The organism is Georgenia muralis, from assembly GCF_003814705.1.
Classification (GTDB): domain Bacteria; phylum Actinomycetota; class Actinomycetes; order Actinomycetales; family Actinomycetaceae; genus Georgenia; species Georgenia muralis.
This window is the reverse complement of record NZ_RKRA01000001.1, coordinates 1,483,545-1,541,215: the sequence shown is the minus strand read 5'-3', so window position 1 is coordinate 1,541,215 and position 57,671 is coordinate 1,483,545. Positions and strand designations below refer to the sequence as shown.

The following is a 57,671-nucleotide window of genomic DNA, read 5'->3' as shown; positions in this document are numbered from 1 at the left end:
CCGACGACGAGGATCATGAGGTCACCCCGAGGATGCTCGCGACGGCGGCGTCCGCGTCGCCGGCGGCGTCGTCGACGGGCTCGAGGTAGAACCGGGCCCAGGAGAACCTGCCTCCGGCCAGCCCGAGGATGACCACGCCCCGCATCCGGTGGGTGACTCCGTCACGGCGCGTGCCGACGTGCTCCCACTCGGTCCAGACCTCCTCGCCCGCCACCGCCGAGCGGAGGACCCTGGCCGTGAGGTCGGGGACCGCGGCGAAGATCTGCTCCCAGTTCCGGCGGACCTGCGCCGCCCCGCGGAACCCGCGACGGGGGTGAGCCGGCGTCTCGTTGCGGTAGTCCGGCGAGAAACAGGCGACGAGCGCGTCGAGGTCGTGGGCGTTCACCGCCGCGGCCAGTCGGTCCACCAGGACTCGTGCGGACTCACCGTGGCGTTCGCCCATCGGTCTCACACTTTCCGATACAGTTGACTGTACTGATTACAGGAGTATGGAACGAACCATGGACCCGGTCAAGAGCCGACGGCGGTACGACGCGTCCCACCGTCGGGCCCAGGCCGCGCGCGCACGGGAGGCGGTGCTGGCCGCAGCCCGGAGCAGCTTTGTCGACGTCGGGTACTCGACGACCACGGTCGCCGCGATCGCCCGCCAGGCGGGTGTCTCGGTCGAGACGATCTACAAGTCGTTCGGCGGGAAGGCGGCGCTGGCCCGAGCCCTGTACGAGCGGGCCCTCGCCGGCCAGGGGCAGGTGGCGGCGTACGAGCGCTCGGACGCGGTACGGCTGGAGCAGACGGACCCGCGGGCCCTCATGCGGGCGTGGGGCACCCTCACGGCCGAGGTCGCCGAGCAGCTCACGCCGGTCCTGCTGATCGTCAGGGCTGCCGCCGGTCATGACGCGTCGATGGCCACCCTCCTGCGCGACAGCGACACCGAACGACTCGAGCGCATGCGCCACAACGCCCGGTTCCTGGCGGAGCGTGGCTACCTGCGCGACGGCGTGACCACCGAGCACGCCGCCGACGTCATGTGGACGTGCAGCTCGGCCGAGATCTACGAGCTGCTCGTCCTGCGCCGCGGATGGTCGTCCGAGCAGTTCGCCACGTTCGTCGCCGAGACGATGGCGGCGGCCCTCCTGCCCTGACCTCAGGGTCGGTCGAGCCGGAGGTCAGGGCCGGTCGAGCCGGACGTCGTCGAGGACGACGATCCCGCGCTCGTCCGCGCCGCAGAACGTGCCGAAGGCGCGGAAGTAGCTGTCAGTGAGCTCCCAGTCGGGCAGGGCTGCGGCGTCGGCGCGCAGGCCCGTCCCGGTGAGGGTGTCGCCGTCGGTGATCTCGTCGCCGTCCTCGAGGCGCACCCGGTCGCCGTCCTGCTCGGCGCCGCGCGGCCAGACCACCCAGCGCCGTTCGTCGGTCTCGCTGTCGCCGTCGCCGTCGCCGTCGCCGGTCCAGGTGAAGCAGCCGTCCCGCTCGACGTGCACCACCCCGGTCAGCTGCTCGCGCTCGCCCGGGACGTCGTCGGGGTCCACGACCGGCAACCCGAAGCCGCCGAGCGCGTCGTCCGTCGCGTCGGTGCACCCTGCGAGGACGGCCGCCGCGGTGAGCCCGGCGGCCGCGGCACGAGCGACGACCGCACGGTCGACGCCGCCGCCACCACCCGCCGCCCGCCTCACGCGAGGTCCTCACGCAGGCCGCTCGCGCGGCGCACCGGTGTCGTGACCGCCTTGCGGACGGCCTCCTCGGTGCCGACGACCCGCACGGTCGTCGTCGCCCGGGTGACCGCGGTGTAGAGGAGCTCGCGGGTCAGGAGCGGGGAGGTGGCCGGCGGCAGGACGAGCGAGACCTGCTCGAACTGGCTGCCCTGGCCGCGGTGGACCGTCATGGCGTGGACGGTCTCCACCTCGGGCAGGCGGTGCGGACGCACCGCCAGCGGGGCGGCCGGGTCGCCGAACACGGCGATGACCCCGCCGCGACCGTCGGCGACGACGACACCGGTGTCGCCGTTGTACAGGCCGGAGTCGCGATCGTTCGTGGTGACGAGCAGCGGCCGGCCGGGGTACCAGGGCGTGCCGGTCGGGCGCACCCCGGCGCGCGGGACGCCGTCGTGGGCGCTCCGGGCGCGGGCACGCTCGCGCGCGCCCATGGCCTCCTCGACCCACTGCTCCACCTGGTGGGACCAGTGCGCCACCCCGAACGGCCCGCGCCGGTGGGCGACCATGACCCGGTGGCGGGCCAGCGCCCGCAGCGCCGCAGCGGCGTCGCCCGCCCCGGCGGCGGTGACGATGTCCGCCCCGGCGCCGGCGACGTCGGCGCGCAGGGCCGCGAGCTCGGCCTCCGTGGGTCGCTCCCCCGACGTCTCGACGAAGCTCACCCCGGCCCCGCCGGCGCGCAGGAGCCCGAGGACGGCGTCGGCGTCGCCGGCGCGGACGGCCGCCGCGAGCGGCAGGATCGCGGAGTCGCGCTCCTGCCGGTGGACCTTCTCGAGACGCACGACGCCGGATCGCAGCACGCGCAGGTCCGCGGCGTCCTCGGGCATGTCGCCGGGGACGACCGCGCCGAGGGCCTCGGCCGGGCCCGGACCGGGCCGGCCGGCGCGGTGGACGAGGTCACCCAGGACGGCGCCGGCCTCGACGGAGGCGAGCTGGTCCGGGTCGCCGACGAGGACGAGCCGCGCGTCGGGGCGCAGGGCCTCGAGCAGGTGTGCCATGAGGGGCAGGGAGACCATGGAGGTCTCGTCGACGACGACGACGTCGTGGGGCAGGTGGTGGCGGTCGTCGTGCCGGAACCGGGTGGAGCTGTCCGGCCGCCAGCCGAGGAGGCGGTGGATCGTCGTGGCCACCGCGGCAGGTGCGCTACCGCTGATGGTCGCGGCGTCCCGGCTACCAGCGTCGCGGCCCTCCGCACCGCCGGCGAGGCGGACGAGCTCGGCCCGCACGGACTCCTGGAGCCGGGCGGCGGCCTTGCCGGTGGGGGCGGCGAGCGCCACCCGCAGTCCCGGGCCGGCGACCTCCTGCAGCACGGCGACCATGCGCGCGACCGTCGTCGTCTTGCCCGTGCCCGGCCCGCCGGTGAGGACGGTGAACCGGCCGAGCGCGGCCGCGGCCGCGGCCAGGCGCTGGCGGGCGTCGTCGCGGGCGGGGAAGAACCGGCCGACGGCGGCCGCGAGGGCGGCGCCGTCGACGTCGAGCACGCCGGCGCCCAGCCGGGCGTCCACCGCGCGCCGCACGAGGAGCTCCTGGCGCCAGTAACGGTCGAGGTAGAGCCGGTCCCCCGCCCAGCGGACGGGTCGGCTGTCGTCGCCGTCGACCCCGACAGCCACGAGCCGGCTCGCCTCGATGGCCCGCACCCAGGCGTCGCCGTCGGGCCAGGGCAGGTCCTCGACCGCGACCTCCTGCTCCGCGTCCGCGAGGGCGGCGCGGTCGTCGAGGCTGACGCACACCGAACCGGCCCGGACGCCGCGGACGGCGAGCGCGACGGCCAGCAGCACGCGCTCGTCCGTCTCACCGGTGAGGCGGCCCAGCCGGCTCGCGACGTGGACGTCGGCGGCGCCGAGCACGCCGGCGGTGTTGAAGTCCGCGAGCAGGCCGGTGGCGCGCAGCGCCCGCCGCGGGTCGGCGGCGTCGGCCGTCGCCGTCGTTGCCGTCATCGGGTCCCCCCCTCGAGCAGGGCGGAGAGCTCGACGACGAGGGCGGCCGGCGGCTGCCATGCCATCACGCCGTGCGGGGTGCCGTCCGCCACGGGCGTCGCGGGCCCGGCCATGCCGCGCACGAACAGGTACAGCCCGCCGCCCAGGTGACGGGCGGGGTCGTAGCCGCGCCGTCGCCAGCGGAGGTAGCGGTGGAGGGCGGCGAGGTAGAGGAGGAGCTGGAGCGGGTAGTGCGACCGCATCATGGCCGTGGCCATCGCCGCCGGGCGGTAGTGCCCGGTGGTCAGGGGCTCCTCGAAGGAGCCGAGCCGGTTCGTCTTGTAGTCGACGACGACGTAGCGCTCCTCGTCACCGGCGACGCCACCGGGCGCGGACCCCCGCAGCCGCAGAACGGCGTCGATGCTGCCGGTGAGGTACCCACGAAGCCGCGCCTCACCCAGACCCTCGAGCTGGTCGGCGTAGTCGGCGAAGACGTCCCCCGGGCGGAGGTGGCGCCGGAGCAGGGCGGCGACGTCGCCGAGGGTGGCTGCCGCGCCGGTGGGACCGTCGCCCCCGGCGAGCGGGAGCTCGAACTCCAGCTCGGCGAGGCGGTCGGCCGGGGCGACGTCGGCGAGGGTGCGGTCGTCCGCGAGCGGGCCGAGCGGGGTGGCGAGCACGGGCGCGAGGGCGGTCGCGAGCGCACCGGGGTCGAGGCCGGGCACACGGGCGGTGCCGACCTCTGCGCAGCGGCGCCGGAGCTCGTCGCCGAGGTCGGCGGCGCCGGTGTCCACCTGCTCGAGGACGGCGTGCACGATGGTGCCGAACGCCGCCCCGGCGGGCAGGTCCGCCATCGGCGAGGCGAGCTCACCGGCCGGATCGATCACGTCGGCGCCGGCCGCGGCCCCGGCCCCCGCCGCACCGCTGCCCGGTACGACGGCGTCGTCGCTCTCGTCCTGCACCCCGGTGGTCTCGGGCTCGCTGGACACCCCCGCGGTGTGCGCCGCCGCGGTGAGACCGGTGTAGGAGGTGCGTCGCCACGAGTGGTCGAGCTCGCGGCCGAAGACCGCGACGTCGAGGTGCGGCAGGTCCCGGCGGGGCGGGGTCCACCGGGCCGGTGCGGGCCAGGCGGTGACGTTCTCGATCTCGATGGTCCCGCCGCTGCGCGCGGCGAGGTCGGCGAGGATGGCGGCGGCCTTGTCGTCGGTGCCCAGCGCCACCCGGGGCGGCGGTTCCTCGCCCGGTGTGTGGCCGCCGAGGAGCACCCGGCTCAGGGGGCCGGCGGAGGAGTTGGTCGACGGGGCCCAGTGGACCACCACCTGGCTCGCGGCGCGGGTCAGCGCCACGTAGAGCAGGCGCAGGTCCTCCCCCCGTTCCTCGGCGAGGTGCCGTTCGCGGGCGGCGGCGTAGCCGGGGTCCTCGGTGCCGCCGACGTGCAGCACGCGGGTCCCGGCGTCGTCGTGGTGGCCGAGCAAAGGCGGGTTCTTGCTCTCGAACCGGTCCCACCCGAACGGCACGTACACCACCGGGAACTCCAGGCCCTTGCTGGCGTGGACCGTGACGACCTGGGTGGCGGCGGCGTCGGTCTCGAGCCGCCGGCTGCGGTCCTCGGCGTAGTCGCCGTCGGCCTCGTCGATGCGCCGTCGGAGCCAGTCGGTCAGGGCGGCGACGCCGAGCCGGTCGTGGACGGCGGCGAGGTGGAGGGACTGGCCGATGTGCCGCAGGTCGGTGAGGGTGCGCTCGCCGGTGGTCGTGCGCAGGAGCCGCTCCGCGACGCCCTCGGGCCGGCCGCCGCCGACCGCCTGGCGGGCGCCCACGGCCTCGAGGAGGGCCGCGACGCCGCGGTCGGCGAGGACCCGTGCCCATGTGCGCACGTGGTCGGACAGGTCGTCCCGGGCGGCGTCGTCGGCGCCCGCGAGCCGGGCCGCGTCCCACCCGACGAACGGGGTGAGCGCGAGGGCCGCCGCACGCCCGGCGTGCCCGGGCTGCTCCAGCGCGGTGAGGAGGGTGAGCCAGTGCCGGGCGGCGGGCGTGCCGAAGACCGAGACGAGGCCGGAGATCACGGCCGGCACCCCCGCGTCGGCGAGGGCCTGGCGCACCGCGGCGGCGTCGGCGTTGCGCCGCGCGAGGACGGCGACGTCGCCGGGCTGGAGCGGGCGCCAGGTCCCGCCCTCACGGATGCGGGTGCTGCCGAGCCGGCGCACGACGTCCGCGGCGACGTCGGCCGCGACGAGCTGGCGGACCTCGGGCACGCGCGGGGAGCCGGTGCCCTTCTTCCCGAACGGGACCCGGGTGACGTGCCGCAGCCGGACCGGTGCCCCGGCGCCGTCGAGCCGGGAGCCCTGGTGCTCGGCGCCGACGGGCCGGACGACGATCTCGGGGTCGCCCAGGGCCGCACCGCCCAGGAGCGTGCCGAGGCCGTCCACGAGCGGGGCGTCGCTGCGCCAGTTGCGCCCGAGGGTGGAGGTGTCGGCCGCGTCCCGGCGGGCGTGGAGGTAGGCGACGACGTCGCCGCCGCGGAACGCGTAGATGGCCTGCTTGGGGTCACCGATGAGGACGAGCGTGCGGTGGCCGTGGAAGGCGGTGCGCAGGATCTCCCACTGGACGGGGTCGGTGTCCTGGAACTCGTCGACCAGGACGACGGCATAACGGGAGCGGACCCGCTCGGCCGCGGCCGGGCCGTGCTCGGGGTGGACGAGGGCGTCGCGCAGCAGGACGAGGAGGTCGTCGTAGTCGAGGAGCCGACGGGAGCGCTTGCGGCGGACCACCTCGGCCGCGGTCTCGCGGGCGAAGGCGTAGCGGTGCCCGGGCAAGGAGTCGGCGGGGGCGTCGGCAGGCTCGAGGCGAGCCTGGTGGTCCGAGACGGCGGCGCGGCCGAGCTTGCGGGCCTCCGCGGGGGTCAGCGCCGGGGAGCGCTCGGCGGCGTAGTGGCGCAGGTACAGGTCGTCGACCACCTCGTCGACGAGGTCGGCGATGTCCGCGACGAACGTCGGGGTGGCGTCGACGTCGCCGGCGACGCCGAGGGAGGTGAGCATCTGCTGGCAGAAGCCGTGGGTGGTGGTGATCGTGGCGGCGTCGAACTGGGACAGGGCCGTGGTGAGGCGCCGGCGCCGGGCCTGCAGCTCGGTGTCGTCCACGGCGGCGAGGTGCGCGACGAGGGCGTCGTCGCTGTCCCGGGCCGCGGGGTCGCGCAGCGCCCGCTCGGCGGAGACGAGCCGCTCGCGGACGCGGTCCCGCAGCTCCGACGTCGCCGCCCGGCCGAAGGTGACGAGCATGAGCTCGGCGAGCTCGGCCACGCCCTCGGCGACGTACCGGGTGGCCAGGGCCGCGATGGTGAAGGTCTTGCCCGTCCCGGCGCTCGCCTCCAGCACCGTGGTGCCGGTGGGCAGGGCGCCGCAGATGTCGAACACGGGGGCGTCGGTGGTCGTGGTCACGCGGGCTCCGTCTCCTCGTGGGCGAGCAGGGGCTCCCACACCCGGCGGGCGAGGACCCCCAGGCGGCTGCGGTCCTCGGGCCACCAGGGCCGCTCGTCGTCGGTGGGCTCGCCGAGGATGTCGGCGAGGGAGGCCCCGGCCCCCCAGCACAGGTCGTGGTGCTCGTCGGGGAAGCGGGCCGCGGCCGCCCACTCGCGTCCCGCGCTCTCGAGGGCCTGGACCTCGCTGTCCCCGGCGAAACGGCTGGTGCCGTAGGCGCAGGAGACGGGCACCGGCATGGGCAGCGGCTCCCGGGCGGCGAGGGCGCGGAGGTGGACGAGCTCGTCGAGCCGGGCGAGGGCCTGCGCCTGCGCGGGAGCGGTCACCGTGGCGATGAGGGCGCCCGGACGCGTCCCCGGGGGGCGCCCGACGGTGACGGCCCGCCACTGCCCGCCCTGCGCGGCGGCGAGCGCGAGCGCCTGCACCCAGGCGCGCAGCCGGTGCTTGGGCGCGAGCTTGGAGTACGTGGCCCGCACCACCGTGGTGCCGTGGACGCCCGGGACGGTGCCGGTCAGGACGGTCCCGGAGGGCAGGGAGAGCGTGAGGTCGACCGCCCGCGCCTCCCCGGCGGTGTACCGGCCGGCGGCCACCGCGACCGGTTCGACCCGCCCGCCGACGTCGAGCAGGACCGCGCGGCCGAGCTCCTTGGGGGGCACCTCACCGCGGCGCCACTCGGCGTTGAACGCCCGGTTCGGGTCCGCGCCGTCCAGGCGCGCCGTGAGGAGCCGGTCGCCGATCTGCCAGGCCTCGAGCGGGTCGAGCTCGAGCGGGAGCCGATCCTCGACGTCCTCGGTCTCGCCCGCGAGGGAGATCTGGAGCCGGCGGCGCAGGAACCACTTCACCGGGTGCTCGAGCATCGCGACGAGGTCCGCGAGGTCGACGACGGGGCTCTCGGCGCCGGCGTCGCCGTTCGACGCGCGGGAGCCGGGGACGGGGCGCTCGGGCGGGAGCGGTGCCGTGAGGAACGGCCCGCCGCCGCTGCGCTCGCCGCGTCCGGCGAGCGCAGCGGCGTGGGCGACGGCGTCGAAGCTCAGCGGCCCGGGGCGGCCGAGCGCACCGGGGAGGAAGTTGCGCTCGTCGACGACCTGGAGCGGGTGGCGGACGAGCACGTGCTCGCGCACCGGCCGCCCGTCGGGCGAGGCTGCGGCCTGGTCGACGGCGTCGAGGAGCTCCCCGACGGGGACGGCCGGCGGGCGGGCGGCGCCGGTGCGCTCGTCGGCGCCGGAGTACAGCACGACGAGGTGCTCGCCGGCCGCGGCGACGGCGTCGAGGAAGATCTGCCGGTCCTCGCTGCGCCGGTCCCGCTCGCCCACGCACGGGTCGCGCAGGAGGACGTCGTCGCCGTCGGCGGAGGTCCCCCGCGGGAACGTGCCGTCGTCGACCCCCAGCAGGCACACGACGCGGTGCGGGACGGCCCTCATGGGCTCCATCGAGCACATGGTCAGCGCCCCGGTGCGGAAGCCGGCGCGGGTGGGGCGGCCGGCGAGCCGGTCGTCGAGCAGCGCCCGCACGTCGGGCAGCCGCAGGTCCGCGCCCTCGTAGTCCTCGCCGGCGGGGTGGGCGGAGTCGCGGACGTCACCGAGAACCCAGCGCGCCTGGACGCCCTGCCAGTCCTCGGCGGGGTCGGCCAGGAGGGTGAGGGCCCGGTCGAGGTGGTCGAGCCAGGTGCCGAGCGGGTGCGGACCGGCGAGGGTGCGCAGGACGTCGGCGAGGCGGTCGAGCAGCTCGGCGAGCCGGCCGGCGAGGTCGACGTCGGTGCTGTCGACGTCGTCGAGCGGCAGGGCGTGGCCGACGAAGCGGTGGTCCTCCTCGGCCATCGCGGCGCCGAGGAGCACCCGGTCGAGGGCGACCTCCCAGGTGCCCTGGCGCAGGTCGGGCAGGCCGAACCTTGCCCGGCGCGCGCCGTCCTCACCCCAGTGGACGCCGGTCTCGACGGACCAGTCCCGGACCCGCGCGAGGTCGTCGTCGGAGAACCGGAAGCGGCGGCGGACCGGCTCGCCGGCGGCGAGGTCGAGCACCTCGGAGACGGTCACCCGACCGTCGGCCAGCGCGAGCAGCGCCGCAAGGAGGGCGAGGAGGGGGTTGGTGTGGCTGGGCGAGCGGTCGGCCAGCCGGACGCGGAGGAGCTGCCCGGGGTGGGGCTCGGCCGCCGGGCCGGCGGCCGGCTCGTCCACCGCGAGGCCGAACGTGGCGGTGACGAGCGGGGCGATCGTCTCGATGTCCGGGCTCATGACGACGACGTCGCGCGGCTCGAGGGTGTGGTCGTCGGCGAACAGGCCGGCGAGGACCTCGCGGAGCACCTCGACCTGCCGGGCGCGGCCGTGGCAGGCGTGGACCTGAACGCTGCGGTCGTCGGCAGCGAGGCGGTGCGGCCCGGGCCGGGGGTCGTCGGCGCGCAGGCGCTCCTGGAGCGCACCGAGGAGGGTGTGGGTGGGCGCGGACGCGGGGTGGTGCTCGACGACGGCGCCGCCGGGCTCGGCGGTGAGCCGCAGCTGGAGCTCGGTGGCGTCGCGGGCCATCGACGCCAGGAGGGGGTGGTGAGCGTGGGTGCGCTGGTCCCGGCGGCGGGGCGAGGCCGGGCGCGGGGCAGCGGCCACGCGGTCCCACAGCGCCGGGGAGGGGTGCGGGAGCCAGAGGTGGACGTCGCGGTGGACGGCGAGGGCGCGGAGCACGCGGAGCTGGTCCTCGGGCAGCCGGGTGGGGCCGAAGACGGACAGCCGCGCGGGGAGGTCGACGGACGCCGGCCGCTCCGTGAGGGCGAGCAGCGCGTCGGGGAGGTACTCCCCCGGGCTCGGCACACCGATCCGCTCGCGCAGGCGGCGCCACAGCTCGGGCTGCCAGGCGAGGTCCGGCGGGACGGCGGCGCCGGCGCCGTCGTCGTCGAGCCCACGGGCCCAGGCACCGGTCATGCCCGGCCGCTGCGCGGCGTAGGAGTCGAACAGCCGAGCCAGGTGACGGGCGAGGGCGAGCCGCCGGCCGTGACGGACCTCGTCGTCCTCACCCGCGCCGAGGTGCCGGTCGAGGACCGCGCACCACGGCTCGCCCGCGGAGGCGTCGACGACCTCGAGCAGGGGCCAGGTGAGCCGCTCGGTGCGCCAGGGGTCCTCGTCGGGGTCGACGCCCGCGGCGGCCGTGACGACATCGGCGACGAGACGGGCCGGGGAGCCGAACGTGACGTTCGCGCAGATCCCGGCCTCACCGTCACCGGCCCCGAGGTGGTGGGACAGCCGCTGCGCGACCCAGCGCTCGACGCCACGGGTGGGCACCGCGACGACGTCGGCCGCGAAGGCGTCTTCGGGGGGCTCGGTGAGCACGGCGGCCAGCGGCGCGATGAGCGCGTCCGCGCGCTCGGAACGGTGCAGGTGGAGCACCGGTTCACCTCCCGTGGTCGACGGCCCGTTCAGCCTATGACCGACCGGTGACACCCACCGGCAGGACCGGCGGCCGGGCGCCGGTGAGGTGCTCCACGTCGACCGTCCCGTCCCTGTGGAGGACCCGTCGCCCGGCCGGGACGGAGCGCGCATGGTCCGGCTGCGACACCCGGGCTAGCATCACGGCAGGAGGTCGGTGCCGTGAGCGGATCCGGGCGTCGGGTCGTCGCCACGACTCTCCTCGCTGCGCTGCTGGCAGGCTGCGGCGCGCCTGGGACCCCTGGAGCGAGCGATCCCGGCACTCCCGGGCCGAGCGCATCCGGTACCCCACCGAGGACCCTCGGGCCGAGCGATCCCGGGGCCCAGATGCGACCCGAGCTGATGGAGCTCTCGGCGTCGCAGGTAAACCCCGGGCAGACCATCGAGGTCCGGTTCCCCCAGGAGACCGCTCGGGGCATCGCGTGGGTCCTCGAGGAGCAGGACGGCGAGACCTGGCAGGCCCGCTACTACCTGACCGCCGTCACCGACGGCTACGGCGCCGGTTCCCCCTCGTGGTGGTCCGTGGACGACGACGAGGGCAGGGGGTGGGAGGACATCGGGATCGAGGGCCCCGGGCCCGACACCCTCACCATCCCGGACACGGTCCAGCCCGGCGTCTACCGCCTGTGCACGGCCAACAGCCTCCAGAACATCTGCACCACCCTGGACATCGAGTAGGTCCGGCGGACGCCCGGCAGCGATCGTCGTCGACGACGACGTGCCGTCATCACCAAGTCCATAGTGCACTCCTATACTTGGACGATGGACGGGAGCGAGCTGCGGGCGCTGCGGACCAAGCACGGGCTCACGCAGACGGAGGTCGCGCGAGCGGCCCGCATGCACCAGCCGGACCTGTCCGCGCTCGAGAACGGCCGGCCCACGAGCGACGCGCTCCTGACCCGGGTGGAGGGTGCGATCCGTTCACTCCTGCGCCCGGGGCCGACCCTGCAACGCCACCGCGCCGAGGTCCGCACCCTGCTCGAGTCGATGGGCGCCCAGCGGATCCGGGTGTTCGGGTCGACGATCCACGGCACCGACCAACCCGGGTCGGACGTCGACCTCCTCGTCGACGCACCGGAGGGCACCGGCCTCATCGCCGTCATCAGGATGGAGGAGGCGGTGCGCGCCGTGCTCGACCTGCCTGTCGACATCGTCGTGGACGACCCCGCGACTCCCGCGCTCACGACCGCCCGCGCCGAGGCGGTGCCGCTGTAGTGGAGGGCAAGGACGACCGGTACGTCGAGGACATCCGCGTGCACCTCCGGCTCGCCGACCGTCTCGTGGCGAAGGGCCCCGAGGCGTTCTTCGACCCGGACGAGCCCTACCTCTTCCTCGCAGCCAAGGCCATCATCATCGACGTCAGCTCGGCCGCGTCCCTGCTCACCCCGGCCTACCGCGCCTCGCACCAGGAGGTGCCCTGGGTGGAGCTCCGGCTCATGCGGGACAAGCTCGCACACCACTACCAGTCGATCGAGAGGCGGGTGGTGTGGGACACCCTCAGGTACGACCTTCCCACGATCGGACGTCAGCTCACCGACGGAAGCTGAACGCACACCTCAGGCCTCCAGCAGCTCGCGGATGTCGCCGGCGCTCAGCGGCGCCGAGAGCGCGCCGCCCTCGTCGACGACCTTGTCGAACAGGTCGCGCTTGCGGGCCTGGAGGGCCAGGACCTTCTCCTCGATGGTGTCCTCCGCGACCAGCCGGTAGACCATGACGCTCTTGTCCTGGCCGATGCGGTGCGTGCGGTCCACGGCCTGGGCCTCGGCGGCGGGGTTCCACCACGGGTCGAGGACGAAGCAGTAGTCGGCCTCCGTGAGGTTGAGCCCGAAGCCGCCGGCCTTGAGGCTGATGAGGAACACCGGCGCCTGGCCGGTCTTGAACTCCTCGACCCGACGGGCTCGGTTCCGGGTGCGTCCGTCGAGGTAGCAGTAGTCGACTCCCCGCTCGTCGAGCCGGTCGCGGACGGTGGCGAGGAAGCTCGTGAACTGGCTGAAGACCAGGGCCCGGTGGCCACCGGCGATCACCTCCTCGAGCTGCTCGAGGAAGACGTCGGCCTTCGACGAGCGCACCGACGCGTACTGCTCGTCCACCAGGGCGGCGTCGAGGCTGAGCTGGCGCAGCAGGGTCAGCGAGCGCAGGATCGTGAACCGGTTCTTCTCGACGTCGTCGAGGAGGCTGAGGACCTTGCGCCGCTCGCGCTGGAGGTGGGTGTCGTAGACCTTGCGGTGGCGCGGGTTGAGCTGGACGTGGAGGACCTGCTCCTGCTTGGGCGGCAGGTCGGGGGCCACCTGCTCCTTGGTGCGGCGGCGGATGAAGGGCCGGATCCGCGCGCGCAGCGTGGCGAGGCGCTCGGGGTCCGTGCCGCGCTCGATCGGCCGGCGGTAGACCTCGGTGAAGACCTGCGGGTCGGGGAACATCCCCGGCGCGACGATGGACAGCAGCGCCCACAGGTCCATGAGGCTGTTCTCCAGCGGCGTGCCGCTGATCGCGAGCTTGAAGGGAGCCGCGAGCCGCCGGGCGCACTGGTAGGTCTTGGCCTGGTGGTTCTTGACGAACTGCGCCTCGTCGAGCACCAGGCCGCTCCACGCGAGCCCGCGGTAGGCCGCCTCGTCGATGCGGAACAGGGCGTAGGAGGTGACGACGAGGTCCGCCTCCGCGACGTCGCCGGCGAGCGGGCGGCCGGACTTGCGCTGCGTCTCGGACAGGGTGACCACCCGCAGCCCCGGGGCGAAGCGGCCCGCCTCCTCCGCCCACCCGGCCACGACGGAGGTGGGTGCGACGACGAGGACGGGCGCCGTCAACGACCCGGTCTCCTGGGCGCGCAGGATCATCGCGAGGGTCTGGACGGTCTTGCCCAGGCCCATGTCGTCGGCGAGGATCCCGCCGAGGCCGGCGTCCCACAGGTGGCTGAGCCAGCGGAAGCCCTCCTCCTGGTAGGGCCGCAGGGTGGCGGCGAGGCCTGCGGGCACGGCGGGCGGGTCAGCGGCGTGCCCGGCGAGGAGGCGGTCCACGGAGGACGCCCACCGCGCGCTCTGTGCCTCGACGACGCCGAGGGCGGCCAGCTCCTCCCACAGCCCCACCTGGTAGCTGGTCATGCGCAGGGGGCCGTCGGCGGCCGGCCGGTCGGTGAGGTACCGCGCCTCCTCGATGAGGCGACGGAGCTGGTCGAGCTCGGGCCGGTCGATGCCGAAGTACGTGCCCGAGTCCAGGACGAGGTGGTCCTCGCCGCGGGCGAGGGCGACGAAGAGCCGCTCGAAGGGGATCTTCTCGCCGTCGATCTCCACGCTCACCCCGAGGTCGAACCAGTCCCCCTCGGCCTCGGTGGCGGAGAGCCGGATGACGGGCACGGCGTCGGAGCGGCGGTAGGCGGGCGGGGTGCCGACGACGTCGACCTCGACGCCCTGCTCCCGCAGGCCCGGAAGGGTCTCCTCGCTGAAGACGGCGGCGTCGAGCCCGCGCAGCACCAGGGTGGGGGCCGGCCCGATCGGCGCGGGGCCGGTGGGGCCCGGGCCGGCGCGGAGGATCTCGGGCAGGTCGAGGCCGCTGAGCAGTCGCTGCTCCCCGGTGCGGTCCCGTCCGGCGCCGCCGCCGGACCCCAGCGGCACCCGGCGGGTGCTGCGGCCCGTGTCGTAGCGGACGTCCCACTCCAGGGTGAGGTGGTGGTCCTCGGCGTACGTCAGGGTCAGGCCGAGCCGGGGCGGGGCGACCTCGGGCAGCTCGACCGACCCGTCGGAGCGCACGGGCACGAGTCGTCGCAGGGCGGGGTAGTACTCGGCGAGGAAGCGCTCGGTGTCCTCGGCCGGGACGTGGAGCGTACCGGCGGCCAGCAGGCTCGTGGCCCGGCCGGTCAGGGCGCGCGCGAAGGGCGCGAGAACGAGCTCGCCGCGGTCGACGACGACGCCGTGCGCCGGTGAGCCCACCAGGGCGAGCCGGGGCTCACCGTCCTCGGGCGGGGCGGCGGAGACCTCGCCGGGCCCGTCCGGGCCGTACCCGTCGGGCAGGTCGACGACGGCCGTGGCGGTGAGGGCGCCGTCGTCGCCGCGCACGAGGTCGAGCGCGACAGCGGCGGGAGCGTCGGCGAGGACCACGCCGCCGGTGGCCCGGGTGTCGACGAACGGCACTCCCGCCTCGGCGGCGGCCCGCAGCAGGGGCCACAGCGCCGGACCGAACTCGTCAAGGTGGACGTCGCCGCCGGTGTAGCCGGTCGGGCGGTGCGCCTCGTGCAGGGCGTGGAGGGCCTCCCGGTGCGCCTCGACGCGGTTGTGCGCCCCCCAGCGGAACGCGAGGTCCCGCCAGCCGATGCCGGTGCGGACCCAGGCGGACCGCCGGCCCGGCACCACCGGGCGCAGCCGGACCCGCAACGAGTCGGGGTCCCCGCGGAAGCCCGGCACCACCATGGGCTCGAACTGCAGACCGATGGGCTGCTCGACGCCGTCGGGCTCGCCGTCGTCGTCGACGACGCGGGCGAGCAGCCGCTCCCAGGAGGGGGTGCGCCGCCGGTCGGGGGCGAGGTCGGTGCGGGCCGCGACCAGCACGGCCGCGACGTGCTTGCAGCTCACCGCGACGGGGCAGGTGCACCGACCCTGGCTGAGCCGGGTTCCGTCGCCCACCTGGACGATGGTCTGGTACCGGCGGCCCTCGCTGCCTGCGACCTCGGCGAAGAGGACGCGTCGGTCCGGGTCGGAGGTCAGCCAGGTGACCCGCCCCTCCCGGGCGTAGAGCCCGCCGCGCACGAACGCGCCCGGCCCGACGGCGGCGAGGATGTCGTCCTCACCGGGCAGGTCGGGCCAGGTGCGCAGTTCCGCCACGGGCACATCTCCAGCGTAGGTGGCGCCGCCCACACCGCCGTGCGCTCGGGCGGCGCTCGGCGTCAGGTGCTCGCTGCCCGACCCTCAGGTGCTCACCGCCGACCCCCCGGCGGGGCGGTGAGCCACGCGACCTCCCGGCGCAGCAGCTCACGCCGGGAGGCACTGGCGAACGAGCGGTGGTCGTGGCCGAGCGCGTCGTACAGGACTCGTCCCGGCCCGGGGGCCACCCACACCACGGGGTGCTCGCGGCCCTCGTGCTCGGTCGTGAGCAGGACCGTCGAGGCGGGGTCGACCTCGAGGTCGCAGTAGCGCTCGTCGAAGGCGGTGACGTCGCCGAGCCCGGCGGTGACCGGGTGCGCGTCGGTGACGGTGAAGCGAGCCTCACCGATCGGCGGGTGCATGGAGACTCCCGGCACCCAGCGGCCGCCCAGGCGCCGCGCCCACGCCGGGGAGTCCGTGAAGGTGTTGGCCGAGGCGTGCAGGGCGAGGAGAGGCACCCCGAAGCCCACGAGAGCGTCGAGGGCGGCGTGGAACCGCGACCAGTCCTCGTCCGTCCCGTCGAAGTCGGGGTCGGTGCGCCCGGTACCCGCGACGACCACCACGAGCCCGGGACGTCCGGCGCCGGTCGCGACGCCGTCGAGCGCGCCGGGGAAGGTGCCTCGCACGGTCACACCGAGACCGCCGTCGGCGAGGACCTCCACGACCTCGTGGGCGACGGCGGCGTGGTCGTGCCACGGGTCCTCGTACCGGCCGCGGCCGACGAGCACGAGCGCGCTCACGCGCTCGTCCGCGCCCGCGCCGTGATCGCCCCCAGCTGCACCGTGGTGCGGGCTCCGTCGTGCCACCTGACCAGGATATGGGAGGGTGCCGCTCGAGCGTCGGTGCCGCCGGGGCCGTGGTCCGGGCACGGGACCGCCCGGCCGTTCAGAGCCGGAGCACCGCCTGGACCGGCTCGTGGTCGGAGGGGCCCGCGCCGTCGAACCGTGCGACGTTCACGCCGGCCGCGTGCACGTGGACGTCCGGCGTCACCAGCAGCCAGTCGATGCGGGGGCCGCCGGGAACGGGGTCGCGGTAGCGCGAGAACGTGCCCCACGCGGGGGTCAGGCGCCGCTCGGCCACGTCCCACGAGTCCACCAGGACCCCTCCTCGGGTGAGCTCGCGGTACGGGCCGGCCCCCACGGGGGCGTTGGCGTCCGCGAGCACGACCACGGGGCGGTCCGCGGCGACGACGAGGTCGTGGATCATCCGCGCCGAGGCCTCGCGCGCCCGGCCGGAGAGGTGGTCGAGGTGTGTGCTGAGGACGAGCAGCTCGGCGCCGGTGGCGAGGTCGGTGAGCTCGGCGGCGACGACGGCGCGCGGCAGGAGGTTGCCCCAGGTGCGCGAGCCGGGGACGTGCGGTGTCGCGGACAGGGCGTGGTGGGTGTGCGCGGAGACCCGCAGCCGCCCCGCGTCGTAGACGAGCGCGGCGTGCTCGTCCACGCCGGCGGCGTCACGGCCCCGCCCCACCCACCGGTAGCCGGGTCCGAGGCTCGCGGTGACGAGCTCGAGCTGGTCGGGCAGCGCCTCCTGGACCCCCAGGACGGCGGGCCGCTCGGCGTCGAGGAGGCGGCGCACGAGGTCCTGGCGGCGTGACCACAGGTCCGGGCTCCGCCGGCCGAGGTGACGCACCCGCCGCCGCACGTTCCAGGTCATGACGTGCAGGTCCGGCGCCCGCACCGGGCCGACGAGCGGGGCGTCCATGGCGCCCAGTATGGGTGCGGGTCGGCACCCATCCGGACGACGCCCAGCTCCGAACCGCTCGACGACACCGCCCGTGCGATCCCGGAGGACCACCATGACCCCCAACCCGCCGCCCCTCGCCCCACGGACCCCGACAGCCGTCCCCGACGGCGCGACGTCCTAGGGGACCGGCCATGGCCTTCGACATCGACCGTTTCGCCCGCGACTCCGTTCCCGTCGGCTGGGACGACCTCGACCTCGACGTCTTCCGTGATGAGCCGCTCCCGCCGCAGACCCTGCGAACCCTGCGCTACATGTGCGACGTCGAGTACCACACGGTGTGCTACCTGCGGGACATGCTCGTCACCCCCTCGCGCAGGGACGGGGAGGTCAGCGCGTTCATGACGATGTGGAACCGCGAGGAGTTCTGGCACGGGGAGGCGCTCGCGCACGTCCTGGGCCTGCACGGGATCACGGTCGCCTACGACGAGGTCAAGGCGCGCCGGGTCAAGCTCGGCTGGCGCGACCGGATGAGCCCGGTCAAGCAGTCCGTGCTGTCCAACCTCGCGGGCAAGGACTTCGTGGCCGTGCACATGGTGTGGGGCGCGGTGAACGAGCGCTCGGCCGCCGCCGCGTACAAGAGGCTCGCGGCGCTCGAGGCTCACCCCGGACTGACGGCTCTGCTGCGCCGGATCGCCGGGCAGGAGTCCAAGCACATCGCCTTCTACACCACCCAGGCCCGTGCGCGGCTGGCCGAGAGCCCCCGGGCCCAGCGCCTGGCCCGCCTGGCGCTGCGCACCGCGTGGCAGCCGGTCGGCTCGGGGATCTCCAGCGACGCGGAGGTCAGTCACGTCATGGGCCAGCTCTTCGCCGGCCCGGAGGGCCGCAAGGAGGTCGACGCGATCGACCGCCACGTCGCCGCGCTGCCGGGGATGGCCGGTCTGACGATCGTGGCCGACGCCCTCGAGAGGGTTGCGGCGTGAGCGCCGGGGCGCCGTCCACGGACGGGAACGTCGTGGCCACGGCCGCCTTCGACGTGCGCGCCTACACCACCGACCCCCGGGAGATCCGCCCCTCGGACGCCGGCCTCGACGCGCTGACCGGGCTCACCCCGACCACGCTCGACGTCGTCGCGGACCTCTGGCGCGTGGAGCGCTCATTGCTCGACCTCCTGCGCGACGTCCTCGTCACCCCCGCCCACGCCGACCCCCGCGTCACGGCGTTCCTCATCACCTGGACGTACGAGCAGTTCTGGCTCGCCGAGACCCTCGCGGCGGTCCTCGAGGCGAACGGCCGCCCCGCGACCGAACCGCCCGGCGGTCCGCTCGGGCGCCTGCGACGGACGTGGGACGACCGGGCCCGCCCCACGGTCGCGGCCGTCCGGACGAACCTCCTCGGCGCCGACGTCACCGCCGCGCACCTCGTCACCGCCTGGCTCGACGCCGCCGCGCTCACCCACACCTACCGTGCCCTCGCGGCCGAGGAGCCCCGCCTGGAGCCGGTCCTCACCCGCGCCGGCGCGGTCAAGGCACGGCACCTGGCCTTCTACGCCGACGACGCCACGCGCCGGCTGGCCGCGAGCGCCGGCGCCCGCCGCCTGGCCCGGCGGGCCGCCGCCCGGTGGCGCTGGCCCGGCACGCGGTACGCCCCGGTCACGGCCGCCACCGCACGCCTGGTCACGGGTCGCACGGCTGCGGGCACGGCGGGGGTCGGCCCGTCCGAGGTCGGTCTTGCGCACCTCGACGAGACGGTCGCCGCCCTGCCCGGCCTGGCCGGCACCGCCCCGGTGCGCGGCGCCGTCGACCGGCTGGGGCGGCGTCGCCGACCGGCTGTGGCGGCCTCGCCACGCCGCGCCTGAACCGCCGCTCACCACCGCTCCGCAGATTCCCACCCATCCGATCCGGGCACGGCCCCGAACCCCTGACGACCGCACCAACGAGACGAGGGAAAGTCACATGTCCACCACACGCATGCTTCGCCGCCCCACCGCCACGCTCAGCGCCGCGATCGCCCTCACACTGGGCCTCGCCGCCTGCGGCAGCTCCGAGCCCGAGGCCGCCCCCGCGGCGACGCCCACGCAGGAGATGACCACCGACGCCACCGAGGAGATGACCGAGGAGATGTCGGCGGCGCCCGAGGTGCCGGCCACCGTCATGCCGATGGGCACCGGCGACCCGTTCGCCGACGCCCGCACGGCAGCCCAGCACATGCCGGAGACCGCGGCCACCCTCGCGGCCGGCTTCGCCGCCGCCCTGGAGATCCCGGGCGAGACCGACTCCGAGGCCGCCGACCTGCGCGCCGGCCTGACCGCCCTGCTCCAGGAGCACGTCTACCTCGCCGGCATCGGCGTGGCCACCGCCTACACCGCCGGCGCGGACTCGCCCGAGTTCGAGGCGGCCGCCGCCACCCTCGACGCCAACTCCGTCGCCCTCGCCGACGCCGTCGGCTCCCTCGCCGGGGACGAGCAGCGCGAGGCCTTCCTCGCCCTGTGGCGCGAGCACATCGGCTACTTCGTCGACTACGCCGTCGCCGTCAAGGGCGGGGACGACGCCGCCCGGGACGCGGCTCTCGCCTCCCTGGACGGCTACACCGGCCAGGCCGGGGCGTTCTTCGAGGAGGTCAGCGGCGGCGCTCTGCCGGCCGCGGACGTCGCGATGTCCCTGGAGATGCACGTCACCACGCTCACGACCGCCATCGACGACCTCGCCGCCGGCAGCCCCGAGGCGTACGGCTCGCTGCAGGCCGCCGCGGCCCACGTCGGGGAGGGCGCCGCGGTCATCGCCGGTGGTCTGGTCTCCGCCGCGGGCCTCCAGGGCGACCCGGCCGACGAGGCCGCCACCCTGCGCGCCCAGCTCACCGCCGGCCTGCAGGAGCACGTCTACCTCGCCGGGCTCGCCGTCTTCACCGCCTACACCTCCGACGGCGGGACGTCCTCGGCGGCGTTCGAGGCGGCCGCAGCCACCCTCGACGCGAACTCCGTGGCCCTGTCCGAGGCCGTCGGGTCCCTCGCCGGGGCCGAGCAGGGCGAGGCGTTCCTCGCCCTGTGGCGCGAGCACATCGGCTACTTCGTCGACTACGCGGACGCCGTCGCGTCCGGTGACGACGAGGCCGCGGCGGCCGCACTGATCGAGCTCGACGGCTACCGCGGCGAGGCCGGGGCGTTCTTCGAGGAGATCTCCGGCGGCGAGCTGCCCGCCGACGCCGTCGCCGAGGGGCTCGCCATGCACGTCCAGACCCTCGGTGGGGCGATCGACTCCCTCGCCGAGGCGCTGGTCGAGGCCTGAGGGACCCCAGCACGGACGACGGGCGGTGGACCGATGGCGACGCTGACGGTCCACCGCCCGCCGTCGGTGTGTCGCGACCGGGGGCGCGGCCCGGCTCGCGACACACCGGCGGCCCGGCCGGACGATCCGGGACACAATGGGTGCGTGACCTTCCCCGGACGGGCCCAGACAGGGGCCGGCGCGAGCGAGGCCGCCCCGAGCGAGGACACCCGGCGCGGCGCGACGGCGCACGAGGCCCGCACCCGCGACGACCGGGCCGGGCGGGTCGATGCCCTCCTCACCGCCGTCGCCCGGGGGGACCAGGAGGCCTTCGCGGTCCTGTACGACGAGACCGCCCCGATGGTGCACGGCACGGCACTGCGGGTGCTGCGTGACCCGGACCAGGCTGCCGAGGTCACCCAGGAGGTGCTGCTGGAGGTCTGGCGCACCGCCGACCGGTTCGACCCCGGCCGTGGCAGCGCCCTGGCGTGGGTCGCGACCATGGCGCACCGGCGGGCGGTGGACCGGGTCCGCGCCGTGCAGTCCGAGCGGGACCGCGACCACCGGGCCTCGGCCCGCGACTACGACCGGCCCTTCGACGAGGTCGCCGAGACCGTCGTCCAGCGCGAGGACCGTGACCGCATCCTGAGCTGCCTCGGGACCCTCTCGGACCTCCAGCGCGACGCCGTCACCCGCGCCTACTACGGGGGCCGGACCTACCGGGAGGTCGCCGAGGACGTGGCCGCCTCCCTGCCGACGGTGAAGTCCCGCATCCGGGACGGCCTGCTCCGCCTGCGAACCTGTCTGGGGATGGACCGATGAGCGATCACCGCGCCGAGCGCGAGCTCCTGGGTGCGTGGGCGCTGGACGCCGTCGACGACGTCGAGCGCGCCGCCGTCGAGCGCGCCATCCGCGAGGATCCCGAGGTCGCGGCCGAGGCCCGGGCGCTCCGCGAGACCGCCGCGGTGCTCGCCACGACCCAGGCCGCCCCGCCGCCCCCCGCCCTGCGGGAGGCCGTCCTGGCCGCCGCCGCGGCGACCCCGCAGGAGACCGCCCCGGCCGCCGGCCGCACCGCGGGCACCTCGACCGAGGCGCACCGCCCCACGACCGTCCCCGCCGCCACCGCCGGCCGGAGCGGTTCCGCGCGCCGCGCCGCGCCGCGCCACCAGCGCTGGCTGGCCGCCGCCGCGGTGCTGCTCGCCGCGGCGGTCCCGGGCACCCTCGCCGTCCAGCAGGCCCAGCGCGCCCAGCTCGCCGAGGACCAGGTCGCCGCGATCACCGAGGCGCTGGCCCGGCCGGGCGCCGAGCTGCTCAGCGCCGACGTGACCGGCGGGGGCCGCGCGGTCGCCGTCGTCGGCGACGAAGGCGCGTTCTTCACCGTCCGGGACCTGCCGGCCCTCGGCGGTGACCAGGACTACCAGCTCTGGGTGATCGACGACGGCGGACCCACCTCGGCGGGGATCGTCGAGGCCCGCGGGGGACTGGCGAGCACCGAGCTGGACCAGGTGCCGGACGGCGCCGTCCTCGCCATGACGGTCGAGCCGGCCGGCGGGTCGGACCAGCCGACGACGACGCCGATCGTGGCGATGCCGCCGGCGTAGCTCAGCCCCGTGGGGCGACGACCCGCCACCCGCCGTCGTCGTCGCGTGACCAGCCCTGCTCCGCCGCGGCGGGCGTGACCCGGTCGGTCAGCCAGAAGGTCTCGTCCGGGTTCCAGCCCGCGAGCACCGTGCTCAGGTCCTCGGTGACCGGGATCGCCCGTCCGGCGGTCGTGAGGTAGCCGGACACGGTCAGGTGCACGGCGTCGAGGTCGTCCGCGGCGCGGAACCAGTCCGGCTGGACCCAGCGCGAGTCCTGTCCCGTCGTCCGGTACCAGTCGTGCCGGCGCGACGCCGTCACCTCGAGGGGATAACGCCGGCACAGCTCCGCCCACGCCAATGGCCCGTCGATCTCGTACACCGCCGCCTCGGGCGGGACCGTGACCGGTCGCGCGGTGGCCTCGTCCCAGCCCCCGGCGTCCTCCACCAGCCACAGTCCGGCGGGGCCGAGGCCCGCGAGCCTGCGGGTGGTGCGTCTGAGGTCGGACGGTGGGGTCGACCACCACGTGCCGCTCCAGCTCGCGCTCGGATCGTGGGGACGTTCCCGCGCGGCCCTCGCCTCCTCGGCGGCCGCGCCATGACGCCACCTCGCGAGGCGCTCGGCCACGGTCTCCGGCGGCGGCGCCGGCGTCGGCGTCGGCGTCGGCCCGTCCGTGAACGTCACCGACCACTGGTCCGACCTGTCGACCGGGTTCGTCCACCATGCTGCCGCCGCTGCACCGGCGACGACGTGCGCGACCCGGGCGAGGGCCTCACGCACCTCCTGGGCCGCGGCGAGGACGTCCTCGCCGTCGGGCTCCTGCCAGTAGCGCGCGAAGTCGACCGCCAGGCCCAGGGCGTCGAGCAGTGTGCGCGGGCCGGGGGCGCTCAGCGGCACGGCGTCGAGGAGGCGCGCGACGTCGGCAGTCGAGGGCCGTGGCACCTCCGGCTCCTCCGTCCCCGTCGCGTCGGCGAAGGCGAGCACGACCCGGGACGTCCCGCGGCCCGGGTCGAGGTCGTACGCCGCCCACGTCACCGCGACGCGGAGCTCCTCGGCCTCCCGAGCACCACCGCCCTCGCCGGGCATCGCTGCGAGGGCGAGACACAGCCGCCTGCCGCGGGGACCGGTCAGCAGCTCGTCCGGGTCGATGGTCACTGCCTCACCGTAGGGCGGGCGCCCGGTCCTCCGGGCACACACGGGCCCGCAACCGGATCAGGACTGATCGCTCTGTGACCAGCCAGGGCGGCCACCCGCCACTGCTCACTCTGTCGCCAGCAGCAGCGGGACACTCCGCCACTGATCACTTTGTTGCCGAACGATCCCGGTAGACCACTCTCGCTCGGTTACGGGGTGATCGTTCGGCGACGAAGGGATCGTTCGCGCGGAATCGTTCGACGACGGGGTGATCGTTCGCAGGCGGGCGAGAGGGGGTCCGGCCTACGGCGCCGACGCGAAAAACTGCGCGACGAGCGGGACGGCGGTGTCCGCCCCCGAGACGCCCTCCTCGACGAAGACGGCAACTGCGAGGTCGTCGCGGAATGCGATCGTCCAGGCGTGCTCGCGGGTGTCACCGGTCTCCCCGTACTCCGCGGTGCCGGTCTTGGCGTGGACCTCCCCGGGAACGCCCGCGAGCCCAGTACCGGTGCCCTCGAGAACAACGGCGCGCATCATCGCGCGCAGGGCAGCTGCCTCCGCCTCGGTGATCGGCGCCGGCTCGGCAGCCTCCTCGCCACTCCCGGCGCTGTCGTCGCCCCCGCCGTCACGGTCCCCCTCCGACGCTGCGGGTGGTTCCCCGCCGACGTCGGTGACCAGGACCGGGCTCACCCGCGCACTGGCGGCGACGCTCGCCGCCACGGTCGCCATGGCCAGCGGCGAGGCGGTGACCCGGCCCTGCCCGATCATGGCGGCGGCCAGCTCGGTTCCCTCCTGCTCGGCCGGGACGTCGCCGACCACAACGGGCACCCCGACGTCGACCGGCACGCCGAGCCCGAGACTGGCGGCGGCCGCGGCCAGGTCGCCGGCGGACACGCGGTCCCGCACCCCGATGAGGGCGGTGTTGCAGGACGTCGCGATCGCTCGCTCCAGGGTGGTCGCGCCGAGCCCGTCGTCGGGGAAGCCGGGATAGTTCGGGAACTCGCGGCCGTCGGCGACCACCGTGGCCGGGCACTCGAGCGCGTCCGTCGGTGCCAGGCCGGAGCGCAGCAGGGCCAACGCGGTGGCGACCTTGAAGGTCGACCCGGGGGGATAGGTCCCCAGGGTCGCGGTGCTCAGCCCGGCGGAGCCCGGACCGCTCGCCGCGACGAGCACCTCCCCGGTGGACGGGCGCACGGCCACGAGCGCACTGGCCGAGCTCACCGGTTCCAGGATCCCCTCGGCGACCATCTGCAGCTCGGGGTCGAGGGTGGTGGTGACGTCCGCCCCGGGCTGCGGCTCCGACTCGAACAGCTCCTCGGTGGTCCCATCACCGTGCCGGAGCACGACCGTCGTACCCGGCTCCCCGCGCAGCGCGTCGTCGTACCGGCGCTGGAGGCCGGAGAGCCCGACGACGTCGCCCGCCCGTACAGCACCGTCCGACTCCTCCACGATCTCCGCCGTCGCCGCCCCGACCGTTCCGAGGACCGGCCTGGCGAACCCCGCGGTCGGGGCGAGCGGGAGCGTGCCCTCGACCCCGAGCACCCCGGGCACGGCCAGACCTGCCTCGACGTCGAGGTCGCCGTGGTCGAACCGTCGGACGACGATCGCCTCGACGAAGGCGCGCTCCCCCGCGGCGGCGACCCGGTCGGCGTACCCCTGGGGATCGTCGAAGCCCAGGATCTCTGCCAGGGCGAGCGCCGCGGCCGCGGGATCGGCGGTGTTGGCCTTGTCGACGCCGATTCGCAGCACCTCCCGCTCCGTGACGATCTCGACGCCACCCGCACCGAGCACGGTCCCGCGCGCCGCCGGCGTCCGGCTGAGGTCGAGGACACCGCCGTCGTCGCCACCAGGGTGCACGAGGGTCCGCGCCCACGGCACCAGCCACGACTCGCCGTCGTACATGAGCTCCGCCGTCGTCGTCCAGGTGAGGTCGGCCGGCGTGGAGTCGACGTCGACGGTCCACACCAGCTCGACCGGGACGACCGGGCTCTCACCGCTGTCGTCGACCCCGCCGACGGTGGCCTCCACCTGGCGTGGGAGATCACCGACCGCGCCTAGCACCTCCGCGGCCTCGGCGGGGGCAGTCTCACGCCCCTCCGACGCCAGCGGCGCGGCGGTGAGATCTCCGCTCTGCAGGGCGGCGGCGAGGTCCTCCGCGGCGCCATCCGCCGACGGCGGCCCCGAGGTGCACGCGGCGAGTCCGGCCGAGAGAAGGACGACGGCCAACAACGCTGCTCCCCGCCCGGGTGCCGGAGGCCGCGCCCGGAGAACTGGAGGAGGCGTGCCCCCGACCGGCCGGGCGGACGTCGAGCGGTCCGGACCGTCCGCGGAGATGACCATGCCGCCCATCTTGCCAGCCCTCCGAAAAGGGGGCAGATGACCAAAGCGCCGGTAAAGCCCCGTCGCCATTCCTCGAGCGGGCGTCCACGTCCCTGTCATCCCAGGACGGCGCACAACCCACGGACGCGGCGACCACATCCGTCGGCTCAACCGGTGACTCTGACTACCTCGACCAGGCGAGCCGCGCGCCGCGCCAGAAGTCGTTGAGGGCGCCGTTGGTGCGGACGAACCAGATCAGAGGACCGATCACAAGAGCGGCGCCGGGCACGACCCACAAGCCGGTGAGTGCCGAGACGGGCGGTCTCCACGATCGCGACTCGTAGAGCCGACCGACCGTGTGCGCGACCAGGAACGGGGAGACGACGCCCGCGAAGAGGGCGATGAGAACTGCGGCACCGCCGCCGATACCGGTACCGGTGTGGCGTCGCATCTCGTCGTGGACCGAGTAGTACCAGTAGAGGCGGTACAGGCCCAGCGTGAGGATCATCAGGACGATCACAGTCCCGGTCCCGCGGACCGTCCCGGTCGGGGCTAGCTGCACGTACCGGTTCGCCGGGACGGGCGCGCGCGCCTGCCCGCTGTGGGGCCCGGCGGCTCCGTGCCACGGCGACCGCTCCGGGTGGGCTGAGGAATGTCGGTTGTCACTCAAATCGGTCCTCCGGAACGGTCCTCGTCCCGCGAAGCATATGGGGGCAGCGCGCCTTCGCGAGCGCGTTCCCCTTCCTGACCGCGAAGGACCGGCGAGCTCGGGTCCGCGCCCACCTGGCGGGACCACCTCTCCACCATCCGGACGCCGACCTACCCTGGGTAGACGGATCGGCACCGTGTCGGCCCGGACGGAGGTGAGACCCATGACCGGAGCAGATCTGCGCGAGGCCGCCCGCGAGCGCATCCTCGTCCTCGACGGCGCCTGGGGCTCGCTCCTGCAGCAGGCCGGCCTGACCGAGGAGGACTTCCTCTTCGACGGCGCCGAGGCCGCCCGCTCCTACCAGGGCAACTTCGACCTCCTCGCACTGACCCGCCCCGACGTCATCCGCGACGTCCACCGCCGCTACTTCGAGGCCGGCGCGGACATCGCGACGACCAACACCTTCACCGCTACCTCCATCGCCCAGGCGGACTACGGCACCGAAGCACTCGTCCCGGAGATCAACCGCCGCGCCGCGGGCCTGGCCCGCGAGGTCGCCGACGAGCTCACCGCAGCCGACGGCCGCCCCCGCTGGGTGGCCGGCGCGATGGGCCCCACCAACCGCACGGCCTCCCTCTCCCCCGACGTCGAGCGGCCCGAGTACCGCGCCGTCACCTACGACGACCTCCGCACCGCCTACACCGAGCAGGCCCGCGCGCTTCTCGACGGCGGGGCGGACCTCATCCTCGTCGAGACGGTGTTCGACACCCTCAACGCCAAGGCCGCACTGCACGCCGTCGAGGACGTCAGCGCCGAGCTGGGCCGCCGGGTCCCAGTGATGCTCTCGGGCACGATCACCGACGCGTCCGGCCGGACCCTCTCCGGGCAGACCCCCGAGGCGTTCGTCATCTCCACCGAGCACGCCGACCTGCTCTCGGTCGGCCTCAACTGCGCGCTGGGCCCGGAGGCCATGCGCCCCTACCTCGGCGAGATCGGCGCCGTGACCGAGCGCCTGGTCTCCGTCCACCCCAACGCCGGCCTGCCCAACGCCTTCGGCGGCTACGACGAGACGCCCGAGCAGATGGCCGCCACGCTCGGCGACTTCGCGACCCACGGCATGGTCAACATCGTCGGCGGCTGCTGCGGGACGACGCCGGAGCACATCGCCGCCATCGCCGCTGCCGTGCGCGACGCCCGCCCGCGCACCGCCGAAACGCTCCCGCACCGGCTGCGCCTGTCCGGCCTGGAGCCGTTCGAGGTCACGCCCGAGCTGAACTTCATCAACGTCGGCGAGCGCACCAACGTCACCGGCTCCCCCCGCTTCCGCGCCGCCGTCATGGACGGCGACTGGAACCTCGCCATCCAGATCGCCCGCCAGCAGGTCGACGCCGGCGCGCAGATCATCGACGTCAACCTCGACGAGGGCATGCTCGACGGCGTCGAGGCCATGACGCACTTCCTCAACCTCCTCGCCGGCGAGCCGGACATCTCCCGCGTGCCGGTGATGGTCGACTCCTCCCGCTGGGACGTCCTCGAGGCGGGCCTGAAGTGCCTCCAGGGGCGCGGCGTCGTCAACTCCCTGTCCCTCAAGGACGGTGAGGAGGAGTTCCTGCGCCGGGCGGCGGTGGTGCGCAGCCACGGCGCCGCCATGGTCGTCATGGCCTTCGACGAGCAGGGCCAGGCCGACACCTACGAGCGCCGCACCGAGGTGTGCGAGCGTGCGTACCGCCTCCTCACCGAGCGCGCCGGCGTGCATCCGCAGGACATCGTCTTCGACCCCAACGTCCTCACCGTCGCCACCGGCATGAGCGAGCACGACCGCTACGCACTGGACTTCATCGAGGCCACCCGGTGGATCAAGGCGAACCTGCCCGGCGCCCTGGTCAGCGGCGGGATCTCCAACGTCTCGTTCAGCTTCCGCGGGAACAACGTGGTCCGCGAGGCCATGCACACCGTCTTCCTCTTCCACGCCATCCGCGCGGGCCTGGACATGGGGATCGTCAACGCCGGGATGCTCGGCGTCTACGAGGACATCGACCCCGAGCTGCGCGAGGCCGTGGAGGACGTCGTCCTCGCCCGGCGCGAGGACGCCACCGACCGCCTCATCACCCTCGCCGAGAGCTACCGCGGCCAGGCCCGCGAGGCCGGCGACGGCGCAGCCGCCCGGAACGCGTGGCGCGAGGCCCCCGTGGCCGACCGGTTGCGCCACGCGCTCGTCCACGGCATCGCCGACCACGTCGTCGAGGACGCCGAGGAGGCCTACACCGAGCTCGGCTCGGCCCTGTCGGTCATCGAGGGCCCGCTCATGGACGGCATGGACGTCGTCGGCGACCTGTTCGGCAGCGGCAAGATGTTCCTCCCGCAGGTGGTCAAGTCCGCCCGCGTCATGCGCCGGGCCGTGGCGCACCTGACCCCCTACCTCGAGGCCGCGGCGGCCGAGACGGGCGGCCACGTCAAGGGCCGGGTCGTCATGGCCACCGTCAAGGGCGACGTCCACGACATCGGCAAGAACATCGTCGGGGTGGTCCTGGCGTGCAACGGCTACGAGGTGACCGACCTCGGCGTCATGGTGCCGGCGGCGAAGATCCTCGACACCGCCGCCGAGATCGGCGCCGACGTCATCGGCCTGTCCGGGCTCATCACCCCGAGCCTGGACGAGATGGTCGGCGTCGCGACCGAGATGACCCGACGGGGTCTGACGACGCCGCTGCTCATCGGCGGCGCGACCACCTCCGCAGCGCACACCGCCGTCAAGATCGACCCCGCCTACTCCGGCACGGTGGTGCACGTCGTCGACGCCAGCCGCGCGGTCGGGGTGGCGGCCGACGTCATCGGCCGCGAGTCCGTCATCGCCGCCCGGGTCAGCGCCGAGTACGCCGAGCTGCGCGAGCGCCACGGGGCGAAGAAGGTCACCCTCGTCGACCTGGCGACGGCGCGCGCCGGCAGCCGCGCCGTCGACGCGCCCGGCCAGCCCACCCCGCTGGTGCTCGGCCGGCGGGTGATCGAGCCGGACCTCGCCGAGCTCATCGACATCATCGACTGGACGCCGTTCTTCTCCGCGTGGGAGCTGCGCGGCACCTACCCGGCGATCCTGGACGACCCGCGCCAGGGCGAGCAGGCCCGCCACCTCTTCGCCGACGGTCAGGCCCTGCTCGCGCGGATCGTGGAGGAGAAGCTGCTCGTCGCCCGCGGCGTCGTCGGGCTGTGGCCCGCGCACCGCGAGGGCGACGACATCGTCGTCGAGCCGGGCGACGGCGGACCGTCCGACGGCAGCGCCCGGCCCGACGGCGGCCCCGCGGGCTCGTCGGCCGGCGAGGGGGTGCGCTTCCACACCCTCCGTCAGCAGAAGGAGCGCGCGAACGGGTACGCGGCGCTGGCCGACTTCGTCGCCCCGGCGGGCGACCACCTCGGCGGCTTCGCCGTCGGCGTCCACGGCGCGGACGAGCTCGCCGCGACGTTCCGGGCCGACCACGACGACTACTCCGCGATCCTCGCCCAGACCCTCGCCGACCGGCTCGCCGAGGCGTTCGCCGAGTGGGTCCACCGGTACGTGCGCCGCGACCTGTGGGGCTACGCGCCGGACGAGGACCTGCCGGTCACGGACCTCGTCCGCGAGCGCTACGCCGGCATCCGCCCAGCGCCCGGCTACCCCGCGCAGCCGGACCACACCGAGAAGCGCACGCTCTTCGCCCTCCTCGGGGCGGACGAGGCCGGCATGGCGCTGACCGAGTCGTGCGCGATGACGCCGACGTCGGCGGTGTCCGGCCTCATCATCGGCCACCCCGAGGCGAAGTACTTCGCCATCGGCAAGCTCGGCCGCGACCAGGTGACCGACTACGCCGCCCGGAAGGGCTGGTCGGTGGCCCAGGCCGAGACGTGGCTCGGGCCCAACCTCGGCTACACCCCGTAGGCGCCGGACGACGCTCGCCGCGGGTCCGTGCGTGCACGGACACAACGGCCCGCCCTGCTGAGGCCGGACCGGGTTGGACGCCCGTCAGGCGGGGGTGAGGTCGGCGTAGAGCTCGCGCTTGGCCTGGGCGTACCTGCGCCTGCCGAGCAGCGCCCACAGCAGCCGCGCGGGTGCGGGCACGTTCTTGAGGAAGTGCTTGCGCTCCTCCGGGTCGAGGCCGTCCAGGATGGCGCCGAGCTGCATGAGCAGCTTGTCCTTGGGGATCCGGGCCATGCCGTGCTCACCCATGAGGTCCCACTCCGCCTGGGTGAGGGTGACGGCCGCGACCGGGGCGATGTCCTCCTCCTCCTGGCCGAGGTGGCTGAAGAGGCTGCCGCGGATCTCGTCGAGGGTCCCGGCGACCCTCTCGCCGTGCGCCGCGGTCGCGCCACCGCGCCAGGCGGCGACCTCGCCGTCGAGACGGTCCAGCAGCTCGGCGATCCGGGCGTGCTGCTCGCGCATCTGCCCCACGTGCATCGCGCACGCCGGGGCCCGCTGCTCGAGCCGGTCCCAGAGGACCTCGTCCTCGCCGGTGTGGTGGATGTGGAGGGCGCGGGAGAGGTCGTCGACGTGGTCGGCGACCACCCGGGTCCGCTCGGCGCTGCCGTCGGGCACCGCGCGGACGAGCTGCGGCGCCTCGGCGTAGAGCCGGCGGAAGAGGTTGTGGATGATGATGAGGTCGCCCGTCTCGCAGGCGGGCGTCCCGTCCGGGCGCTTCTCGGGACCGACGGGGTTGCGGCGCGCTTCGGTGGTCATGGTGGTCCTTCGGTGACGAACGACGTGGCACGCGCCAGTGGCGCCCCGCGGTGGGTGGCGCCCCCAGCAGCCACCCACCGCGCAGCGCTTACCGGCGCGTCACCTCCACCGGGGTGCGGACCACGGTGGTCCCGGGGACACCGCCCGCGGTCATCGACGTGGTCACGAGCCCGGCGCCGGCGCGCAGCCCCTCGGCCGTGACCGTGTAGACGAGGCTCCCGCCCGGGGTGGCGTCGGTGGACGTCACCCGCAGGTCGACGCTGGGCAGGACCGCCTCCATGTCGCCCTGGCCGAGCGCGTTCTCGGCACCGACGAGGAAGTCCTGACCGGCCGGGTCAAGCTGAGGCGCGGCGTAGGTGAACGAGATGTCCTCGACACCGTTCACGCCGATCCACGTCTGGAAGCTCCGGAGGTCCGTGGTGCCCCAGACGTTGACCTGGTGCTCGATGACGAGCCAGGTGTTCACACCGTCCGTGAGCGTGCCCGCGTAGATCCCGGGCGCCCCGGTGCCGTCGAGGTCGGTCCAGAACGGGGCGAGCACGTTGTTCGGCGGGGCCGGGTCGCGGCCGGCCGGGAGGTTGCAGCAGTTGTTGTCCTCGCTCGTCCCGCCACCGACGACGAGGTAGCCGTTGGAGTCCACGCCGAGCGTGTTCCACGTCTGCCCGGCGAACTCGAAGGCCGGGACGCTGAAGTTCACGATGTCCTCGTCGCCGACGACGGTCGGCGCGATCCCGAACAGGGACAGCGCGAGGTACCCACCTGCCGGCGATGCACCCGGCGCGACGTCCGGCACACCGAGAGCAGCCCCCGCGAGGGTCGCCTGCGCCGTGGCGCTCCGCGGACCGGTGAGAACGGCGCCCGCGGCGGCCCGGAGCAGGAGCGGCTGGTTGACCGTCGTCGTCAGGTCGACCGCCTGCTCGTCGAAGGTGTTGTTGACGGCCTCGACGGTGCACTCGGTGAGGCCGCCGACGGCGATCGACGCGGGGTCGCAGGACTGGCTGAGGCTGATCGCGCCCTGGGTGGGCACGAACGCGACCGGCAGGTGCAGGGCTCCGCCGCGGCCCTTGGGGGTGAGGAGGATGCTGCCGAACTGCTGCTCGCCCGTCGCCTCCGCAGCGGCGATGGTCACCGTGAGGGTCTGGGACGCGCCGGGGAGGACGTTGAACTTCGCCGGCGTCACGGTGATCGAGGTGCCCTCGGGCGCCGTCGTGGTCACGTCGATCTTCTGGATGGTCGAGGTGTGGTTGGTGACCGTGCGCGTCGTCGTGACGGACCCGGGCATCGTGGGGGCGTTGATCGACGGGATGTTGAGGTCGATCGCGGTGAGCTCACTGCCACCGAGGTCGAAGAACCGCTCCTCGGTCTCGTCCAGGGTGAGGACCGCGGCCGCCGCGGCGCCGACGTCGATGCGACCCGAGCCCATGTCGAACGGGTCGGCGGGGGTGGTGAGGTCCTCCTTGACGACGCCGGTGGTGGCGGTGGTCATGAGGGCGGAGCGGACCTGGCCGGGCGTCCAGTCCGGGTGTGCGGCCATGAGGAGCGCGCCGGCGCCTGCGACGTGCGGGGAGGACATCGACGTCCCCGCGATGGCCTGGAAGTACTCGTTCGCCGGGCCGCTGGTGATGGTCTCCATGACCGGGGTGTCGCCGGCGAGGATCTGCACGCCGGGCGCGGTGAGGTCGGGCTTGATGGTCAGCCCGGCGGGGCCGCGGGAGGAGAAGGCGGCCATGACGTCGCCCTGGCCGTCGCGTGCCTCGCCAGCCGCGAAGGACCCCATGATCGTCTCTCCGGCGTGCGCCGTCATGAAGGCGACGAAGTCGGTGCCGTCGGCGAGGTGGACCGTGGGCAGCCAGTGGGAGTCGGTCTCGTTGTCCTGGAGCGTGGGGTTGTAGAGGATCATCCCCGCGGCGCCGCCCTGGAGGACGTTGTAACCCTTGTCGACGCGGGCGTTGACGCCGCGCTCACAGGCGACGATGACGCCCGTGAAGGTGCCGGGAGCGGCCGGCTCCTGGCAGAGCGCGTCGCCGTACGGCTCCGCGGAGGACATCACCACGGGCAGGGGGCCGGCGCCGGCAGTGATGGAGGCGCCGTCGACCGTGAAGGTCTCACCCTCAGCGGTCAGCTCGAGCGTGGTCGCGAACTCGCGGGTCTGGGTCGAGGCGGCCACGGAGGTCACCCACGGCGAGAGGTGGTTCGCCGTCGAGGCACCCGGGCCGCTGTTGCCGGCGGAGGTGGAGACGAACACCCCGGCGCCGTAGGCGTCGAGGAAGGCCAGCTCCACCGGGTCGGTGAAGGGGTCGGTGCCGCCGGAGATGGAGAAGTTGATGACGTCGACGCCGTCCATGACGGCCTGGCCGACGGCTGCGGCCGAGTCGGAGCCGAAGCAGCCGTCGACGCCGCAGACCTTGTACTCCATGACCCAGGCGCCGGGCGCGATGCCCTGGACCGGGCCGCGGTCGACACCGAACACCTCGGCGTTCTCGACCACGTTGCCGGCGGTGGTGGAGGTGGTGTGGGTGCCATGCCCGTTGGAGTCACGCGCGGTGTGGAACGGCTCGGCGGCCGCCCGGGCGGGGCTGTTGAGGTAGGTGGTGAGGAAGGCGGCGCCGCCGATGAGCTTGTTCTGGCACTCGAACACGTCGGTCTCGGCGGTGAGCGGGTTGTCCCCGAAGTCGCACTCCCGCGGGTCGCCGGGCGGGGCCTCGAGGTTCCCGAGGTCGGCGAACGAGGGGTGCTCGGGCCAGACGCCGCTGTCGAGGTTGCCGTAGATGACCCCGGCGCCGGCGTCGGCCGCGGTGCCGAGAGCGTCGTAGACGGGTGTGGCGTTGATGAACGCCGGGCTGGCGTCGGTGAGCGGCTGGCGCAGCTCGTCGAGCTGGACCGCCACGACGCCGTCGACGGCGAGGACGTCCTCGACCGCGGCTGCGGGGATGACGGCGGAGACGCCGCCGTAGACGGTGCGCAGGGACTGCCCGACCTCGAGTGTCGGCACGGCGGCGGCGAGGTCGGCGACGACGTCGCTCTCGAGCTCGGCGACGTGACGGCCGTAGGCGCGCTCGGCCGGCGTGGCGCCGGTGAGCTTGCGCCCGGTCACCCGCGGGCTGGTCGCGGCGAGGTCGTCGACGCCGCCGGCGTAGCTCGCGACGGCGTCGTAGTCGAGCTTGATGACCACGTTGACCGGGTCGCCGTCCGAACGCTCCAGAAGGGCGTCGGGGGTGCGCGCGAGGCGCGCCGACGCGGACTTCCCTCCGGTGACGGTGCCGTCCGGCTCGAGCGCCTCGGCACTGAACGCGTCGGGCGCGGTGGGCGAGGGGGCCGCCCCGGCAGGGGCGACGGCGAGGGTCAGGGCGAGGGTCGGCACGGCGAGCGCCGCCACCCCCCACCGGCGAAGTGCGCGAGGTTCCATGGAGGTGACCTTTCTCGTGGGCGACGCCGTCGCCCCGCCGCGGCCTCGTCTACGAGACACGTGTCGTGGAAGTTACTCCTGCCCGGCGCTGGTGGGAATGGTGCGCTCCGGGGGCCCCAGCCTCCGGGGCCCCGCCGACCGGGACGACGACGGGGAGGGAGCGGGCTGGGCCCGACTCAGCCCGCGACGACGACGAGCACCGCACCCGCCGCCGAGACGGCCAGCGCCGCGGTGCGCAGCCGGTTCGCGTCGAGCCAGGGGCGCACGAGCCGCGACAGGACGAAGCCGAGGACGAGGGCGGGCAGGAGCGCCACGGCGATCGTCACCGTCCGGGCCTCGAGCGCGCCGACCGCGAGGAGCGCCACCAGCGAGAACACGGAGCCGGCGATGAAGTAGGCGCTCATCGTCCCGCGCATGCGCGGGCCCGACGAGCCCTGCCAGACCAGCGCCATGGGTGGGCCGCCGATCGCCGTCGCCGTCCCCATGACGCCGGAGGCGAGCCCCGCGGCGACGACCGCTCGTCGCCGGGGCTCCGGCCGCCACCCGGCGATGCTCAGGCCCACACCGGCGAGCACCGAGGCGGCGAGGGCCAGGCTGAGCCCGCGTGTGGGCAGGGTGGCGACGAGGGCGGCGCCGACGGCGGTCCCCGGCACACGTCCGACCATCGCCCACCCGGCGCCGCGGAAGTCGATGCTGGCGCGCTCGCGGACGGCCACCATGAGCGCGACCGACGTGCCGAGGATGACGACGGCGCCGGGCAGGAGCGTGGGGTCGACGAGCGCGATGACGGGTGCGGCGAACAGGCCGAGGCCGAACCCGATGGACGACTGGAGGCCGGCGGCGAGGGTGATCGTCACCGCGACGATCGCGAACTCCGCACCGCTCATGCCACCCCCGACCTACCCGGCGGACCGATCAGGGCCGCCCGTCAAGGCTAGCGGCAGCGCTTCCACCCTCGGTCCGTCGCTGCCGGAGGCTCGGGCCACCACGTCAGGACGGGGCGAGCGCCGTCGCCGGCCCGGGCCCCCAGTCGCTGCGGGCGTGGGCGAGGTGACGGGCCATGACCAGGGCGGTCCGGTCGGCGTCGCCGTCGTCGATGGCCGCGAGGAGCTCGACGTGCTCCGCGGCCGACTCCTGGAGCCGGCCCTCGCGGGCGAGCACCTGCAGGCCGTAGAGGCGGGTCTGGTCGCGCAGCTGACCGACGAACTTCACGAGCCGCCCGTTGCCGAGGAGCTCCAGCAGCCCGAGGTGGAACTCGCGGTCGGTGACGAGGAACTCGCTGAGGTCCTGGCGGCGCGCGGCCTCCTCGCAGCGCCGGGCCGCCGTGCGGACGGCGCCGGCGTGGGCGCCCAGCCCGAGCTCGGCGAGACGGCCCATGGCCGGCACCTCGAGCATCATGCGGAGCTCGTGGACCTCGTCGAGGTCGTGGTCCGAGAGGTCGGTCACCCGGAAGCCCCGGTTGGGGACGACCTCCATGATGCCCTGCTCGACGAGGGTGAGCATGGCCTCGCGCACCGGGCCGGACGAGGTGCCCAGGCGCGCGGCCATCGACGCGGCGGAGTGGATCTCGCCGGGCCTGATCTCCCCGGAGACGAGGTCCTGGCGGATGACCTCGAGCGCCTGGTCCTTGAGGCTGGAGCGGTTCAGCACCGTGGCTCCCGCACCGCTGCACGCACCGGCCGGCTCACCGGTGCGCCGGGAGGTGGCCGAAGCGGTGGAGCGTGCGGGAGACGGCCTGCTCGCGCAGCACCCCGAGGAGCTCGCGTCGCCCGGTGGCCAGGACCGGCCCGTGCAGGACCGTCACGTCCGGGGTCCACAGGGCGTCGACGAGCGCCGACGCCTCGGGTCCGCCGCCGATCACGCGCACCCGCTCCAGCCCGTCGCGCCGCACCCGTGCCACGAGCTCGTCCGGGGTCTCGGCGCGGTCGACGTGCTCGGCGAGGCGCCGCAGGCCTGCCCTGGCCCCCTCCCCCGCGCCGTCGAGGTCCTTCAGGGCCGCGCTCGTGGCGGGGTCGAGGCTCACCCGCACCGGGGTTCCGGCCAGCTCGGCGGCGAGGAGAACCCGCACGAGCTCGACGACGGCGGCACCGGGGACGGTCCGCACCGTCAGCGGGGCGGGCCGGTAGCGCAGGACGTTCTCCTCCACGGACAGCCCCGTGGGGTCGGCGGCGCGCCCGAGCTCGGCCTGCCACGCGGCGGCGTCGGAGGCGACGGCGGCGCGCAGCCAGGACCGGTCGGCCTGGGAGATGACGAGCCCGGTGTAGTCCGAGAGGGCGCGGCGCACGTGGGCGGGCGGCTCGGCCTGGCGGGTGGGGACGCCGTCGGGGGCCCAGGTGCCCAGCTCGGCCACGTAGTTGGGCCCACCGGCCTTGGCGCCGGGTCCCATGGCCGAGGCCTTCCACCCGCCGAAGGGCTGGCGCTGGACGATGGCGCCGGTGATGTGGCGGTTGACGTAGGCGTTGCCGACCTCGACGTGGTCGAGCCAGTACTCGATCTCGGTCTCGTCGAGGGAGTGCAGCCCGCCGGTGAGGCCGTAGGCGGTGGCGTTCTGGAGCTCGACGGCCTCGGCCAGGGTCTCGACCCGCATGATGCCCAGCACCGGCCCGAAGCACTCGGTCTGGTGGAAGAAGGAGCCGGCGGCGACGCCGTCCTTGAGGCCGGGGGACCACAGCCGTCCGGTGTCGTCGAGGCTGCGCGGCTCGACCAGCCAGCTCTCGCCGGCGTCGAGGGTGGTCTGGGCGCGGTGGAGCTTGCCGGTGGGCGGCTCGATGACCGGTCCCATCGTGGTGCCGAGATCGGTGGGCCACCCGACCCGCAGGGACGTGACGGCGTCGACGAGCTGGCGGTGCAGCCGCTCCGAGCGACCCGCCGAGCCGACGAGGATGACGAGCGAGGCCGCGGAGCACTTCTGCCCCGCGTGCCCGAACGCGCTGCGGACGAGGTCGGCGACGGCGAGGTCGTAGTCGGCGGCGGGGGTGATGACGAGGGAGTTCTTGCCGGAGGTCTCGCCGAGCACGCGCGGCCCGCCGGGCCGGCCGGTGCGCCAGGAGGCGAACATCTCGGCCGTCTCCGCGGCGCCGGTGAGGATGACGGTGTCGACGCCCTCGTGGGAGACCAGGGCCCGCCCGACCTCGCGCTCGTCGGTCCGGACCACCTGGAGGACGTCCCCCGGGACCCCGGCCGCGTGGAGCGCGGCCATGGCCGTCTCGGTGCACCCGGGCACCGGGTGGGCGGGCTTGATGACGACGGCGGAGCCGGCGGCCAGCGCGGCGAGCACGCCGCCGGTGGGGATGGCGACGGGGAAGTTCCACGGCGGGGTGACCAGGGTGAGCACCGGCGGGGTGAAGACGGCGCCGTCGGTGAGCAGCCCCCGCCCGTCCAGCTCCTCGGCGCGGTCGGCGTAGTACCGCGCGAAGTCGATCGCCTCGGAGACCTCGGGGTCGGCCTCGGCGACGGTCTTGCCGCCCTCCGCAGCCATCACCGTGACGAGGGCGCCCCGGCGGGCCTCGAGCTCGTCGGCGGCGCGACGCAGGACCGCGGCCCGCTCCCGGCCCGGCCGGGCGGCCCAGACGGGCTGGGCGTCGCGGCCGGTCGCGACGACGTCGTCGACCTCGGCGGCGGAGCCCAGCATGCGGGAGGTCAGGGCCGGCGGGGTGGTGGCGACGGCGTCGGCCGCCCAGGCCCGGGTCTCGGGCAGCGCGGGGTCGGAGTCGGTGGTGTTGGTGAACCGCGGCCCGGCCGGGGGCCGGTGGGCGGTGCGGCGCGGCTCGGTCGGGCCGGCGGCGAGGTCGCCGACGGAGTCGCGGAAGCGCCGCTCCTGGTCGGCCATGGCACCGGGCTCGCCGGCGAAGAGCCCGTGGAGGAAGTTCTGCGACTGCGCGTTCTCCTCCAGGCGCCGGATGAGGTAGGAGACGGCGACGTCGAAGTCCTCGGGCGCGACCACCGGGGTGTAGAGGATGACGGTGCCGACCGTGTCGCGCACCGCGCGGGCCTGCGAGGGCGCCATGCCCTGGAGCATCTCGACGTCGAGCGCCGCGCTCACGCCGCGCGTCTGCGCGAGGAGGTGGGCGAGGGCGACGTCGTAGAGGTTGTGCGAGGCCACGCCCACCCGGACCACGCCGGCGAGGTCCGGGCGCAGCACCCGCTCGACCAGGCGCAGGTAGTTCGCGTCCACCTCGGCCTTGGAGGTGTAGGGGGCCTGGGCCCAGCCGTGCAGCTCGGCCTCCACCTGCTCCATGGACAGGTTCGCGCCCTTGACGAGGCGGATCTTGATCGGTGCCCGGCCGGCGGCGACCCTGCCGCGGGCGAACTCGACGAGCCGCTCGAGCGCCGCGGCGGAGTCCGGCAGGTAGGCCTGGAGCACGATGCCGGCCTCGAGGTCGTGGAACTCGGCCTCGGACAGCAGCGCCGTGAAGACCTCGATGGTGAGGTCGAGGTCGCGGTACTCCTCCATGTCCATGTTGACGAAGGCGTGCGGCGAGCGGGCGACGGCGGCGCGGTAGATGGGCCGGAGGCGCTCGATGACCCGGGCGACCGTGCCCTCGGTGTCCCAGGTCGAGATCTGGGAGACGAGCGAGGAGACCTTGATCGAGACGTAGTCGACGTCCTCGCGACCGAGGAGCGCACGGGTGCGCTCGGCGCGGCCGGCCGCCTCGCCCTCACCGAGGACCGCCTCGCCGAGGAGGTTGATGTTGAGCCGGAAGTCCTCGCTGCGGGCGCGGGCGAGGTGCTCGGCGAGAGCGGGGTCGTGGGCGTCGACGACGAGGTGGCCGACCAGCTGGCGCAGGCGCCGCCGCGCGAGCGGGACGACGACACCCGGGGCGAGCCGGGCCACCCGGGCGCCGACCCCGAGCAGGGCCCGGTCGGTGGTGGAGAGGAAGCCCGCGGCCGCGGCGGAGGAGATGGTCGAGAGCTCTTTGGCCGCGACACGGGCGTCCTCGGGCCGGGCGACCCGGTCGACGAAGCGCACCGCGAGGTCGAGGCCCTCGGCGTCGCCGACGAGGCCGGCGAGCTGCTCGCTCGTGGCGCGCTCCGCGGCCGACTGCCCGGCCTCGGTGGCGGCGAGCCACCGGTCGGCGAGCGCGACCGCGTCCTCCACCAGGGCACTGACGTCCGCGGGGACGGTGGGGGCGGTGCGTGCGGTCATGGCGGTCCTCCGGTGCGGCGCGAGTGTGGTGAGTGATTAATTACCGACCACGGCGCCACCGTAGGACCGGCTCCCGTCGCGGTCAAGAGCCCCGACCGCGAGCGGTGGTGCACATCCGCCCTGCCCCTGACGCCGTCCCGTGCGACACCGGGACACCGGGACACCGAGACACCGAGACACCGAGACACCGAGACACCGAGACACCGAGACACCGAGACACCGAGACGCCGAGACGCCGAGACGCCGAAGAGAGTGTCGGGCATCGCCTGACGTTCTCTTCGGTCTGACCGGTCGCGCTCAGCTGGTGTGCCGGCCGAGGTCGCGCGCGGCCGGTCACCCCGGGCCGCACACCCGCGGCCGGCGCCCGAATCCTGTACGCCGACGCCAGCGTGCTGGGACGCTTGAGGCAGCAGTGACCCGACGCGAAGAAGTGGTGAGCGAGCATGACGACCAACCCCAACGACCCGGAGCGCACGACGTCCGAGCACGACGAGGGCTCCGACAGCGCGCGGACGACGCCGCTACCTCAGGAGGGTGCGGACGCGACCAGCCCGGTCCCGCAGGACACGACCGCGCCGCTGCGTTCCGAGCCCCCCTCGCCGGCTGCGGCCGCCGCCGGCGCGCAGGGCGAGGCGTGGGGCGCCGCGCCCGACCCCGCCGCAGAAGAGGACGACCGCCAGCCCCACCAGGACGACGGCCAACCGCACCAGCACGGAACGAGCCAGTCGGGATACCCGGGATACGGCCAGACCGGCTCCGGCCAGGTCGGCCCCGACTACGGGCCGACCGGCACACAGACCGGCTACGGCCAGAGCGGCCAGGGCTACGGGCCCCAGCCGGGGCAGTACGGCCAGTCTGGGTACGGGCAGCCGGGGTACGACCAGCCCGGACCTGGACAGTACGGCCAGCCCGGCCCGGGACAGTACGGCCAGCCCGGCCCGGGACAGTACGGCCAGCCCGGCCCGGGACAGTACGGCCAGCCCGGCCCGGGACAGTACGGGCAGCCCGGCTACGGCCAGCAGCAGCCCTACGCGCCGACCATCATGAGTGACGCCGACCAGCGGCTCTGGGCGACCCTCGCCCACATCAGCGGCCTGTTCTCGTTCCTCGGCCCGCTCATCATCTGGCTCGTGCTCAAGGACCGCGGCGCCTTCGTCGAGGACCAGTCCAAGGAGGCGCTGAACTTCCAGATCACCCTGGCGATCCTCGGAGTCGCGATGACGATCATCACGGTGGTGACCCTGGGCATCGGGGCCTTCCTCTACCTGTACTACATCGCCGCCGTCGTCTTCATGATCCTGGCGGCCGTGGCCGCGAACCGTGGCGAGCGCTACCGGTACCCGCTCACCATCCGCCTCGTGAGCTGAGCCACCGGCAGGGACACGGCCCCCGGGGACTGCCCGGGGGCCGTTCTCGTGCCGAGTGCGGCACGGCCGCCCTGTCAGCGCATAATCGATCGCGACATGACCGATACCCGCACGCCCGCCGCGCTCCCCCGCGAGATCTGGGTGCTCGTCGCCGCCGCGTTCGTCATCGCCATGGGCTACGGCCTCGTCGCCCCGGTGCTCCCGCAGTTCGCGCGGAGCTTCGACGTCGGCGTGACGGCCGCCTCGGTGGTGGTGAGCGTGTTCGCGTTGTTCCGGCTCGTCTTCGCACCGGCCAGCGGCCGCCTCGTCACCCGCCTGGGTGAGCGCGCGGTGTACATCACCGGCCTGCTCATCGTGGCGCTGTCGACCGGCGTCACGGCGTTCGCGCAGTCCTACGGCCAGCTCCTCGTCTTCCGCGGCCTGGGCGGCATCGGCTCGACGATGTTCACCGTCTCGGCGATGGGTCTCATCGTCCGGCTCGCCCCTCCCGCCGCGCGGGGGCGCGCCTCGGCCGCCTACGGCACCGCCTTCCTTCTGGGCAACATCGGCGGCCCGCTGCTCGGCGGTCTGCTCGCCGAGGCCGGGTTGCGCGTGCCCTTCCTCGTCTACGCCGCCGCGCTGGTGGTCGCCGCCGGGGTCGTGGCGGTCCTGCTCCGTCCGGAGGCGCTCCGCCCGCCGCCCGGCACGGTCCCACGGCCACCGATGACCCTCCGGGAGGGGTGGGGCCATCCCGCCTACCGGGCCTCGCTCGCCTCGGGCTTCGCCAACGGTTGGTCGAACTTCGGCGTCCGGGTGGCGATCGTCCCGCTGTTCGCCGTGGCGGCGCTCGGTGCGGCGCCGTGGGCGGCGGGCGCGGCGCTGGCCGCGTTCGCCGTCGGCAACGCCGCGGCGCTCGGCACGGCCGGGCGGCTGGCGGACAGCCGGGGCCGCAAGCCCCTGGTCATCCTGGGCCTCGTCGTCAGCGGGGCGCTGACCGCGGTCCTCGGGCTCACCGGCGACGTCGTCTCCCTCCTTGCCGTCTCGGCCCTCGCCGGCGTCGGCACAGGCATGCTCAACCCCGCCCAGCAGGCCACCGTGGCCGACGTCGTCGGGCAGGAACGCTCCGGCGGCCCGGTGCTGGCCGCGTTCCAGATGGCCACCGACGCGGGGCAGATCCTCGGGCCGGTCCTGGCGGGCCTGCTCGTGGACCACGTGGGCTACGGCGCGGCGTTCGCCCTGTCCGGCGGGATCTCGCTGGTGGCAGCGCTGCTGTGGCTGCCGGCGCCGGAGACCCGCCGCGAGCCCGCGGCGTCCTGACCCTTCTCTCGCCGCCCGCCCCGCCACCCGTTCCCCGTCCCACTGCGGGCCCCGTCACCCTTCCCCGTCTCACCGCGGGCCCCGCCAACCCCTTCACCTCGTCAATGCGGACCTCCCCCCGCCGTGGGTCCCCGCGACGTAGCCTCGTGGGATGAGCGCCGGCCCGCCACGGCTCCGGGTCGACCCGTCGCTGCGCCGCTACCTGGCCCCGCGGGTCCGGGACAGCGACGTGCCGCTCGAGGTCGGCGTGCCGCTGCGCCACCTCGTCCCGGCGGCCGGGCTGCCGCTGACCGAGGTCGGCGCGCTGCGGGTCGCGGGCGAGGAGGTGGGGGTGGACGTGCGGCCCCGGCCGGGCGACGTCGTCGTGGTCGAGCCGGTCCTGCGTCCGCAGCCGGTGGCGGCCTGGCGCTTCCTCCTCGACGTCCATCTCGGCACGCTCGCCCGCCGGATGCGCCTGCTGGGGATCGACGTGGACTACTCCAACTCCGCCGACGACGACGAGCTGGCGGCACGTGCCCTCACGGAGACGCGGGTGCTGCTCACGCAGGACCGCGGGCTGCTCCGACGTCGGCTGCTCGCCCCCGACGGCGGCGCGACCCCCGCGCCGGAGGCGGGCACATCCTCAGCCACCGCTGGCGCCTGGTCCGGGTACCCGGCCCGGGCGGCCGACGTGCTCGGCCGGACGGCGGCGGAGCAGCTCGCGGACGTCCTGGACCGCTTCGCACCGCCGCTCGCGCCGCTCACGCTCTGCGCACGCTGTGGCGGTCCGCTCGTCCCCGCGACCAAGGCCGAGGTGGCCGACCGGATCCTGCCCGGCACCGCGCGCACGTACGAGGAGTTCGTCCGCTGCGCACGGTGCGGGAAGCCGTTCTGGCGCGGCGCCCATGTGGACCGGCTCGAGGAGCTGGTCCGGGAGGCCGGTCGTTAGGACGTGCTGAGGACCGCGTACCCGTCGACGGCTGCGACGATCGTGAGGATGACCTGCACGGGGCCGGTGAAGCCGGCGGAGAAGCCGTCACGGTCTCGAGCCCCCGCGACGGACGACGCTGCGGCTGACGGCGCTAGTCGACGTCGCGGTGGCGGAAGCCCACGAACGCCACGACGAGCAGCACCGCGGTGACCAGCGCCAGCCACACGAGTCCGGTCAGGTCCGGCTCAGCCGCGTTGACGTCGGGCACGTGCCAGAAAGGGCTGATGCCGAGCACCCAGTCCTCGAGGCGGAAGATGGGGCCGAGGATCGTCAGGGCGAAGCTCGCCACGACCCCGGCCCACCCCACCATGCGCATCCGGGGCCGGGCCCCGACGGCGGCGAGCGCGAGCGCGACCAGCACCCATGCCGCCGGCACCGTGGCGACCGACTGCGCCACCACCTCGCCGGCGCCGACCGAGGCGTCCTGCGAGGCGGCGACCCACGCCAGGACCGCACCGCCGAGGAGCATCGCCACCGCGGGGGCGACGAGCGCGACGAGCGCGTGGCGCAGGAGGAGGGCCGAGCGGGGCACAGCCGTGCCCAGGACCGGCTCGACCCGGTGCGCGACCTCCTCGGTCCGCAGACGCATGACCACCTGGACGCCGAGGACCGCGGCGAGGGTGCCCAGCAGGCTGAGCAGGGTCAGGACCAGCTGGAGGACGAGGCTCTTCTCCGTCGCGCCACCGGCGGCGATGAGCACACCGACGGTGGGGTTCTCCGCGATCAGCTCGCCCACCGACGTCGCGAGCGTGCCGAACACCGCGCCGACGACGACGAAGGCCACCGCCCAGGACGCCAGGGGGCCGCGGTGCAGCAGGAGCACGAAGCCGGTGAGGGTGGCTGCGGCCCGGCCCCGCGCAGGCCCGGGTGCGACGGGCACGACGCCCTGGCCGAAGTCGCGCCTGGACTGCAGGGCGACAGCGACGGCGACCAGCACCGCGCTCAGGCCCAGGGCCGCGAGCAGCGGCAGCCAGTGGTTCCCGGCCGCGGGGCGGACCTCGTGCATCCAGCCGAGCGGACTGAGCCACCGCATCCACTCCGCCCCGCCCCCGGCGTCGACCCAGCCGCGCAGGAGGAACGCCGACCCCAGCGCGACGACGGCGAGGGTGCTCGCCGTCCGGGCGTCCGAGCCGAGCTGCGCCGCCACCGCCGCGACCCCGGCGAACATCAGCCCCGAGGCGGTGAAGGTGGCCGAGAGGGTCAGCGAGTCCACCAGTGAGCCGCCGAGCAGGACCGTGACGAGCGCCGAGACGACGCCGAGCGCCACCGAGGCCAGGGCCGCCAGACCGACGGCCGCGCCGAGCCGGGCACCGCGGCCGAGGACGCCGGCGGCGACGAGCTCGGCCTGCCCGGAGTCCTCCAGGGCGCGGCTGTTGCGCACCACCGCGAAGATCGCCATGAGCGCGGCGAAGAACCCGCCCAGGCTCAGCGCGCGCCAGGCGTTGAACCCGTCGGCGGTGGAGAGGTCCCGCGCCGGGCCGAAGATGAGGCCGAGGGCCGGGTTCGCGCCCACGGTCGCGGCCAGCTCGAGGCGGCTGGCGGCGTCGGGGAAGATCCACGGGTACACGAGCACCGACGACGCGGACAGCACCGTGATGAGGGCGACCCACGGCGCGATGGACGCCCGGTTTTGCTCGGCGAGGGCCACGAGCAGACGCCGGGTCCCGGTCATGGTGCCGGCCCGACCGCCCGCCGGGGTGCGGGCGGCGCTCACGACGACGACCCGTAGTGCCGCAGGAAGAGGTCCTCCAGCGACGGTGGGGCCACGGTCAGCGAGATCAGGTCGAGGCGGGACAGCTCCGCCGCGGCAGCGGCGAGGTCGGCGCCGTCGACGTGGCCGGTGAGCACCGACCGGCCGTCGCGAGTCTCGACCTCGGCGTCGCGCACGGCGCGCAGACCCTCGAGCGTGGCGGGCGGCGGGCCGGCCAGGTCCGCGCGCACGGTGGTGCGGGTGCGACGGCGCAGCGTGGCGAGGGTGCCGGACTCGACGACCCGGCCCTCACGGATGATGCTCACGCGGTCCGCGAGTGCCTCGGCCTCGCTGAGGATGTGGGAGGAGAGCAGGACGGTGCGGCCCCGCTCGCGCTCGGCGGCGATCTCCCCCTGGAAGACCGCCTCCATGAGCGGGTCCAGGCCGGAGGTGGGCTCGTCCAGGACGAGGAGCTCGACGTCGGAGGCGAGGGCGGCGACGATGGCGACCTTCTGCCGGTTGCCCTTGGAGTAGGTGCGTCCGCGCTTGGTGGGGTCGAGCTCGAAGCGCTCGAGGAGGTGGGCGCGGCGCCGTTCGTCGAGCCCGCCGCGGAGGTTGCCGAGCAGGTCGATCGCCTGGCCGCCGGTCATGCCCGGCCACAGGCTGACGTCGCCGGGGACGTAGGCGAGGCGGCGGTGGAGGGCGACGACATCGCGCCAGGGGTCCCCGCCCAGCAGCTCGACGTGGCCGGCGTCCGGCCGCAGCAAACCGAGCAGGACCCGGATGGTGGTGGACTTCCCCGCACCGTTGGGCCCGAGGAAGGCGTGGACCTCGCCGCGGGCGACGGTGAGGTCGAGGCCGTCGAGCGCGCGCACCCGGCCGAAGGACTTCTCCAGGCCGTGGACCCGGATGACGTCGTCGTTCACAGCGCTGACGCTACGCGCCACCAGCCCGCGCCCACGTGCCCTCCACACCATGCCCACGTCCGGATCCACGCTGTCCCCCAGCGGGGCAGGGACCTCCGCCCGGGAAGCCGGCCGGGCCGACGGCCGGGCTACCGGCGCGCCAGGTGCTGGTGGACCAGGGAGACCGCGAGGGCCCCCTCCCCCACCGCGGAGGCCACGCGCTTGACCGAGCCGTGCCGCACGTCCCCGACGGCGAACACCCCGGGCATCGTCGTCTCGAGCATCGCCGGGGGCCGCTCCGCAGGCCAGGTGGGGTCCTCCGGTGCCGGGGCGGCGGTGCCCCGGCCGCCGGTGAGGTCGGCGCCGGTGAGGACGTAGCCCCACCGGTCGCGCGCGACGGACCCCGCGAGCCACTGCGAGTGGGGCTCGGCCCCGATGAGGACGAACAGCACCCCGGGTACGGTCTCCTCCGCGCCGGAGTCGAGGTCGCGCAGGGTGAGGGTCTCGAGGAAGTCCGTCCCGGTCCCGGCGACCGCCTCGGCCCGGGTGCGGACGGTGATCGCGGGGGTGGAGGCGATCTCCCTGCGCAGGTACTCCGACATCGTCGTCTCCAGGCCCTGGCGCCGCACGAGCAGGGTGACGTGGTCGGCGTAGCGGGCGAGGTGCACCGCTGCCTGGCCGGCGGAGTTGCCGCCCCCGGCCACGTACACCTGGCGCCCGCGCATGGCCGGCGCCTCGGAGACGGTGGCCCCGTAGAACACCCCGCGGCCCGAGAGGGTGTCGAGGCTGGGGACCCCGAGCCGCTTGTAGGACGCCCCGGTGGCCAGGACCACGGTGGCGGCCCGGACGGTGCCGCGGTCGGAAAGGGTCAGACGCCGCTCCTCGCCGTCGGCGGCCAGCCCGGTGACCGAGCGCATGAAGTGGAACCGGGCACCGAACGTCCAGGCCTGCTCGTAGGCGCGGAACGCCAGACGGCCGCCGGAGATGCCCGCGGGGAAGCCGAGGTAGTTGCGGATGAGGGAGGACGTCCCCGCCTGGCCACCGACGGCCTCCTGCTCCACGACGATCGTGCGCAGCCCCTCCGACGCCGCGTACACGGCGGCGCCCAGACCGGCGGGACCGGCGCCGATGATGGCCAGGTCGAACACCTCGTCCTTGCCGACCGGCTCGAACAGACCGAAGGCGTCGGCGATCTGGATGTCGGTGGGCCGCTGCAGCACGGTCGGCACCTGCTGGTAGTGCAGGAGCACGACGGGCAGGGCCGGGTCCGCCAGCCCCGCGGCGCGCAGGACGGCGCGCCCCTCCGGGGCGGTGGCGTCGTAGAAGCCGGCGGGCAGGTGGTTGCGGTCGAAGAGGTCACGCAGGTACTGCGTGCGCGGGTCCCAGCGCACGCCGACCACGCGGACCACCTCGAACCGGGTGCCGCGCCGGGTCGCCGCCTCCTCGAGGTACTCCGTGACGGCGGTGTGGAACTCCTCGTCGACCGGCAGGCCGGGGCACGTGATCCATCGGTCGATCGCGCCCATGCCGATGGCGTCGAAGATGGGCCGGGTGGTGCTCCAGTCGCCCCACCGCACGAGCGCCACGCGCACGCAGGTGCGGTCCACGGGGAGGTGCTCGAGGACCTCGAGCCCGTCGGGGTCGTCGGTGCCCAGAGCCACGAGGGCAAGGACGACCGGTGTCCCGGCGGCGGTCAGCCGCGAGAGCGCGTCGTGGGTGGTCGCGACGTCGCCGAAGGTGTGGACGTCGTAGTCCGCGCCGTACCGGCGGCGCAGCGCGTCCTCGACGATGCGGCGCGTGCCGTCGTCGCGGGTGAGCAGCACGATCGCGGGACGGACGGGACCGGCAACGGCGTCGTCGGTGGTCATCGCTGTGGACCTCCAGGTGGTGGCGGGGGCGACGGGCAGGCAGGCTGGTCACCGGACGGGCGTGCAGGCCGGTCACCGGAGCCGTTGGACGGGCGGACGGGCGGACGGGCGAGCTCGACCCGAGGACGGAAGGTGGTTGGCCGGTGGCGCGATTCCTGCTCACCTCCACGTGGCAGGTCCCCACGACGGCCGATGACCTGTGGCCGGTGCTGTGGGACGTCGAGGCCTGGCCGGCGTGGTGGCCGTACGTGACGTCGTCGCGGGTCGTGGCCGACGGCGACGGGCTGGGCCACGGGCGGCGCACGCACCTCGTCTTCCGCACCCCGCTGGGGTACCGGCTCTCCTTCGGTGTGGAGGTGGTGACGATCCGGCCGCCGTTCCTCGTCGAGGCCCGTGTGGCCGGCCAGCTGGCAGGGCGGGGGCGGTGGGAGCTTCGCCCCACCGCGGGAGGTGTGGCCACGGACATCACCTGGGACGTCGAGACGCGCCGGCCGTGGATGCGCGCGCTCTCCCCCGTGGCGGCGCCCGTCTTCCGGGCCGCGCACGGCCACGTCATGGCCGCGGGCGAGCGCGGCCTGGTCGGCGTCATGGACGGGTCCGCGCCCGCCGCGGGGTGAGCGTCGAACGAGCGCTCTGCGGGGTGGGCGCCGTCCCCGCGCGCCTCACGGAGAGCGCCGTCGCCGTCCCGGTCAGCACGACGGCCCCACCCACGAGCAGGTAGCCGACGCCGGCGGGACCTCCCAGGTCGGCGGTTGCGGCACCGGCCGCAGCGAGGGCGACGGCGAGCTCCCCGGCCCCCAGGACCGTGTACGCGAGGGCCGGCACCCCGAGGAGGTCGAGGTGGTCCGCCCCGACGAGGAGCGCCGCGGCCAGTCCGTACGCGAGCAGCCAGGACGCGACGGCGCGCGCGGTGAGCGGCGTCAGCGCCCAGGGCCACCAGGAGCCCGAGGCGGCCGGGAAGAGGTACAGCACGGCGCCCACGACGGCGAGCACCGTCCCCTCGGCGGCGAGGGCCACCCGCAGCACGCTCGGCAGGCGCCGTCCGCGGCCGACGGCGGGACGGCCCTGACGCACCAACGTCACGCCGATCCACACCGGCACGACGACGTAGACGGCGAGCCACGCCCAGGCCGCCCCCTCCGCCAGCCCACCGGCGCCGAGGTGGAAACGATCGAGGTGGAGGATCGAGGCAGCCAGGGTCAGAGCCGTGAACACGCCGATGACGAGGACGGGGGTGCGGGTCCGCGCCCAGGAGCGCGAGCGCCAGGAGCCCACGACGAGCACGGTGCCCGAGAGGTAGCCGACCCCGAGGAACGCCGCCGTCGCGGGCGGCTGGATCGTCCAGGCGAAGGTGCGGTCGGTCTGCGCGGCACCGCCGACCAGGGAGACGACGGCGAGGAGCGTGAGCAGGGTGAACGCGCCGAGGAGCGCGCGGGTCTGCGGTCTGAGCCGGTCGTTCGCCATCGTCGCTCCGTCGACGTCCGGGCCCCCGTCGCCGGGCGGGCCGGCGCGCCGACCACGCTACGCCGCGACGGCGGCGCGCGGAAGGCCGGCACGTCCGGAGCGGTCAGCCGCCCTCGATGGCGCGGCGCTCCTTGAGCCGCTCGAGCTCCCGCTCGGCGGTCAGTCCGGTCTCGAGCCGGTCGAAGGCCTCGCGCACCTGCGCGGAGCCGGGGTCGGACCAGGCGAGCTCGGCGTGCCCGACGGCGCGTGCCCTCAGCCGGCGGATCTCGTCCTCCGCGTGGTCGGCGGCGAGCGCTGCCTCCGCGGCCTGGCGGCCGGCGAGTGCGGCGGCGTCCCGCATCCCGAGGGACGCGCGGGCGGCGTCGTGGTCGGCGCGCAGGTCGTCGAGGTGGCGGGCGGCCTGCTCCGTGCGCGACTCGAGCCCGCCCAGCGTGCGTTCGAGCTCGCGGACCTGGGCGTCCAGCGCGGCGTACCGGTCCTGGAGCGTGCGGTGACGCTCCTCGGCCGCGAGGGAGCTGCGCAGGTACTCGCGGGCGGCGCCGTCGTCGCCGGCGGCGACGGCCGCTGCGGCCAGGTCCGCGGCCCGGCCGGCCTCGGCCGCGGCCCGCTCCGCGAGGATCTCGGTGCGGCGCCGGTGCACGGCGACGTCGGCGACGCTGCGCCGGGCAGCGTCCACGAGCTCCTCCTGGCGCGCGTGAGCAGCCTCGACCGCGCGAACGGGATCGTCGGGGCGCACGCGTCGCTCGGCCCGGACGAGCCGCGCCAGCCGTCGACCGATGGACATCCGTCGCCTCAGGCGCTGTGGGGGTGCTTGCGGTACGTGGGATCCCACGCGGAGAGCGCCTCGATCTCGACGGCGAGGTGCTGGCTGGCGCGGTCGAGGTGGTTGACGCCCGGGCCACCACCCGCCGTGAGGAGCGACCGCCGCAGGTCGGTGGAGAGGCGGGCGTGCTCGGCGACCTGCCCCTCCAGCCAGGCGGCCCAGGTCTCGCGCAGAGCCTTGTCCGGCTCGAGCTCAGCGAGGCGGAGCTCCTCCTCGAGCTGCTCACCGGCGCGGACGAGGTTCGCGGCGATCGAGGGCATGTTGCCCACGGGTCGGTGGGAGGAGGTGGCAGCGCCGATGGAGCGCTGGGTCGCGTCGAGAGAGCGGTTCAGCTCCAGGTGCAGACGAGCCAGGCGGCGGCCCGCGTCGTCGGAGGCGACCGACCGGACGGTCAGCCGGCTCCGGTCGAGGCCGCGGCGCAGGCGGCGAGACCGTCGGACCCGGCGCACGACGTACCAGAGAGCGAGTCCGACCGCGGTGGCGACGGCGGCCGCGACCAGCCCTCCTACGAGCAGGACCTGCCCGAGGGTCTCGACGACCGCGCTGGCGTCGACCTGCACCGCGCCCACCTCACCTTCGCTCGGGGCCGAGGCCCACGGGTTCCACTGTAAGTCCGACGATCGGGGGTGGCGCAAGGTTCCCGACACGCCCGCCCGGGGCCGCCTCGATGGCGTCGGGGTCACGGACCGCTTCAGGACAGGGACCACCTCGGCGTCACGGACCACCTCGCGGGTCATGGACCGCCTCGGGTCACGGAGCGGGTGGCGTGGCTGGAGCAGACACCGATGGTCGGTTGCTCTCTCCGCGTTTGAGCCCGCGAGTCATCGAGGTGTTGCACGGCGGCGAGTGCGCCGGCTCGGCCTTCGCGCTAGAAGGGCGGGTCGCCGGTGGGTGGGGGGCCGGGTGGTCGGGTGGGGTGGCGGGTGTAGGTGTGGCCGGTGGGGGAGGTCCAGGTGATGGTGGCGGTGTGGGGGTCGCGGGTGACGGTCCAGGTGCCGGTGGTCTTGAGGTTGTGGTGGCGTCGGCACAGGGAGTGGAGGTTGTCCTGGCAGGTCTGGTCCGCGGTGGTGGGGTCGTTGGTGCGGGTGGGGTCGTGGGGGTCGATGTGGTCGAGGTCGGTGCGGTAGGCGGGTTGGCGGCAGCCGGGGAAGGTGCAGGTGACGTCGCGGGCGATGATGTGGCGGGTCAGGTCCGCGCCGGGGCGGTAGGCGCGGGTGGAGAGGTGGTGGTACTCGCCGGTGTCGGGGTCGGTGAACAGGGCCCGCCAGGTCCCGTCGGCGGCGATGGTGCGGGCGAGGTCGGCGGGGATGGGGCCGTACCCGGCGAGGTGGGCGGGGTGCTCGCCCAGGCCCAGGAGGGTCCCGGCGGGGATGGTGACCTGGATGTGGGGGTGGCGGCCGTGGCGGCGGGGCAGTGCGCGCCCGTCCAGGTCCAGGCCGCGGGTGAGGAGGAGGGTGAAGGTGTCGGTCAGGACGTCGGCGCGGAGCTGGTCGCGGGTGCGGGTCTCGGCCGGTCCGGCCGCGGAGTCGGCGAGGGCGTCGAGGTAGGTGCGGATGGTGTGGGCGTGGTCGGCGCGGATGTAGGCGACCAGGTAGGCCATGGCGTCGGGGGCGTCGGTGATGGTCACGGCCCGGTGGGTGTGGGCGCGGTCGTGGCGGCGGGCCGCGGCGGCGGGGTCGGCGGTGGTCGCGGCGGTGCGCAGGGCCTGACGCAGCTGGGGTGGGGTGAGCTCGGTGGCCCGGTCCAGGAGGGTGGTGGCCAGGGCGCGCTGGTCCTCCAGGGTCAGGCCCGTCTCGTCCTGGGTGAGGATCTGGGCCTTGCGGGGGTCGATCCGTCCGGTGGTCAGGGCGTCGGCGACCTCGGGGAACTGGGCCAGGACCCCCGCGGCGTGGGTCCGGCGCTCGGCCGCGTGGTGGGTGATGCCCAGCCGGGCGGCGACCTCGTCCGCGACCCGGGCCAGCGCCGAGGTCCCGGACCCGCGCCGGGCGAGGAGCTCCTCCAGGGCCCGCGCCTGGGCGGCGGTCGCGGCCGAGATCAGCCGCTCGTGCGCGGCGACGGCCTCGACCAGGGCCGCGTCCGTGGCGTCCGCGACGGCCAGGCCGGCCAGGGCCGCGGTCAGCGCCGGGCCCGGGACCATCCGCTCGAGCCGGGCCGCGACCGGGTCGACCAGGACGAACCGGCCCGGCAACCGCTCCCCGACCAGCCCGGCCAGATCGGCGCCCTCCACCACCACCGCGCCGCCCGCCACGGCCGATCCCGCCACGCCCGGTCGCGCGGCGGCCGGTCCCGCCACGCCCGGCGTCGCGAAGGCCGGCGTCGCGGGGGCCGGTGCGAGGGCGTGGTCGGCCATGACCCGGCCCCGCGCCCGGCCCGCGGCCACGGTCCGGGCCACCGCCCGCCGCACCGCCTTGGCCCCCCGACCACGACCACGCTCGCGCCGGGCGCGCCGCCGCGCCTGCACGCACGCCCCCGCCACGTACTCCTCCACGGCCACCTCGAACCACGAGGCACCATCGCCAGCAGAGACAACGACCCCGCCAGCAGACGAAGGAGCGGCAGCAGAAGAAGCGACAGCAGGAGCGTGAGCTGGAACAGGATCCTCGACGCGGCCCCCGGCAGACACGACCCGCTCGCGAGCCGCTGTGGGCCGCTCGGGAGCCGAGGGCCGCCCGGCAGACACGGCCCGCTCACTGGCCGCGTCGTGCTCGGCAGACACAGGGACAGGCACGCGACCGACCTTCCCGGGACCACCCGGGAGAGGCTGCGAACCGCCGTCCTGAACCATGCATCGAACCTACATTCGACCACCGACATCCACCCCCGACCGGCGCTGATCCGCGGCTCAGGCGTGGGCGGGGGCGACGGGACCGCTGAGGCCGGGCGCTTCGGAGTCCAGAGCTGCTGAGGCGGGGCACACACAGCCCTCGCCCGACGAGTCCCCGTGGGCGTCCCGCCCCGGACCCGACCTTCGGCGTGAGGGTCAGGTGCCGGAGCCAGCTACTCGCGTCAGGCGCTGCGGACGGGCGCGGTGAGCGAGGGCAGGACGTGTCGCACGTACCGGTCGGCGATGGTGGCGACCACCTCGTCGCCGGGGGCGTCCCAGATCTCCTGGCGGAAGATCTCCACCTCGACGTCGCCGGTGTACCCGGCCTCGCTCACCCAGCGGGTGATCGTGGGGAAGTCGATGTAGCCGTCGCCCATGTACCCGCGGGAGAGCAGAGGGTCGGCCGAGAGCGGCAGCATCCAGTCGCACACCTGGTAGGAGGCGAGGCGGCCCTCGGCCCCGGCCCGGGCGATCTGCGTGCGCAGCTCCGGGTCCCACCACACGTGGTAGGTGTCCACGACCACCCCGACCGACTCGGCCGGGAAGTCCGCGGCGAGGTCGAGGCACTGACCGAGGGTGGACAGCACCGCCCGGTCCGCGGCGAAGATCGGGTGCAGCGGCTCCAGGACGAGCCGGACGTCGTGCTCGGCGGCGAAGGGGACCAGCTCGCCGATCCGGTCGGCCACCCGCCGGCGTGCGGCGACGACGTCACGGTCGCCGTCGGGCAGGGCCGGCCCGCCGGGCGCGCTCGCCGCGGGCAGCCCGCCGACGACCATGATGAGCTCACGCGTCCCGAGGGTGGCGGCCTCGACGACCGCCGCGCGGTTGTCCTCGACCGCGGCTCGCCGTCCCTCGTCGTCGGCGGCGGTGAGGAACCCGCCGCGGCACAGGGAGGACACGCGCAGCCCCGCATCGGCGACGAGGCGCGCACTGCGCTCGAGCCCCGCCTCGGCCACGCGGTCACGCCACAGGCCGACGGCCGGCAGACCGGCCCGCACAGCGCCGTCGACGGCCTGCTCGAGGGTCCAGGACTTGGTCGTGGCGGTGTTGAGCGAGAGGCGGGACAGGTCGGTCATCGGGTCTCCTCGGGAGTGATGCCGGCGACCTCGAGGAAGGCCCTCATGCGGTGCGCGGCACGGTCGGGGTCGAGCAGGAGGCCCGCGCCGTCGGCGAGCCGGAAGAGGGTGGTGAGGTGGCGCGCGGACCGCGCCGACTGCATGCCCCCGACCATCTGGAAGCCGGGCTGGTGCCCGTTGAGCCACGACAGGAACGCGATGCCCACCTTGTAGTGAGGTGTCGGCTTCTCGAACATGTGCCGGCCGAGCGCCTCGGTCGAACGCAGGATCTCCAGCGCCCGGGCCCGGCCCGCCTCGTCGCCGGACTCCAGCGCCTGGAGGGCGGTGGAGGCCGCCGGGGCGATGGCGGCGAAGACGCCGAGCAGTGCGTCGGAGTGGCTACGGTCGTCACCCACGACGAGCTCGGGGTAGTTGAAGTCGTCCCCGCTGTACAGCCGGACGCCAGCCGGGAGCTGGTCGCGCAGCCACACCTCGAACCCGGCGTCGAGGAGGGAGACCTTGATGCCGTCGACCTTTCCCCCGTGGGCGCGCAGGAGCTCGAGCACCGTCGCCGCCGCGGTGTGCGGGTCGCCGGCCCCCCAGTACCCGGCCAGCGCCGGGTCGAACACCTCGCCGAGCCAGTGCAGGATGACCGGCTCGGTCACCTCCGACAGCAGCGTGGAGTAGACGGCGAGGTAGTCGTCGGCGTCCCGGGCCACGGCCGTCAGGGCGCGTGAGGCCATGAGGACGGGCGTGGCACCGGCGGCGGCGACCGTCCCCAGCTGCTCGCGGTACGCGTCGGTGACGGCGTGCAGGCCCGCCTCCCGGTCTCCCGCGACAAGCTCGGCGACCCGGCCGGGGGTCAGGTGGTCGGTGCCGGCGCCGCACGCCAGCAGGCCGCCCACCGAGCGCGCCTCGGCGGCCGAGCGCCGGATGAGGTACGCGGCGGCGTCCCAGTCCAGGCCCATGCCGCGCTGGGCGGTGTCCATGACCTCGGCGACGCCCAGACCGTAGGACCACAGCATGTGGCGAAAGCCCAGCGTGGCGTCCCAGTCGAGCTCGGCCGGGCGGCCCGGGGTGTTGTCCGCCGTCGTCAGGGGCACGACGTGCGCGGCGGCGAAGGCGCGTCGCGCCGTCAGAGGACCCGCCGGCCGGGTCCAGGGACCGGGGGCGCCGAGGACGTACGGGTCGGTGGTGCCGACGACGTTCGGCAGGTCCACCACCACGCGGTCCGTCCCGGCCGGCGGGGCGCTCACAGGGTGATCTCCGGGATCTCCAGGCGCCGCCCCTCGGCCGAGGACTGCAGGCCGAGCTCGGCGAGCTGGACGCCGCGGGCGGCGGAGAGCAGGCCGTACCGGTGCGGACGTCCCGCGACGACGTCGCCGAGGAACTCCTCCCACTGCAGCTTGAACCCGTTGTCGAGGTCGGCGTTGGCGGGGACCTCGAGCCACTGGTCGCGGAAGGACTCGGTGACAGGCAGGTCGGGGTTCCACACCGGCTTGGGGGTGTGGCCGCGCTGCTGCGCGACGCACTTGTTCAGCCCGGCGACGGCGGAGCCGTGGGTGCCGTCGATCTGGAACTCCACGAGCTCGTCGCGGTAGACGCGCACCGCCCACGAGGAGTTGATCTGGGCGATGACGGGGTCTCCGTCGGGAGTGCGCACCTCGAAGATCCCGTACGCGGCGTCGTCGGCGGTGGCGTCGTAGGGCTGCCCCTTCTCGTCCCAGCGGGTCGGGACGTGGGTGACGGCCTTGGCGGTGACGGACTCGACGGAGCCGAGGATGCCCTCGAGGACGTAGTTCCAGTGGCAGAACATGTCCACGGTCATGCCGCCGCCGTCCTCCTTGCGGTAGTTCCAGGAGGGGCGCTGCGCGGCCTGGACGTCGCCCTCGAACACCCAGTAGCCGAACTCGCCACGCATGGAGAGGATGCGGCCGAAGAAGCCCTCGTCCACGAGACGGCGGAGCTTGACCAGACCGGGCAGGTAGAGCTTGTCGTGGACGACGCCGGCGGTGACGCCGGACTCCTCGCCCAGCCGGGCGAGCTCGACGGCGTCCTCGAGGGTCTCGGCGGTGGGCTTCTCGGTGAAGATGTGCTTGCCGGCGCGCATGGCCTTGGCGAGGGTCGCGGGGCGCAGGCTCGTCATGGACGCGTCGAAGACGATGTCGACGGTGGGGTCGGCGATGATGCCGTCGAGATCGGTGGTCCAGTGCTCGACGCCGTGGAGCTCGGCGAGCTCGCGGAGCTTGTTCTCGTTGCGGCCCACGAGGATCGGCTCGACCTGCACGCGGGAGCCGTCGGGCAGCTCGACCCCGCCGGCGTCGCGGATCGGCAGGATCGAGCGCACGAGGTGCTGCCGGTAGCCCATGCGTCCGGTGATGCCGTTCATCGCGATGCGCAGCGTGGTCATGTGGGTTCCTCCGGGTCTCGGGGCGGCCGCGACGGCGTCCATGCCATCGGGAATGCGCTTTCCTTCAACTTAGGCGCGAGCCGACGCCCACGTCAAGAGGACGGCGCGGGCGCCGCGCCGTCCTCTCCCCGGGGCGCACCGAAGATGGCCAGGAGCTCACCGACGGCGTGGGCCGCAGTCGTGGGATGTCGGAAGGGGCGCCCCTGGTCGACCGTGTAGTGGGTGCGGCGGCCGCGCCTGGTCCGGTGGACGTAGCCCGCCGCCTCCAGGTCGTTGAGGATGGCCACGGTCGCGCGCGAGCTGATGCCCACCCGTCGCGCGACGTCGGTGACGCGGCTGTCCGGGGCGGCGGCCACCGCGAGGAGAACGTGGGCGTGGTTCGTCAGGAAGGTCCACCCCGCACGCTCGTCCGACCTGGCCGTGAGCTCGCCTTCGGTGCGCCTCTCGGGCGGTCCTGGCTCGACCTCGGGCATGAGATCCCTTCCTCGCTCGTCCCGGCAGCGCGACCCGTCCGTGACCATGATGGCCCGGGCCCGGCCGGCGGGTTCTGGAGATGCGCCGTCGGGCGCGGCCTCACCGGCCCGTCCCTCGGTCGGCACTCGTCGCGTTCTCCTGCACACGGCCACGCGCGCGGCGACGCGGCGTGAGCGGCTCGACGAGCGCGAGCTCGTCGGCCGTGGCGACCCGGAAGGGGGCGACGTCGGAGGTGGGGAGCGCCCGGCGTCCCTGGCCGCGGGTGGCGCGCAGGCTGGCCACGACCGAGACACCGATGATGGTCGCCACCACGGCCAGGGAGAACGCGGTGGGGACGTAGAACAGGTCGATCTTGAGCAGCATCTTGATCCCCACCCAGATCAGGACCAGAGCCAGCCCGATCTTGAGGTAGACGAAGCGGTGCATGAGGTCCGCGAGCAGGAAGTACATCGCCCGCAGTCCCAGGACCGCGAAGGCGTTGGCGGTGAACACCAGGAAGACGTCGTCCGTCACCGCGAAGATCGCGGGGATCGAGTCCACCGCGAAGACGATGTCGGTGACCTCCACCAGCACGAGGACGGCCAGCAGCGGGGTGGCCACCAGGACCCCGCCCTGACGGACCACCAGACGCTGGCCGTAGTAGGCGTCGGCCATCGGCACGTAGCGGCGGAACAGCCGGAGCACCACGGACCGCTCGGGATCGAGGTGCTCGTCACGGGAGCGGATCATCCGGTAGCCCGTCCAGAGGAGGAACGCGGCGAAGACGTAGAGCACCCAGGAGAAGCTCTCCATGAGAGCGGCCCCCGCGGCGATGAACACGCCCCGGAACACCAGTGCGCCGAGCACGCCGAGGAACAGGACCCGGTGCTGGTACTCCCGCGGGACGGCGAAGAAGCTGAAGATGATCGCCCAGACGAAGACGTTGTCCACGGCGAGCGACTTCTCGATCAGGTACCCCGCGAAGTACTGCTGGCCGGGTTCCGCCCCGTACACCGCCCAGACCAGCACACCGAAGCCCACCCCGAGCCCTACCCAGACACCGGACCACACCGCCGCCTCGCGCACCGCGATCACGTGGGCCCTGCGGTGCGCGAAGAGGTCGAGGGCGAGCATCACGACGATGAAGCCGATGACGGCCAACCACACCCATACCGAGACGTTCAACGAAAATCCCCTCCAGTCGTCCGACCGGAGGTCTCTCCCAGCCCGTCTCGGGCCGCATCCGCCGGACCCTGGACCGGGTCGTCATGACGACGGGATGCCTGGGGATACTCCCCTCCACCTACCCAACCAGTGAAG

Annotated in this window: 43 protein-coding genes (1 of these 43 only partly in view); 14 read left to right on the top strand and 29 right to left on the bottom strand. The window is 74.9% G+C overall.

The window, feature by feature from the left end; translation table 11 throughout:
* Together EDD32_RS06780 and EDD32_RS06775 are read right to left on the bottom strand one after the other, a co-directional pair.
* Positions 1 to 17 carry the start of an SDR family oxidoreductase gene (locus EDD32_RS06780; RefSeq protein WP_123916090.1) on the bottom strand. It extends 853 nt beyond the left edge of the window, so 17 of the gene's 870 nt are visible here — the first part of the coding sequence; the start codon lies at positions 15 to 17; the stop codon falls past the left edge of the window.
* Entirely contained in the window at positions 14 to 442 is a 429-nt protein-coding gene (locus EDD32_RS06775; RefSeq protein WP_123916088.1) for a nuclear transport factor 2 family protein, read from the bottom strand. Before EDD32_RS06775 ends, EDD32_RS06780 begins: the two co-directional genes overlap by 4 nt.
* A 58-nt stretch (positions 443 to 500) precedes the next feature.
* On the opposite strand from EDD32_RS06775, the gene EDD32_RS06770 reads away from it, so the two are divergent.
* Positions 501 to 1,139, top strand: coding sequence for a TetR/AcrR family transcriptional regulator (locus EDD32_RS06770; protein ID WP_246006018.1), 639 nt, complete (start codon positions 501 to 503; stop codon positions 1,137 to 1,139).
* 24 nt (positions 1,140 to 1,163) lie between these two features.
* On the opposite strand, the gene EDD32_RS06765 is transcribed toward EDD32_RS06770, so the two are convergent.
* Genes EDD32_RS06765 through recC form a run of 4 tightly spaced genes read right to left on the bottom strand, consistent with a single transcriptional unit; the run spans position 1,164 to position 10,460 of the window.
* Entirely contained in the window at positions 1,164 to 1,667 is a 504-nt protein-coding gene (locus tag EDD32_RS06765) for a hypothetical protein (protein ID WP_123916084.1), read from the bottom strand.
* Complete coding sequence (gene recD, locus EDD32_RS06760; RefSeq protein ID WP_123916082.1) at positions 1,664 to 3,640, bottom strand: exodeoxyribonuclease V subunit alpha; 1,977 nt, start codon at positions 3,638 to 3,640, stop codon at positions 1,664 to 1,666. Before recD ends, EDD32_RS06765 begins: the two co-directional genes overlap by 4 nt.
* A complete protein-coding gene (locus EDD32_RS06755) occupies positions 3,637 to 7,050 on the bottom strand; it encodes a UvrD-helicase domain-containing protein (RefSeq protein ID WP_211338754.1) in 3,414 nt (1,137 codons plus the stop codon). The genes recD and EDD32_RS06755 overlap by 4 nt, the downstream gene beginning before the upstream one ends.
* Positions 7,047 to 10,460: an exodeoxyribonuclease V subunit gamma gene (gene recC / locus EDD32_RS06750; RefSeq protein WP_123916078.1), complete on the bottom strand. Its 3,414-nt coding sequence runs from the start codon at positions 10,458 to 10,460 to the stop codon at positions 7,047 to 7,049. The genes EDD32_RS06755 and recC overlap by 4 nt, the downstream gene beginning before the upstream one ends.
* Positions 10,461 to 10,826: 366 nt before the next feature.
* On the opposite strand from recC, the gene EDD32_RS06745 reads away from it, so the two are divergent.
* From EDD32_RS06745 to EDD32_RS06735, 3 genes are all read left to right on the top strand, one after another.
* Entirely contained in the window at positions 10,827 to 11,177 is a 351-nt protein-coding gene (locus EDD32_RS06745) for a hypothetical protein (RefSeq protein ID WP_170175237.1), read from the top strand.
* A gap of 84 nt (positions 11,178 to 11,261) precedes the next feature.
* Entirely contained in the window at positions 11,262 to 11,714 is a 453-nt protein-coding gene (locus EDD32_RS06740; RefSeq protein WP_123916074.1) for a nucleotidyltransferase domain-containing protein, read from the top strand.
* Positions 11,714 to 12,046 (top strand): HepT-like ribonuclease domain-containing protein, encoded by a 333-nt coding sequence (locus EDD32_RS06735; RefSeq protein ID WP_123916072.1) that lies wholly within the window; start codon positions 11,714 to 11,716, stop codon positions 12,044 to 12,046. Before EDD32_RS06740 ends, EDD32_RS06735 begins: the two co-directional genes overlap by 1 nt.
* Before the next feature lie 9 nt (positions 12,047 to 12,055).
* Here EDD32_RS06735 and EDD32_RS06730 read toward each other — a convergent pair whose 3' ends face one another.
* The 3 genes from EDD32_RS06730 to EDD32_RS06720 form a co-directional block, all read right to left on the bottom strand.
* On the bottom strand, positions 12,056 to 15,313 hold the full coding sequence (locus EDD32_RS06730) for a DEAD/DEAH box helicase (RefSeq protein WP_211338753.1): 3,258 nt from the start codon (positions 15,311 to 15,313) through the stop codon (positions 12,056 to 12,058).
* An 86-nt stretch (positions 15,314 to 15,399) separates the two neighbouring features.
* Positions 15,400 to 16,152 carry a ThuA domain-containing protein gene (locus EDD32_RS06725; protein ID WP_246006017.1) on the bottom strand — a complete coding sequence of 251 codons (753 nt, stop codon included), beginning with the start codon at positions 16,150 to 16,152 and terminating at the stop codon, positions 15,400 to 15,402.
* A gap of 79 nt (positions 16,153 to 16,231) precedes the next feature.
* Entirely contained in the window at positions 16,232 to 17,047 is an 816-nt protein-coding gene (locus EDD32_RS06720) for an endonuclease/exonuclease/phosphatase family protein (protein WP_123916070.1), read from the bottom strand.
* 173 nt (positions 17,048 to 17,220) lie between these two features.
* Between EDD32_RS06720 and EDD32_RS06715 the strand changes: the two genes are divergently transcribed.
* The 5 genes from EDD32_RS06715 (at position 17,221) to EDD32_RS06695 (ending at position 21,890) form a co-directional block, all read left to right on the top strand.
* Complete coding sequence (locus EDD32_RS06715; protein ID WP_123916068.1) at positions 17,221 to 18,009, top strand: ferritin-like domain-containing protein; 789 nt, start codon at positions 17,221 to 17,223, stop codon at positions 18,007 to 18,009.
* The gene (locus EDD32_RS06710; RefSeq protein ID WP_123916066.1) at positions 18,006 to 18,884 is read left to right on the top strand and encodes a hypothetical protein; all 879 of its coding nucleotides are present in this window, start codon (positions 18,006 to 18,008) and stop codon (positions 18,882 to 18,884) included. The genes EDD32_RS06715 and EDD32_RS06710 overlap by 4 nt, the downstream gene beginning before the upstream one ends.
* A gap of 97 nt (positions 18,885 to 18,981) precedes the next feature.
* Positions 18,982 to 20,310 (top strand): copper amine oxidase, encoded by a 1,329-nt coding sequence (locus EDD32_RS06705; protein ID WP_123916064.1) that lies wholly within the window; start codon positions 18,982 to 18,984, stop codon positions 20,308 to 20,310.
* A gap of 144 nt (positions 20,311 to 20,454) precedes the next feature.
* The gene (gene sigK, locus EDD32_RS06700; RefSeq protein WP_123916062.1) at positions 20,455 to 21,111 is read left to right on the top strand and encodes an ECF RNA polymerase sigma factor SigK; all 657 of its coding nucleotides are present in this window, start codon (positions 20,455 to 20,457) and stop codon (positions 21,109 to 21,111) included.
* Positions 21,108 to 21,890 carry an anti-sigma factor gene (locus EDD32_RS06695; protein WP_123916060.1) on the top strand — a complete coding sequence of 261 codons (783 nt, stop codon included), beginning with the start codon at positions 21,108 to 21,110 and terminating at the stop codon, positions 21,888 to 21,890. The genes sigK and EDD32_RS06695 overlap by 4 nt, the downstream gene beginning before the upstream one ends.
* A gap of 1 nt (position 21,891) precedes the next feature.
* Here EDD32_RS06695 and EDD32_RS06690 read toward each other — a convergent pair whose 3' ends face one another.
* The 3 genes from EDD32_RS06690 to EDD32_RS20110 all read right to left on the bottom strand — a co-directional run bounded on the left by EDD32_RS06690 (position 21,892) and on the right by EDD32_RS20110 (position 25,882).
* Positions 21,892 to 23,022 (bottom strand): hypothetical protein, encoded by a 1,131-nt coding sequence (locus EDD32_RS06690; RefSeq protein ID WP_123916058.1) that lies wholly within the window; start codon positions 23,020 to 23,022, stop codon positions 21,892 to 21,894.
* 282 nt (positions 23,023 to 23,304) lie between these two features.
* Positions 23,305 to 25,227 (bottom strand): penicillin-binding transpeptidase domain-containing protein, encoded by a 1,923-nt coding sequence (locus EDD32_RS06685; protein WP_246006016.1) that lies wholly within the window; start codon positions 25,225 to 25,227, stop codon positions 23,305 to 23,307.
* Between the two features lie 277 nt (positions 25,228 to 25,504).
* Positions 25,505 to 25,882 (bottom strand): DUF4234 domain-containing protein, encoded by a 378-nt coding sequence (locus EDD32_RS20110; RefSeq protein ID WP_341359836.1) that lies wholly within the window; start codon positions 25,880 to 25,882, stop codon positions 25,505 to 25,507.
* A gap of 310 nt (positions 25,883 to 26,192) precedes the next feature.
* Here EDD32_RS20110 and metH point away from each other — a divergent pair, with 310 nt between their 5' ends.
* Complete coding sequence (gene metH / locus EDD32_RS06675; RefSeq protein WP_123916052.1) at positions 26,193 to 29,879, top strand: methionine synthase; 3,687 nt, start codon at positions 26,193 to 26,195, stop codon at positions 29,877 to 29,879.
* A gap of 84 nt (positions 29,880 to 29,963) precedes the next feature.
* Here metH and EDD32_RS06670 read toward each other — a convergent pair whose 3' ends face one another.
* The 5 genes from EDD32_RS06670 to EDD32_RS06650 all read right to left on the bottom strand — a co-directional run bounded on the left by EDD32_RS06670 (position 29,964) and on the right by EDD32_RS06650 (position 39,226).
* On the bottom strand, positions 29,964 to 30,674 hold the full coding sequence (locus EDD32_RS06670; RefSeq protein WP_123916050.1) for a hemerythrin domain-containing protein: 711 nt from the start codon (positions 30,672 to 30,674) through the stop codon (positions 29,964 to 29,966).
* Between the two features lie 88 nt (positions 30,675 to 30,762).
* Entirely contained in the window at positions 30,763 to 34,080 is a 3,318-nt protein-coding gene (locus EDD32_RS06665) for a S8 family serine peptidase (protein ID WP_123916048.1), read from the bottom strand.
* 176 nt (positions 34,081 to 34,256) lie between these two features.
* On the bottom strand, positions 34,257 to 34,967 hold the full coding sequence (locus EDD32_RS06660; protein ID WP_123916046.1) for a sulfite exporter TauE/SafE family protein: 711 nt from the start codon (positions 34,965 to 34,967) through the stop codon (positions 34,257 to 34,259).
* A 103-nt stretch (positions 34,968 to 35,070) separates the two neighbouring features.
* Entirely contained in the window at positions 35,071 to 35,730 is a 660-nt protein-coding gene (locus tag EDD32_RS06655; protein ID WP_123916044.1) for a GntR family transcriptional regulator, read from the bottom strand.
* 34 nt (positions 35,731 to 35,764) lie between these two features.
* A complete protein-coding gene (locus EDD32_RS06650) occupies positions 35,765 to 39,226 on the bottom strand; it encodes a bifunctional proline dehydrogenase/L-glutamate gamma-semialdehyde dehydrogenase (RefSeq protein ID WP_123916042.1) in 3,462 nt (1,153 codons plus the stop codon).
* A gap of 443 nt (positions 39,227 to 39,669) precedes the next feature.
* Between EDD32_RS06650 and EDD32_RS19425 the strand changes: the two genes are divergently transcribed.
* The 3 genes from EDD32_RS19425 (at position 39,670) to EDD32_RS06630 (ending at position 42,817) form a co-directional block, all read left to right on the top strand.
* Entirely contained in the window at positions 39,670 to 40,593 is a 924-nt protein-coding gene (locus tag EDD32_RS19425; RefSeq protein ID WP_123916040.1) for a magnetosome magnetite crystal formation protein family, read from the top strand.
* Between the two features lie 96 nt (positions 40,594 to 40,689).
* A complete protein-coding gene (locus tag EDD32_RS06635) occupies positions 40,690 to 41,889 on the top strand; it encodes an MFS transporter (protein WP_123916038.1) in 1,200 nt (399 codons plus the stop codon).
* A gap of 151 nt (positions 41,890 to 42,040) precedes the next feature.
* Entirely contained in the window at positions 42,041 to 42,817 is a 777-nt protein-coding gene (locus EDD32_RS06630) for a Mut7-C RNAse domain-containing protein (RefSeq protein WP_123916036.1), read from the top strand.
* Positions 42,818 to 42,950: 133 nt separating this feature from the next.
* On the opposite strand, the gene EDD32_RS06625 is transcribed toward EDD32_RS06630, so the two are convergent.
* The 3 genes from EDD32_RS06625 to EDD32_RS06615 all read right to left on the bottom strand — a co-directional run bounded on the left by EDD32_RS06625 (position 42,951) and on the right by EDD32_RS06615 (position 47,322).
* The gene (locus tag EDD32_RS06625; RefSeq protein ID WP_123920264.1) at positions 42,951 to 44,531 is read right to left on the bottom strand and encodes a multidrug ABC transporter permease; all 1,581 of its coding nucleotides are present in this window, start codon (positions 44,529 to 44,531) and stop codon (positions 42,951 to 42,953) included.
* 38 nt (positions 44,532 to 44,569) lie between these two features.
* Complete coding sequence (locus EDD32_RS06620) at positions 44,570 to 45,475, bottom strand: ABC transporter ATP-binding protein (protein ID WP_281274862.1); 906 nt, start codon at positions 45,473 to 45,475, stop codon at positions 44,570 to 44,572.
* 128 nt (positions 45,476 to 45,603) lie between these two features.
* Positions 45,604 to 47,322: an NAD(P)/FAD-dependent oxidoreductase gene (locus EDD32_RS06615; RefSeq protein ID WP_123916034.1), complete on the bottom strand. Its 1,719-nt coding sequence runs from the start codon at positions 47,320 to 47,322 to the stop codon at positions 45,604 to 45,606.
* 143 nt (positions 47,323 to 47,465) lie between these two features.
* Here EDD32_RS06615 and EDD32_RS06610 point away from each other — a divergent pair, with 143 nt between their 5' ends.
* On the top strand, positions 47,466 to 47,939 hold the full coding sequence (locus tag EDD32_RS06610) for an SRPBCC family protein (RefSeq protein WP_170175236.1): 474 nt from the start codon (positions 47,466 to 47,468) through the stop codon (positions 47,937 to 47,939).
* On the opposite strand, the gene EDD32_RS06605 is transcribed toward EDD32_RS06610, so the two are convergent.
* From EDD32_RS06605 to EDD32_RS06565, 9 genes are all read right to left on the bottom strand, one after another.
* Positions 47,908 to 48,786 (bottom strand): hypothetical protein, encoded by an 879-nt coding sequence (locus EDD32_RS06605; protein ID WP_123916030.1) that lies wholly within the window; start codon positions 48,784 to 48,786, stop codon positions 47,908 to 47,910. The genes EDD32_RS06610 and EDD32_RS06605 overlap by 32 nt on opposite strands.
* 103 nt (positions 48,787 to 48,889) lie before the next feature.
* Entirely contained in the window at positions 48,890 to 49,570 is a 681-nt protein-coding gene (locus EDD32_RS06600) for a PspA/IM30 family protein (RefSeq protein WP_123916028.1), read from the bottom strand.
* Positions 49,571 to 49,578: 8 nt separating this feature from the next.
* Positions 49,579 to 50,169 (bottom strand): hypothetical protein, encoded by a 591-nt coding sequence (locus EDD32_RS06595; RefSeq protein WP_123916026.1) that lies wholly within the window; start codon positions 50,167 to 50,169, stop codon positions 49,579 to 49,581.
* Positions 50,170 to 50,477: 308 nt separating this feature from the next.
* On the bottom strand, positions 50,478 to 52,097 hold the full coding sequence (locus EDD32_RS06590; RefSeq protein WP_170175235.1) for an HNH endonuclease signature motif containing protein: 1,620 nt from the start codon (positions 52,095 to 52,097) through the stop codon (positions 50,478 to 50,480).
* A 518-nt stretch (positions 52,098 to 52,615) separates the two neighbouring features.
* On the bottom strand, positions 52,616 to 53,509 hold the full coding sequence (locus tag EDD32_RS06585) for a sugar phosphate isomerase/epimerase family protein (RefSeq protein WP_123916022.1): 894 nt from the start codon (positions 53,507 to 53,509) through the stop codon (positions 52,616 to 52,618).
* Positions 53,506 to 54,744, bottom strand: coding sequence for a dihydrodipicolinate synthase family protein (locus EDD32_RS06580; protein WP_425459475.1), 1,239 nt, complete (start codon positions 54,742 to 54,744; stop codon positions 53,506 to 53,508). Before EDD32_RS06580 ends, EDD32_RS06585 begins: the two co-directional genes overlap by 4 nt.
* Complete coding sequence (locus EDD32_RS06575; RefSeq protein WP_123916020.1) at positions 54,741 to 55,898, bottom strand: Gfo/Idh/MocA family protein; 1,158 nt, start codon at positions 55,896 to 55,898, stop codon at positions 54,741 to 54,743. The genes EDD32_RS06580 and EDD32_RS06575 overlap by 4 nt, the downstream gene beginning before the upstream one ends.
* Positions 55,899 to 55,990: 92 nt before the next feature.
* Positions 55,991 to 56,371, bottom strand: coding sequence for a MarR family transcriptional regulator (locus EDD32_RS06570; protein ID WP_123916018.1), 381 nt, complete (start codon positions 56,369 to 56,371; stop codon positions 55,991 to 55,993).
* 100 nt (positions 56,372 to 56,471) lie between these two features.
* Positions 56,472 to 57,536, bottom strand: coding sequence for a TerC family protein (locus tag EDD32_RS06565; RefSeq protein WP_123916016.1), 1,065 nt, complete (start codon positions 57,534 to 57,536; stop codon positions 56,472 to 56,474).
* Positions 57,537 to 57,671: the final 135 nt, after the last annotated feature.

What these genes read in the sequence shown, in the direction of transcription:
- EDD32_RS06775 (WP_123916088.1), bottom strand. Translation starts at nt 442, where the DNA reads ATGGGCGAACGCCACGGTGAGTCCGCACGAGTCCTGGTGGACCGACTG.
- EDD32_RS06770 (WP_246006018.1), top strand. Translation starts at nt 501, where the DNA reads ATGGACCCGGTCAAGAGCCGACGGCGGTACGACGCGTCCCACCGTCGG.
- recD (WP_123916082.1), bottom strand. Translation starts at nt 3,640, where the DNA reads ATGACGGCAACGACGGCGACGGCCGACGCCGCCGACCCGCGGCGGGCG.
- EDD32_RS06745 (WP_170175237.1), top strand. Translation starts at nt 10,827, where the DNA reads ATGCGACCCGAGCTGATGGAGCTCTCGGCGTCGCAGGTAAACCCCGGG.
- EDD32_RS06740 (WP_123916074.1), top strand. Translation starts at nt 11,262, where the DNA reads ATGGACGGGAGCGAGCTGCGGGCGCTGCGGACCAAGCACGGGCTCACG.
- EDD32_RS06720 (WP_123916070.1), bottom strand. Translation starts at nt 17,047, where the DNA reads ATGGACGCCCCGCTCGTCGGCCCGGTGCGGGCGCCGGACCTGCACGTC.
- EDD32_RS06715 (WP_123916068.1), top strand. Translation starts at nt 17,221, where the DNA reads ATGGCCTTCGACATCGACCGTTTCGCCCGCGACTCCGTTCCCGTCGGC.
- EDD32_RS06705 (WP_123916064.1), top strand. Translation starts at nt 18,982, where the DNA reads ATGTCCACCACACGCATGCTTCGCCGCCCCACCGCCACGCTCAGCGCC.
- EDD32_RS06695 (WP_123916060.1), top strand. Translation starts at nt 21,108, where the DNA reads ATGAGCGATCACCGCGCCGAGCGCGAGCTCCTGGGTGCGTGGGCGCTG.
- metH (WP_123916052.1), top strand. Translation starts at nt 26,193, where the DNA reads ATGACCGGAGCAGATCTGCGCGAGGCCGCCCGCGAGCGCATCCTCGTC.
- EDD32_RS06670 (WP_123916050.1), bottom strand. Translation starts at nt 30,674, where the DNA reads ATGACCACCGAAGCGCGCCGCAACCCCGTCGGTCCCGAGAAGCGCCCG.
- EDD32_RS06665 (WP_123916048.1), bottom strand. Translation starts at nt 34,080, where the DNA reads ATGGAACCTCGCGCACTTCGCCGGTGGGGGGTGGCGGCGCTCGCCGTG.
- EDD32_RS06660 (WP_123916046.1), bottom strand. Translation starts at nt 34,967, where the DNA reads ATGAGCGGTGCGGAGTTCGCGATCGTCGCGGTGACGATCACCCTCGCC.
- EDD32_RS06650 (WP_123916042.1), bottom strand. Translation starts at nt 39,226, where the DNA reads ATGACCGCACGCACCGCCCCCACCGTCCCCGCGGACGTCAGTGCCCTG.
- EDD32_RS19425 (WP_123916040.1), top strand. Translation starts at nt 39,670, where the DNA reads ATGACGACCAACCCCAACGACCCGGAGCGCACGACGTCCGAGCACGAC.
- EDD32_RS06635 (WP_123916038.1), top strand. Translation starts at nt 40,690, where the DNA reads ATGACCGATACCCGCACGCCCGCCGCGCTCCCCCGCGAGATCTGGGTG.
- EDD32_RS06630 (WP_123916036.1), top strand. Translation starts at nt 42,041, where the DNA reads ATGAGCGCCGGCCCGCCACGGCTCCGGGTCGACCCGTCGCTGCGCCGC.
- EDD32_RS06625 (WP_123920264.1), bottom strand. Translation starts at nt 44,531, where the DNA reads ATGACCGGGACCCGGCGTCTGCTCGTGGCCCTCGCCGAGCAAAACCGG.
- EDD32_RS06615 (WP_123916034.1), bottom strand. Translation starts at nt 47,322, where the DNA reads ATGACCACCGACGACGCCGTTGCCGGTCCCGTCCGTCCCGCGATCGTG.
- EDD32_RS06605 (WP_123916030.1), bottom strand. Translation starts at nt 48,786, where the DNA reads ATGGCGAACGACCGGCTCAGACCGCAGACCCGCGCGCTCCTCGGCGCG.
- EDD32_RS06600 (WP_123916028.1), bottom strand. Translation starts at nt 49,570, where the DNA reads ATGTCCATCGGTCGACGGCTGGCGCGGCTCGTCCGGGCCGAGCGACGC.
- EDD32_RS06585 (WP_123916022.1), bottom strand. Translation starts at nt 53,509, where the DNA reads ATGACCGACCTGTCCCGCCTCTCGCTCAACACCGCCACGACCAAGTCC.
- EDD32_RS06575 (WP_123916020.1), bottom strand. Translation starts at nt 55,898, where the DNA reads ATGACCACGCTGCGCATCGCGATGAACGGCATCACCGGACGCATGGGC.
- EDD32_RS06570 (WP_123916018.1), bottom strand. Translation starts at nt 56,371, where the DNA reads ATGCCCGAGGTCGAGCCAGGACCGCCCGAGAGGCGCACCGAAGGCGAG.